Genomic DNA, 57,671 nt, shown 5'->3' with positions numbered 1-57,671 from the left:
CCTGGATCAGCCGGGCCTGGCTTTGCTGGGTCACGAAATCGCCCAGGTCCAGCGGGTTGCTCAAGCGTTGCAGCGCCTCCGGGCTGGCCTGGCCTTCCACCTGGGCCAGATAGGTCTTGGGCTGCTTGCGCCGGGGATGGGCAATGGCATGTTGCAGCTTGCCGTCGTCGGTGAGCAGGAGCAGGCCCTCGCTGTCGGCGTCCAGCCGGCCGGCTGGATAGACATTGGGAATATCGACGTAGTCGGCCAGGGTCTGGCGTTCGGGGTGGGCCGAGAACTGGCTCATCACCTGGAAAGGTTTGTTGAATAAGATCAGAGGCATGCGCTAGTGTCGCAAAAACATGGCATTCCGTAAAATCCTGATGCATAATCGACCACGGATGTCCTATATCTTATATAAGACTTTGTGCGTGCATTCCGGAATTTCCCCGACTCAAACCGTGGAAATCTCTTAAAATTCCCCGCTTGTATGACAATCCAGGCAATGGCGACCTGCTGGTCGCCTGGTCCAGATTGTCGCTGATGCCTTCTATCCCTTCTATCGCCACCGCCTCAACCGTCGGAGACCACGATGTCGTACCAACATATCCAAGTGCCTGCTGAAGGGCGCAAGATCACCGCCAACGCCGATGACACCCTCAATGTCCCCAACAACCCCATCATCCCCTTCATCATGGGCGATGGCGTGGGCGTGGATGTCACGCCGGTGATGCTCAAGGTGGTCGATGCCGCCGTGGAAAAGGCCTACGGTGGCGCGCGCAAGATCCACTGGATGGAAATCTACGCCGGCGAAAAGTCGACCCGGCTGTATGGTCCCGATGTCTGGCTGCCGGATGAAACCCTGGACGTGCTCAAGGAATACCTGGTCTCGATCAAGGGGCCCCTGTCCACGCCGGTCGGCGGCGGTATCCGCTCGCTCAACGTGACCATGCGCCAGCAGCTGGACCTGTATGTCTGCCTGCGGCCGGTGCGTTACTTCAAGGGCGTGCCTTCACCGCTGCGCGAGCCGGAGAAGACCGACATGGTGATCTTCCGCGAGAACTCCGAGGACATCTACGCCGGCATCGAATGGCAGGCAGGCACGCCGGAAGTGAAGAAACTGATCGAACTGCTGACCCGCGAGATGGGTGTCAAGAAGCTGCGCTTCCCGGAGACCTCTGCACTGGGCATCAAGCCGGTCTCGCGCGAAGGTACCGAGCGCCTGGTACGCAAGGCGATCCAGTACGCCATCGATCACGACAAGCCCTCGGTCACCCTCGTCCACAAGGGCAATATCATGAAGTACACCGAAGGTGCCTTCCGTGACTGGGGCTATGCCCTGGCGGGCCGCGAATTCGGTGCCGAGCTGATCGACGATGGCCCGTGGATGCGCCTGAAGAATCCCAAGACCGGTCGCCAGATCGTGATCAAGGATGCGATCACCGATGCCTTCTTCCAGCAGGTGCTGATGCGCCCGGCGGAATACAGCGTCATTGCCACCATGAACCTGAACGGCGACTACATCTCCGACGCCGTGGCGGCCCAGGTCGGCGGCATCGGCATCGCGCCGGGTGCCAACATGTCCGACTCCGTGGCCGTGTTTGAAGCCACTCACGGGACCGCGCCCAAGTACGCCGGCAAGGACTATGTGAACCCCGGCTCCAGCATTCTCTCGGCAGAAATGATGCTGCGCCACATGGGCTGGATCGAAGCGGCCGAACTGATCGTGACCGCGATGCAGAAGTCGGTCTCTGCCAAGCGCGTGACCTATGATTTCGCCCGTCTGCTGGAAGGCGCGACCCAGGTTTCGTGCTCCGGCTTCGGCGAAGCCATGATCGAAAACATGTAAGGCCGTCAGACTGCTTCCGGTAGAGATTCGGGTTGCGAAGATGACGAAAAAACAACAGCCGGCAATGTCCGGCTGTTTGTTTTTGGGAAGAAGGGGAAGGGCGATAACGCCGCCACGCGGATTGCACTAGCCGCGCGCCCAATGAAAAAAGCCCTGCAATGCAGGGCTTTTAAGAGCATACCGGGGTTTAAGCGGCGTTCTGGATGTTCGATGCTTGCTTGCCTTTGGGGCCTTGCGTAACGTCAAACTGGACTTTTTGACCTTCTTTCAGGGTCTTGAAGCCGTTCATCTGGATTGCGGAGAAGTGAGCGAACAGATCTTCGCCGCCGTCATCCGGAGTGATAAAGCCAAAGCCTTTGGAATCATTGAACCACTTGACAGTACCTGTTGCCATAAAAGCATCTTTCAAATATTAACTATCACACGAGCCGTCAAAGCAAGAAGCATCGCGCGTCACGCAGCCCCCCTTAAACCGTGCCCCCTTCGCATCGATCAGTTGTTACATTTGGTAACTACTAATCAATGAATTTGCATTGTTCTCGGTCGAAATCCAAAAGTCAAGCAGTTTTCATCTCAAAGTTTATGGGCTTGTTTGGGAGATAGCGCAGGATCCCCTTGATTTAGGATAAATCATCGTCATCTGCGCAAGGTCCGGAAAACAAGTAATATCTATCTCATCTAGAGGTTACGAGATCATTGTGCGTTGCACAGCTTTTGATGGTCCAATAAACGCATGGCAACCAAGCACGTAAATGATGGCGGTACAGTCCTGGAACGGCAGGAGGCCAAACTCAAGCCGCCCGCGATGTACCAGGTTTTTTTGTTGAACGATGACTATACGCCGATGGAATTCGTCGTCGCAGTCATCCAGCAGTATTTCAACAAGGACCGTGAAACCGCGACGCAGATCATGCTCAAGGTTCACCGCGATGGGAAGGGAATGTGTGGTGTGTATCCCAAAGATATCGCATCCACTAAAGTGGAACTCGTTTTAACCCACGCTCGAAAGGCAGGGCACCCCCTGCAATGCGTGATGGAGGAAGCATGATTGCGCAGGAACTCGAAGTCAGTTTGCATATGGCCTTTGTCGAAGCCAGACAATCGCGTCATGAATTCATTACCGTGGAGCACTTGCTGCTGGCGTTGCTGGACAACCCGTCGGCCGCCGAAGTGTTGCGCGCCTGCTCGGTGAACATTGACGATCTGCGCAAGACGCTGACCAATTTCATCACCGACAATACCCCCACGGTACCCGGTACCAACGAAGTGGACACCCAGCCCACGCTGGGCTTCCAGCGCGTGATCCAGCGCGCCATCATGCACGTGCAGTCGGCGTCCAATGGCAAGAAGGAAGTCACCGGCGCCAACGTGCTGGTGGCCATCTTCGGCGAGAAGGATTCGCACGCGGTGTACTACCTGCACCAGCAGGGCGTGACCCGCCTGGACGTGGTCAATTTCATCTCGCACGGTGTGCGCAAGGACCAGCAGGCCGATCCGCAGAAGGCTCCGGAAGGTGCCGAGGACGTGCAGGCCGAAGGCCAGCAGAAGGAAAGCCCGCTCGACCAGTTCACCCAGAACCTGAACAAGGCCGCCGCCGAAGGCAAGATCGATCCGCTGATCGGCCGTGATTCCGAGGTCGAGCGCGTGATCCAGACCCTGTGCCGTCGCCGCAAGAACAACCCGCTGCTGGTGGGCGAAGCCGGCGTGGGCAAGACCGCCATCGCCGAAGGCCTGGCCTGGCGTGTCACGCAAGGCGATGTGCCGGAGATATTGAAGAACGCCGTCGTCTATTCGCTGGACATGGGCGCGCTGCTGGCCGGCACCAAGTATCGCGGTGACTTCGAACAACGTCTGAAGGCAGTGTTGAAGCAGTTGAAGGACAGCCCCAACGGCATCCTCTTCATCGACGAAATCCACACCATCATCGGCGCCGGTTCGGCCTCGGGTGGTACGCTGGATGCGTCCAACCTGTTGAAGCCGGCGCTCTCCAGCGGTCAGTTGAAGTGCATCGGTGCGACCACCTATACCGAGTTCCGTGGCGTCTTCGAGAAGGATCACGCACTGTCGCGTCGCTTCCAGAAGATCGATGTGAACGAACCGACCGTGGAACAGACCGTGCAGATCCTGCGTGGCCTGAAGTCCAAGTTCGAGGAACACCACGGCGTGAAGTATTCCGCTTCGGCGCTGACTTCGGCAGCCGAGCTGGCAGCCCGCTTCATCAATGACCGTCACCTGCCCGACAAGGCCATCGACGTCATCGACGAAGCTGGTGCGGCACAGCGCATCCTGCCCAAGTCCAAGCAGAAGAAGACCATCGGCAAGCCGGAGATCGAGGAAATCATTTCCAAGATCGCCCGCATCCCGCCGCAGTCCGTGAACCAGGATGATCGCGCCAAGCTGCAGACCATTGATCGCGACCTGAAGAACGTCGTCTTCGGTCAGGATCCGGCCATCGAAGCGCTGTCGTCGGCCATCAAGATGGCCCGTGCCGGCCTGGGCAAGACCGACAAGCCGATCGGCTCCTTCCTGTTCTCCGGTCCGACCGGCGTGGGCAAGACCGAAGTGGCCAAGCAACTGGCCTTCATCCTCGGTATCGAGCTGGTGCGTTTCGACATGTCCGAATACATGGAGCGTCATGCCGTGAGCCGCCTGATCGGCGCGCCCCCGGGTTATGTCGGCTTTGACCAGGGCGGCCTGCTGACCGAGGCTGTCAACAAGAAGCCGCATGCCGTGCTGCTGCTGGACGAAATCGAAAAGGCGCACCCCGACATCTTCAACATCCTGTTGCAGGTGATGGATCATGGCACGCTGACCGACAACAACGGCCGCAAGACCGACTTCCGCAACGTGATCATCATCATGACCACCAACGCGGGTGCCGAGAGCCTGCAGAAGCGCACCATCGGCTTCACCGAGAAGAAGGAAGCCGGCGACGAGATGGCGGACATCAAGCGCATGTTCACGCCCGAGTTCCGCAACCGTCTGGATGCCATCATCAGCTTCCGCCCGCTGGACGAGGAAATCATCCTGCGTGTGGTCGACAAGTTCCTCATGCAACTGGAAGAGCAGCTGCACGAGAAGAAGGTGGAAGCCGTCTTCTCCGACAGCCTGCGCAAGTTCCTGGGCAAGAAGGGCTTCGATCCGCTGATGGGCGCACGCCCGATGTCGCGCCTGATCCAGGATCTGATCCGCAAGGCGCTGGCCGACGAACTGCTGTTCGGCAAGCTGGTCAGCGGCGGTCGCGTGACGGTGGAGATGGACGATAAGGAGCAGATCAAGCTCGAATTCCCCGAGGGCGACGATTCGTCCCCGCCGGAAGAGCCGCAGGAAAAGCTCGAAGTCGAATAAGCCTCAGCCAGTAAATCAGCAAGCCAACAAGGCCACTCCGGAAATCCGGAGTGGCCTTTTGTTTTTGGGGCAGAGCACTTTCGATACCCGCGTCCACACAACAAGATACGCACAATAAAAAACGGCGCGGTCTTCACCGCGCCGCTTCAGGGCAAAACTCAGGGCAAACCTCAGGCCAAAGAGGCGTGATCAGAAGACTCAGGGTACCAGTGGCTTGCCCGCTTCCTGCTTGGCCTTCACGATCTGCGTGACCTTGTCGATCATCGACAGACGATAAGTGGTCGCCGGATGCAATGCCGTATAGCCATTCGGCACACTGGCCGGATACTGCTCGGCCAGGCGCTTCCAGAAGGCCGGCACATTGTCGATGTTGTAGCCGGCGCGTGCCAGCAGGTACAGCGACAGGGTATCGGCCGCTGCATCCAGATCCTGCGGATAGACGCGGATGCCGGCCGTACCGGCGGTGGTGGTCGGGTCCGGATGCGGCAGCAGCAGGTTGTCGATCACCTCCGCGATGGTCGACACCATGCGTTGGCGGATCGCATGGCCGAGGATGTTGTGCGCCATGTCCTTGGCGATCAGATAGGCCAGCTCATCATCTGAACGGGTGAACTTGAGCATGCCCCGGGTGATCAGCACGCGGCGACCATCGGCATAAGTGTTGACGTTGTCAGCATTGCCCAGCTCGATGCTGAAGGCGCAGGCGTAGGTCAGCGGCACGTTGAGCGTGCTGTTCTGGCCGTTGCGTTGCACGCCCAGCGCGATCGGCGCCTGCTTGACCACCAGCGGGCTCAGCAGCACGGCGGCCTGGCGTTCGGCATCGGTGCCCTGCGGCATCGGCTTGCCTGCCACCGACATCAGGAAGTCACCACGCTGGATGCCCGCCTTTTCCGCTCCACTGCCGGGCAGCACGCCGGTAACCTGCAGGCGGTCGTCATAGCCCAGGCTGCGGGCGGTTTCAGCGTATTCGATCGGGAAGGAATACTTGTTCTTGGCGGTAAATCCCAGCAGGTTGCGGGCGTTGCCGCGGCATAGTTGCGCGTTGCTGGTCAGCAGCGGGGCGGCCACGCGATAGAGGCGATCCTGCTGGGCGATCAGTTCACGCAGTTGCGCTTGTTGGGGATTGTCGGCGACCGGCTTGGGTGCCTGGGTCACTACCGTCGGCTTGGCGGGGGCGCTGGCCGGCGCGGTGCCGGGTTCCTGGGTGGCGCAGGCGGCCAGGATGGCCAGCGGCGCCAGGGTGGCGAGGGTTCTTATCTTCTGCCACGCGGGCAGGGGGGGTACGAGCATGCGGTTCTCCATCAATAGGGGCCTGCTGGGTCCGGGGTGTCCCGGACAGGCCAGATGACCCATGGGGCTAGGGCCTGTTCACACTAAATCTGTGAGTGCGAGAGGTCGGCAAGCGTTGACTGCCTAGGCGCGGCGACGCGCCGTAGTGGTGCTACGGCAAGGAGCTGCAACAACGGCAGGCGACGCTTGCCGGCCTCTCCCGGAGGGTTGCGCCCAGAAGGCGCGCTGGCGGCGTTGCACGGCAAGGCTGGTGGCACCACCACCAGCCTTGCCGTGCGCCTTGCCACCACGCCTTCTGGGCGCAACGCATCTCGCAGATTTAGTGGGAACAGGCCCTAGGACAAACTCATCCTTGTCACGGTTCCTTGTCGCTTTGTACTGTGGCGTAGGACGGCCGCTGGCGCCGCAGCCAGCGGCAGGGACGATTCAGGACTTGCCGGTGCTGCCGAAGCCGCCTTCGCCGCGCTCGGTTTCGGTGGAGAACTTGTCCACCATGCTCAAGGCCACCTGTACCACCGGCTGGAACATCAACTGGGCAATCCGGTCGCCCGGCTGCACGACGTAGTCTTCCTGGCCCGAATTGGCCAGGATCACGGCGATTTCACCGTGGTAATCGGCATCGATGACGCCGATGCCTTGTGCCACATGCAGCCCGTGCTTGAGCGAAAGGCCCGAGCGCGAGGCCACGATGGCCACCAGCGAGGGGTCCATCATGTTGATGGCCAGGCCGGTCTTGATCAGTTCGCGGCTACCGGCGCGCAGGGTGATCGGGGCTTCGATGCAGGCCCGCAGGTCCAGTGCGGCCGAGCCATCGGTGGCATAGCTGGGAACAGGGATCTGTTCGCCGAGAAGGGGGTTGACGATACGGGCTTCGATTCGACGATGCATATTTCTTCACGGGTGATGGAATGACAAGAATGCGCGCCAGGCTGGCGGCGTGCATCACCTAAGGCCGCAATTCTAGCAACTTCCATCTTGGAATGGATGTTTCTTGCCGCCCCGGCGCGAAGCGGCGATTGCTGCGCGAGCCCGTTGGTTCGGACATCCTTGGTGCACTGCAATGTCCGATCGAGGTGCAATCGCGCCAATGTCGGGCCTGATGCCACGGACGGCAGCGTCTTGGCTAGGCGGGCAAAATATCCCTGATCGGCTGCAAGCGCATAGCCCATGCGGCTTGCGGCGTCCTGTTGCCATCTCTGGCACAGTTTCTGCTCATGACCTCAGGCAAGATTATGCATTATGCATAATCAATGTCGCCATGCCGCTGACACGCGGCATGCGGGTCATCTTCCGTGCCATCCATGCCATTCAAGCAGTCTTCAGGAGCAGGAGCCCATGTCGGACCACCGTCTAGAAGTCGACAATCTGAGCCACGCCTTCATCAAGGCCAACGGCGAAGAAATCCGGATATTCCAGAACCTTCACTTCAATGTCGGCAAAGGTGAGATCGTCGCCATCGTCGGTCGCAGTGGCGCCGGCAAAAGTACGCTCTTCAACCTCATCTCCGGCCTGCTCAAGCCGACCGCCGGCCGCATCGTGCTGCAGCCGCGCGAGGATGGCCGCGCCGGCAGCATTGCCTACATGTTGCAGAAGGACTTGCTGCTGCCCTGGCGTACCATCCTCGACAACGCCGTGCTGGGCATCGAGTTGCAGCGCGATGTCACCGAGGCCGACCGTGAGCGCGCCCGCGCCATGCTCAAGCGCTACGGCCTGGACACCGTGGCGCAGTCCTATCCGCATGCGCTCTCTGGCGGGATGAAGCAGCGCGTGGCCTTGTGTCGCACGTTGCTGGCCGATCCCACCGTGGTGCTGCTGGACGAACCCTTCTCCGCGCTCGACTACGAGACCCGCCTGATGCTGGAAAACGATGTCATCAGCCTCACGCGCAGCGAAGGCACCAGCGTCATCCTGGTGACCCACGACATCGATGAAGCCATCGCCATGAGCCAGCGGGTGGTGGTGCTCGGCGGACGTCCGGCGCAGATCATGCGCGAGCAGCACATCGTGCTCACGGTGGAGGGCAGCGATGGCCTGCGCGACGCCGTCAGCGCCCGGGGCGCGCCGGAATTCCCGCACTACCACAAAGAGATCTGGAACGCCCTGCGTGCCAGTGACGTCGCCCACGCCAGCACCTGAGGAGAGAGTGATGAAATCCAAAGACGGCAGCGCCACCGCCATCGTCGCCACCTTGCTGGTGGTGGCCGTCATCGTGTGGCAGATGGCGGCCCAGTCCAATCTGATCAACGGTCAGCTGCTGGGCTCACCGGCGGGCATCTACAAGTCCGCCGTGATCGGCCTGAGCCAGGGACAACTGCTCTACGACACCTGGGTCACGCTGGTGGAGACCCTGCTGGGCCTGTTGCTGGGCAGCGGCCTGGGCATCGCACTAGGGCTTGCGCTGTGGTTCTATCCGCGTACTTCGGCCATCGTCGAGCAGTTCTCCATCCTGCTCAACAGCATTCCCAAGATCGCGCTGGGGCCCTTGATCATCATCTGGTTCGGCTCGGGCATGGTCTCCAAGATCTGGCTGGCGGGGATCTCCACCTTTGCGGTGGCCATCATCTCTTCCTGCGCTGCCGCGCAGGAGGTCGACAAGGATCTCCTGAACCTGTTCAAGTCCTTCAAGGCCCAGCGCGCCAAGGTGTTCAAGAAGCTGATCCTGCCGGCGTCGGTGCCGTGGATCTTTTCCATCCTGCGCATCAACATCGGCTTTGCCCTGATCGGGGCGGTCGTGGGCGAATTCATCGCCTCCGAAAGCGGACTCGGGCATGCGGTCTTCGTGGCCGGCTCGCTGTTTGACCTCAATACCGTCTGGCTGGGCGTGATCATCCTCACGCTCATGGCGGCCTTACTCACCTGGCTGGTAAAACTGACTGAAGAAAGGGTAATTTCATGGAAAGGCGAACAATGAAGTCCATCCGCAAGGCAAGCGCAGCCGCACTGCTGTGCATCGGCTGTTTCGGGAGCAGCGTCGCGATGGCCGCCGAGAAGGCGGTGATCTACCAGGCCTTCCAGTCCATCCAGTATCTCCCCCTGTATGTCGCCATGGGCGAAGGACTGTTCGCCAAGCGCGGTCTGGAAGTGCAGAAGGTGACCGCCGGCGGGGGCGCCCAGGGTGTGGCGGCGGTCATTGGCGGTCATGCCGATTTCTCGCTGCAAGACCCGATGACGGCCGTGCTGGCCAATCTTAAGGGCGCGTCGTTGACCAATGTGGCCATGGTAGTGGCGGGCGTGCCGGTGTGGACGGTCGCGCCGGCCAATTCGCCGATCAACTCCCTGGCCGACTTCAAGGACCGGACCATTTCCACCGCCATCCCGCCGTCGACCTCGACCTACCTGCTGCAGAACCTGCTCAAGGAAAAGGGCCTCAGTTCGGTCAAGCTCAATACGGTGGCCATCGGTACCGAGATTTCGCCGGTAGCCGCCGGCCGAGCCGATGCGGCGACGCTCTACCAGCCGCAGGTGGAGCAGGCGCTGGCCAACGGCTACAAGATCGTGCATGACTTCGCCAAGCAGTACAACGGTGTCTACGCCTTTTCCACGATTGATACCCTCAAGTCCACGGTGGAGAAAAAGCCGCAACTGGTGCAGAGCTTCGTTGCCGGTATCGCCGATGCCGAAAAGCTGATGCAGTCCAATCCGGAGGTGGCCTACAAGGTCGCCATCGCCGAGTTCCCGCAACTGGACCCGGCGGTGGTGCGCGCTGCCGTCAAACGCCTGCTGGAGCAGAAGGTCTACCCGGCCACCCCCGTCATCTCGCGTGAAGCCTTCCAGGCCGGACTGGATCTGCAGATTGCCATCGGCAACGTCAAGCCCGGGCAGGTCACCTACGAGAGCGCGGTCGACAACAGCTTCGCCGAAAAGACCACCAAGCCTTAAGATCTCCATGTGCCGCGCCGTGCATCCTGCCCCCGGGCCACGGATGCACGGCAGCCAGCCGGTCGCGCAATTGCAGTTGACCGTAGTTGATTGCGCAGTGGATTGGCAGCACGGCACCGCCACCCAGCAGCAGAGGAAGACGATCATGACCACAGAAGCGACGCAGACCGCACCCGCATCCGCAACCGCAACCGCATTTGCCCGCGACCCCAGCCCCCTGGCCACCGCCGTGGCGGCTGCCGACCATCTCGACGAGCGGCTCCGGGCCTTCGTCTGGCGCCCGGAGAGCTATCCCGCAACCCAGAACACCAGCGGGCCGCTGGCAGGCATCCCGGTGGCAGTCAAGGACCTCATCGATACTGCCGACATGCCCACCGCCTATGGTTCGGCGATCTTCGCCGGCCATCAACCCGCCGCCGATGCCTGGATCGTGGCCCGGCTGCGCCAGGCCGGTGCCATCATCTTTGGCAAGACCGTGACCACCGAATTCGCCTGGCGTGATCCCGGCGCCACCGTCAACCCCTGGCATCCGGGCTACACCCCCGGAGGTTCCTCCAGTGGCTCGGCGGCGGCAGTGGGCGCGGGCATCGTCGACATCGCCCTGGGTACACAGACGGTCGGCTCCGTCATCCGCCCGGCCGCCTATTGCGGCGCCTATGGCTACAAGCCGACCTTTGGCCGCATTCCCACCGAGGGCACGCACAAGCTCGCCCCCTCACTGGATCACCTGGGTTTCATCACCTCCAGCCTCTACTGGTCGGCGGTCATGCATGCCGTGATCGTGCGTGACGGCGCCATCGCACCGCCCGTCTCGGCGAGCGCCTTCCATGCCGGCGTCAAACCGGCCCGTGTCGGGATCTATCGCAGTTCGCGCTGGGCGCAGGTACAGGGTGACGTCCAGCAGAATGTCGACGGCGTCATCCGGCGTCTGGAAAGGCAAGGCGTTGCCTGCGTGCCGGTGGAATTGCCCGTCGACCTGGTCGAGATGCATGCCTTGATCAACGAGATCCTGGCCTATGAAGCGCGGGCCGCCCTGCGGGACGATATCCGCGGCAAGGAGGACCTGGCCGGTCCCAACATTCGCGCGCTCATCGAGGCCGGTGCCGCCATCAGCGATGCGCGCTACGAAGAGCTGTGCGCGCGGCTGGCCAGCCTCAGGGCCGAGCGTGATCGCGTCTTCGACGGGCTCGATGCGGTCCTGACCCTGCCTTCGCCGACCACCGCCTTGCCAGGTCTGGACAAGACCGGCGATGCGATCTTCTGCACCCCGGCGACCTTGCTGGGCTTACCGGCGGTGACCTTGCCGTCGGGGTATTCGTCCGACTTCCTGCCCTTCGGCGTGCAACTGATCGGCCCTGGCGACCAGGACCTGGCCTTGCTGCAGCACGCCCAATGGATCAGCACGATCCTGCCCACGATCCGGCCGGCGCAGCGGATGGGGAACTGAGCCGGCCGGCGGGCGGAGCCGGCGCAAGGGCGCGCTTGCACCGGCCTGCCGGGCAGGCCACAATGAGGCTCCCCCATCCTGTAGCCCGCTGCAGGGGGCGTGCCGTCCAGCTCAACGTGCTCATGTCAAAAGCCTTCAAAACCATAGAGCAGCAGGTCCTAAGCCAGCTGCGCAACGATATCCTGCGCGGCAACTATCGCCCCGGTGACAAGTTGCGCCAGGACGATGTCGCGCGCCGCTTCGAAGTCAGTACCACGCCCGTGCGCGAGGCCTTCCGGGGCTTGCGTTCGGAGGGGCTGGTGACCATCGATGCCAACAAGGGCGTGGTGGTCAAGGGGCTTTCGGTGCAGGACGTGGCCGAGATCTATGAACTGCGCATCGTGCTGGAGCCGCTGCTGGCACGCAAGTCGGTCGCCTCGATCCGGCCCGATGCCCTGGAGGCGGCCACCGCGCTGCACGAGCAGATGTGCCGGGCCGACGACCCCCATGCCTGGGCGGCGCTGAACTGCGATTTCCATGATCACCTCATGCGCAGTGAACAGGGATCACGCCTGTACGAGATGGTCCGTAACCTGTTGCTGGTGGCCGCACCCTATGTCTCGCTGTCGATCTACCTGCTGCCGCAGATCCAGCTGACCGACAATGAAGAACACGCGCAGATTCTGCAAGGCTACCGGCAGCGCGATGCGGCCCTGGTCGAGCAGATCGTGCGCCAGCATCTGCAGCAGACGCTGGAGGCGATCCAGGATTCGGTCAACGAAGAGACCTTGGGCAGCGCGTTTCGCTAATCTGGCTATTGCGCCATGCGGCGCGCAATCTCGCGGATCAGCTGGCGTGCCAGGGTCTGCTTGTCGGCGCGCGGCAGGGCGCTGTGGCCCTGGTCGTCGAACAGCATCAGGGAGTTGTCGTCACGGCCGAAGGTCTGGTGGCCGATATTGCCGACCAGCAGCGGGATGTTCTTCTTGATCCGCTTGGCCGTGCCGTATTGTTCCAGGTTCTCCGATTCGGCCGCAAAGCCCACGCAATAGGGGCGTTGGGGCAGGGCGGCGACGGTGGCGAGGATGTCGGGGTTCTGCACGAATTGCAGTGCTGGCGTGTCCTGCTCGTTCTGTTTCTTCAGCTTCTGCGTGCTGGCATTGGCCACGCGCCAGTCGGCCACCGCCGCTACCGCCACGAACAGGTCTTGCCCGGTCACATTGCCCATCACCGCATCGTGCATCTGCTGTGCCGTCTGCGCGTCCACGCGACGCACGCCATAGGGTGTCTCCAATGCCGTCGGGCCGGATACCAGCGTCACTTCTGCGCCCGCTTCACGTGCCGCCCGGGCGATCGCATAGCCCATCTTGCCCGAGGACAGGTTGGTGATGCCGCGCACCGGGTCGATGGGTTCGAAGGTCGGGCCGGCCGTCAGCAGCACGCGGCGGCCCGCCAGCAGCTTGGGCTGGAAGGCGGCGACGATCTCTTCCAGCAGTTGCATCGGTTCCAGCATGCGGCCTTCACCGACTTCGCCGCAGGCCTGCGCGCCGGCATCGGGGCCGAGCAGCAGGATGCCGTCTTCCCTGATCTGGCGCACATTGCGCTGGGTCGCCGGGTTCTGCCACATCTCCACGTTCATGGCCGGTGCCACCATCAGGGGCAGCCGTGCCGGACGCGCCACGCACAGGGTCGAGAGCAGGTCGTCACAGGCGCCATGGGCCAGCTTGGAGATGAAGTCGGTGGAGCAGGGCACGATCACCACCGCATCGGCGTCGCGGGTGAGGTTGATGTGCGGCATGTTGTTGTCCATGCGCGCATCCCACTGGTCGGTATAGACCGGGTTGCCGGTCAGTGCCTGCATGGTCACGGCGGTCATGAAATGGGTGGCCGCCTCGGTCATCACCACATGCACCGACGCTCCGGCGCGGCCAAGTTCGCGCGCCAGCATCGCGGCCTTGTAGCAGGCCACGCCGCCGGTCAGGCCCAGTACGATTTTCTTGCCAGCCAGTTCCATTGCTTGCTCCCTTGCGCCAGGTGGCGCGCCGCAGGTGGGTTGCCGTTCTTGTCGTTCTTACTTCCGGGAGACCCGGCGCAGTTCATCCACCACGAACAATACCGCACCCACGCAGATCGCACTGTCGGCGATGTTGAAGGCCGGCCAGTGCCAGTTGCCGACATAGACGTCGAGGAAGTCGATCACGTGGCCATAGACCACGCGGTCGATCACGTTGCCGATGGCGCCGCCCAGGATCAGCGCCAGCGCCCAGCAGAACATGCGTTGGCCGGGATGCTTGCGCAGCAGGTGGATGATGAACACCGCCGCACCGATGCCGATGGCGGTGAAGAGGTAACGCTGCCAGCCACCGCTGGCGGCCAGGAAGCTGAAGGCCGCGCCCTTGTTGTAGACCAGCACCAGGTTGAAGAAACCGGTCACCGGCAGCGATTCGCCATAGTGGAACAGTTTCAGGATGGTGATCTTGGAGAGCTGGTCCAGCAGCAGCACGATGGTGGCGATGCCCAGCCAGGGCAGCAGGCCCTGGGTGGAAGAGGACGAGGCGGAAGAGGAGGAGCGCTTTTTGGTTGCCATGGATGTTCTTGTTTGAGTGAGCTGCCCGCTGCGCAGAGTGCAGCGGGCAGCTTGCAAGGCCGTCCTGCTTGGATCAGGTGATCAGGCGATCAGGCGATCAGGTCATCAGGCGAAGCGACGCTTCTCGCCCTGGCCGAACAGGTTGCTGACGCAGCGGCCGCACAGGCCGGGATGCTCGGGATGAGACCCGACATCGGCGCGATAGTGCCAGCAACGTTCACATTTCTGCTGGGTCGAGGGCGTGACCACCACGCCTTCTTCCTCAGCGCTGGCCACGCGGGTCACGCTGGCTGCGGAGGTGATGAGCACGAACTTGAGGTCTTCACCCAGGCTCTCCAGCAGATCGGCCTTCTCGCCCGACACCTTCAGTTCCACCTCGGCCTGCAGGGAAGAACCGATGCTGCCGGCGATACGCACTTCTTCCAGTTGCTTGGTGACGGCGGCGCGCACTTCGTGCAGCACTGCGAACTTGGCCAGCAGGGCTTCGGCATCGCCCACTTCCGGCAGCGCGTAGTAGGTCTGCGAGAAGATGGTCTCGCCGCTGGCCTCGAAGGCTTCCTTGCCGGCAAAGAAGCTCCAGGCTTCTTCGGCGGTGAAGGACAGGATCGGTGCCATCAGGCGCAGCAGCGACTGGGTGATGTGCCAGACAGCGGTCTGGGCCGAACGACGCGCCGCCGAATCCACGCCGCTGGTGTAGAGGCGATCCTTGAGGATGTCCAGATAGAAGCCGCCCAGGTCTTCCGAGCAGTACATCTGCAGCTTGGCCACCACCGGGTGGAATTCATAGGACTCGAAGTGCGCCAGTACCTCGCCTTGCAGGCGCGCCATGTTGGCGATGGCGTAGCGGTCGATCTCCAGCAGCTCGGCCACCGGCACGGCGTGCTGCGCCGGGTCGAAGTCGGCCGTGTTGGCCAGCAGGAAGCGCAGGGTATTGCGGATGCGGCGATAGGCTTCCACCACGCGCTTCAGGATTTCGTCCGAGATCGACAGTTCGCCCGAGTAGTCGGTCGAGGCCACCCACAGGCGCAGGATTTCCGCGCCCAGCGAGTCCGAGACCTTCTGCGGGGCCACTACGTTGCCCTTGGACTTGGACATCTTCTTGCCCTCGCCATCGACCACGAAGCCGTGCGTGAGCAGGGCCTTGTAGGGCGCACGGCCATTCAACATGGACGAGGTCAGGAGCGACGAGTGGAACCAGCCACGATGCTGGTCCGAGCCTTCCAGGTACAGGTCGGCCGGGAACTGCGACTGCTGGCGGTGCGAGCCACGCAGCACGGTCTGGTGGGTGGTGCCGGAGTCGAACCAGACATCCAGCGTGTCGCGGTTCTTGACGTAGTGCTCGGCATCCTCGCCCAGCAGTTCCTTGGGGTCCAGCGCCTGCCAGGCTTCGATGCCGCTCTTCTCGATACGCTGGGCCACCTGTTCGATCAGCTCCGGCGTGCGCGGATGCAGCTCGCCCGTTTCCTTGTGCACGAAGAAGGCCATCGGTACGCCCCACTGGCGCTGGCGCGACAGGGTCCAGTCCGGACGGTTGGCGATCATGCCGTGCAGGCGTGCCTTGCCCCAGCCGGGGAAGAAGGCGGTGTCCTCGATGCCTTGCAGCGCGGTCTGGCGCAGGCTGGGGCCGCCATCCTTGGGCGTGTTGTCCATGCTGGCGAACCACTGCGAGGTGGCGCGGTAGACGATGGGGGTCTTGTGGCGCCAGCAATGCATGTAGCTGTGGTCGAACATGACCAGCTTGAACAGCGAACCCACTTCTTCCAGCTTGGCGCAGATCGGCTTGGAGGCTTCCCAGATGCTCAGGCCGGCGAACAGCGGCAGCCAGGACGCATAGCGGCCGTCGCCCATGACCGGGTTGAGGATGTCGTCATCCTTCATCCCGTGCGCCTTGCAGGAGATGAAGTCTTCGATACCGTAGGCCGGCGCCGAGTGCACGATGCCGGTACCGCTGTCGGCGGTCACGTATTCACCCAGGTAGACCGGCGAGAGGCGGTCGTAGCCGGCATCGGCCTTGGCCAGCGGATGGTGGAAGCAGATCAGCGACAGCTTCTCGCCGGTGGTGGTGGCGATGATCTTGCCTTCCAGGCCGAAGCGCTGCAGGCAGGATTCGACCAGGTCCTTGGCCAGGATCAGCAGCGTGGCTTCGCCGTTGCGGCTGGTCTCGACCAGCGCGTATTCGAATTCCGGGTGAACATTGAGCGCCTGGTTGGACGGGATGGTCCAGGGCGTGGTGGTCCAGATGACGATGTAGCCGTGGCGGGTCGGCAGGTCTGCCAGGCCGAAGGCGGTGGCCAGCTTGTCGTGTTCGGCGAAGGGGAAGCCGACATCGATGGCCGGGTCGCGCTTGTCCTGGTATTCCACTTCCGCCTCGGCCAGGGCCGAGCCGCAATCGAAGCACCAGTTCACGGGCTTCAAGCCACGATAGACATAGCCCTTCTCCAGGATCGTGCCGAGCGCGCGCAGCTCATCGGCTTCGTTGGAGAAGTTCATGGTCTTGTACGGGTTGTCCCATTCACCCAGCACGCCCAGGCGGATGAAGTCGGCCTTCTGGCGCTCGATCTGCTCGCCGGCGTAGGCACGCGCCTTGGCCTGCACTTCGGCCACCGGCAGGTTCTTGCCGAACTGCTTCTCGATCTGGATTTCGATGGGCATGCCGTGGCAATCCCAGCCCGGCACGTATTGCGCGTCGAAGCCGGCCATGTTGCGGGCCTTGACGATCATGTCCTTCAAGATCTTGTTGACGGCGTGGCCGATGTGGATGTCGCCGTTGGCATACGGCGGACCGTCATGCAGGATGAACTTGGGACGGCCGGCCGACGCCTTGCGGATACGTTCGTAGACCTTCTTCTCCTGCCATTGCTTGACCCATTGCGGCTCGCGCTTGGCCAGGTCGCCGCGCATGGGGAAGGCGGTCTCGGTCATGTTGACCGGGTATTTGGAGGGCGCCTTGCCGGCTTTTTCCGGTTTGCCGGGCTTGGCGGAGTTGTCGTTGCTGGACATGAGAAAGCTTTCCTTGGATGCAGTTTGATTCTGGCGCCGGGCGTGCTGACATGCGCGCTGGCGAAATGCGGATGGGGCGGCTGGACGACGGCGGGAGCGCTGCTCCGGCCATCGCCCAGCGTTCAAATTCGGTCGGTGGCCGAGACGGCGAAGCCGGCGTTCTCGCGGAACCAGGCGCGGGCATGGTCGACGTCGCGGGCGATGGCGGTGGTCAGTGTGGGCAGGTCCACGTACTTTTCCTCGTCGCGCAGCTTCTGCAGGAACTCGACCCGCACCAGCTTGCCGTAGCAATCGCCCTGGAAGTCCAGCAGGTGGGTTTCCAGCAGGACCCGCCCGCTGTCATCCACGGTCGGACGCACGCCCAGGCTGGCCACGGCCGGCAGCGCTTGTTCGGCCAGGCCATGTACCTGTACCACGAAGATGCCCGACAGCGCCGGACGCTTGTGGCCCACGCGCATGTTCAGGGTGGGGAAGCCGATGGTGCGGCCCAGTTTCTTGCCATGGACCACGCGCCCGCTGATGGCGTAGGGGTGGCCCAGCAACTGGCGCGACAGGTCGAAGTCGCCCTCGGCCAGTGCCGCCCGCACGGCCGAAGATGAGATGCGCACACCGGCATTGGTCACCGTCGGCAGGGCATGGACCTCGAAGCCATGCTGGCGGCCGGCCTCGATCAGGGTGTCCAGGGTACCGGCGCGGCGCGCGCCGAAGCAGAAGTCGTCGCCCACCATCAGCCAGCGCACATGCAGGCCCTGTACCAGGATCTTCTCGATGAAGTCCTGCGGGGAGAGCGCGGCGAAGTGGCTGCCGAAATGCTCCACGACCACGCGGTCGATGCCGGAGTCGGCCAGCGATTGCAGCTTGTCGCGCAGGTTGGCGATGCGCGCCGGGGCGCGTTCAGGGGTGCCGGCCAGCTGGGCGAAGAATTCACGCGGATGCGGTTCGAAGGTCATCACCGCCGCGTCCAGGCCCAGTTTGCCGGCGGCCTCGCGCACGCGTGCCAGCAGGGCCTGGTGGCCCAGATGCACGCCGTCGAAATTGCCGATGGTCAGCGCGCACGGGGCGCGCGATTCGGCTGTGGGAAGTCCGCGAAATACCTTCATTGAGCCGCTGGAGAGATGCGCTGTTACAAAAGCCTTCCATTATAAATGGTTTCGGAGGCTTTCCCTGATTTGGTGGCGGGATCGGGGGGATCAAGCGCCTGCTTGCGCATCTCAGGAAGCTTTTTTCACATTTCCCAATAGAAATGTTGCTTTTCGTGCATGCCTGGCAAGTCTTGTCTCGGCCTGGCCAAGTTCAGCGCAGGGCCGGCACCGCTTCCGGCTCCTGCAACTGGCGCGCCTCGGCCAGCATCCAGATGGTGATCTTGCGCACCTCCAGCTTGCTCTGGGTGATGTGGGCGCGCAGCAGGATCTGTGCCTCGGTGGCGCGACGCTTGGCCACCAGCTGCAGGATCTTGCCGTGTTCCTCGTAGGTGGCATCGACGCGCTTCTTCTTGAGGAAGTCCAGGCGGCGCACGATGCGGATCTTTTCGGTGACCTCGGTATGGACCCGGGTCATCTCGTGGTTGCCGGCGGCGGCCACCAGGTTGGTATGGAAGGCTTCATCCAGTTCGGCCACCTGCACCGCGTCGGCGAGCCGGTCTTCCGGCTGCACCAGCCAGATCGCGTTCAGCTGTTCCAGGCCGGCGCCGGGCTCTTCCTGGCTGCACAGCTTTTCCAGCGCCGCCATCTCCAGCACGATGCGCAGGTCGTAGAGATTGTCGAGCCGGTCGAAATCGATGGGGCAGACCTTCCAGCCGCGCCGGAAGCCCACCTCCAGATAGCCCTCGCGCTGCAGCCGGAACAGCGCATCCCGTAGTGGCGTGCGCGATACGCCCTGGCGCTGCGCCATCTCGGTCTCGGTGAAATTGTCGCCGGGCAGCAGGCGGAAGCTGAAGATGTCGTCCTTGATCCGGTGATAGACCTGTTCGGCGAGCGGATTGGCAACGGTGACGGTCATGGCGCGGGCATTCTGGTGTTCTCGGGAGGCGGTCTCATGCCATCAGGCTGACGTGGGCGGCGACGATGCGCCAGCCTTCTTCCATGCGGACCCAGGTCTGCATCTGACGGCCGATCCGGTCGGACGTGTGGTCCGTGAATTCGGTGGAGACGGTAGCATAGTCGGTGCCGAAGGTAGTGACAACGGTACGCTGCAGCTTGCGCGAGGCCGGTACCGGGGTGCAGGTCTTGCGGTACTGGCGGATCGCCTCACCACCCAGCAGTACCTCGCCCACGCCATAGCGCACCGTCTGCGGCGCATACCAGAACCAGCGGTCCAGGGTGGGGATGTCATTGACCAGCAAGGCGTATTCGTAATCGGTGAAGGCCTGTTCGACCTCGGCTACCACATGGGGCAGGTTCACTTGCATCATGGATTGTCTCCTGTGTAGGCAGCCACGCCGGCCTGCAGTTGCGCCAGCGGGGCACGCCAGCCGACGATGCCGCCCTGGGCCGTCAGCATCCCCAGCGTGGTGCGATGGAAGTCGGGGAAGTAGCTGGCGCAGGCATCCTCGATCACCAGGCATTCATAGCCACGGTCATTGGCCTCGCGCATCGAGGTCTGCACGCAGACCTCGGTGGTCACGCCGGCCACCAGCAGGTGGGTGATGCGACGCTCCTGCAGTTGTGCATGCAGGTCGGTGGCGTAAAAGGCGCCCTTGCCGGGTTTGTCGATGACCAGTTCGCCCTCCACCGGCGCCAGTTGCGGCAGGATCTGGTTGCCCGGCTCGCCTTGCACCAGGATGCGGCCCATCGGCCCGACATCGCCGATGCCCAGCGTCGGGTTGCCGCGCAGGCGCTTGGAGCGCGGGCAGTCCGACAGATCCGGCAGGTGCGATTCGCGGGTATGCACCACCAGCATGCCGGCCTCGCGTGCCAGCTGCAGCAGCGCCGCCACGATCGGCACGATGGCCGCCAGCGGCCGCACGTCATTGCCGAGGGCGCTGCCGAAGCCGCCTTCCTCGATGAAGTCGCGCTGCATGTCGATCACCACCAGCGCCGTGCTGCGCGGGTGGAACTGGTAAGGGTAGGGCGTGGCGTCGATACGGATCATGCGGCCTCGGCGTGAGTGGGTTGTTCGGAGTGGCCGGCCATCCAGCGGCCCAGCGCGGCGCGGTCGGCGCCCCGGGTGGCGACATCCTGTGCCACATGCACGATGCGGCCTTCGGTCATCACCAGGATGCGGTCGGACAGCTCCAGCAATTCGTCCAGGTCTTCGCTCACCAGCAACACCGCTGCTCCGCGTGCGCGGGCTTGCAGCAGGCGGGCGTGGATGTCGGCCACCGAGGCGAAGTCCAGGCCGAACACCGGGTTGGCCACGATCAGTACATTGGGCGCCGTGGCGTTGTCGCCGTGATTGGCATCGCCAGCGGCCGCATGCTCGCCCAGTTCGCGGGCCAGCACGGCGCGCTGCACGTTGCCACCGGAGAGCGTGCCGATGGCGCGTTCCGGCAACGGCGGCTTGACGTTGAAGGCACTGATGAGCGACTGCGCCTGGCGCTTCATGGCGGCGCGGTCGATGCGCCAGCCACCGCGCTTGAAGGGAGCGACGTCGAAGTTGCGCAGCGCCATGTTCTCGGCCACGCTCATGCCCGGGATGCAGGCATTGCGCAGCGGTTCTTCCGGCAACGCGAACACGCGCAGGCGGCGCATCTCGGCGCGGGTGGCGGCGTAGGGTGCGCCGGCTACGTGGATCTCGCCCTGCAGGTGACGGCGCTGGCCCAGCAGGGCTTCCACCAGTTCCTTCTGGCCATTGCCGGAGATGCCGGCCAGCCCCACGATCTCGCCCTGCCTGACCTGCAACGACAAGGCCCGCACCGCCGCCACGCCACGATCATTGTTGACCGTGAGATCGCGCACCTCCAGTCCCACCGACGCCTGCGCCGGCACCGCAGGGCGCGCCACCTGCGCCTTTTCCTGGCGGGCATGGCCCATCATCCAGTGCGCCAGCTCGTCCGGACTGGTATCGGCCACGCGGGCGCTGCCCACCAGCCGGCCCTTGCGCAACACGGTGACATCGTCGGCATAGGCGCTCACTTCATGGAACTTGTGGGTGATCATCAGCACCGTCAGCTCCTGCTGGCGGGTCAGGGCGTGCATCAGGCCCAGCACTTCGTCGGCCTCCTGGGGCGTGAGCACCGAGGTCGGCTCATCCAGGATCAGGAAGCGACGCCGCAGATAGAGTTGCTTGAGGATCTCCAGCTTCTGTTTTTCGCCGGCCGAGAGGCTGCTCACCGCCCGGTCCAGCGCCAGCCGGAAGGGCATGCGCGCCATGAATTCTTCCAGTGCTGCGCGCTCGCTGCCCCAGCGGATGCGCCAGGGCAGGTCGCCCCGCGCCAGCAGCAGGTTTTCAGCCACGTTCAGGCTGGGCGCCAGCGTGAAGTGCTGATAGACCATGCCGATGCCCAACTGGCTGGGCGTGCGCGCACCACGGATGTCCACCTCGCGCCGGTCGGCCATCACGCTGCCCTGGTCGAGCGGGCTATACCCCACCAGACCCTTGACCAGCGTGCTCTTGCCGGCGCCGTTCTCCCCCAGCAGGGCATGGATGGTGCCGGCGCGAATCTTCAGCGACACCTCGTCCAGCGCCCGGAAGCTGCCGAAGGACTTGCCGGCGCCGAGGATTTCCAGCTCAAGCGCGTGCATGATCAGGCCCCGATCACATCGATCAGCGCGGCCGAATCCGAGACCGCGCCGAAGACGCCACCCTGCATCTTGATCATCGACAGCGCTGCCAGGTGGTTGTTGTGGTCGGTGGCGCCACAGCAGTCGGACAGCATCACGCATTCGAAGCCACGGTCATTGGCCTCGCGCATGGTGGTGTGCACGCAGACATCGGTGGTGATGCCGGTCAGCACGATGTTGCGGATGCCCCGGGTGTGCAGGATCATTTCCAGGTCGGTGGCGCAGAAGGAGCCCTTGCCGGGTTTGTCGATGATGATCTCGCCAGCGATGGGCGCCAGTTCCGGGATGATTTCCCAGCCCGGCTCGCCGCGCACCAGGATGCGGCCGCAGGGACCGGCGTCGCCGATGCCCACGCCATTGGTACCGATCTGGCGCGAGCGCCAGCGCTTGTTGGCAGGCAGGTCGGAGAGGTCGGGGCGGTGGCCTTCGCGGGTGTGGATGATGGTGTAGCCACCGGCGCGCATGGCGGCCAGCACGCGCTTGATCGGCTCAATCGGTGCACGCGTGAGCGAGAGGTCGTAACCCATCTTGTCGACGTAACCGCCGATGCCGCAGAAATCGGTCTGCATGTCGATGACAATGAGCGCGGTATTGGCCGGGGTCAGGGCGCCATCGTAGGGCCAGGCATAGGGTTCGGCCTTGATGAAGAGTTCGGGCATGGTGGCTCCTAGCTTGATTATCGGGATTGTCGGGATTGTCGGGATTATCGGGTCAGGCTCAGTTCGCCCGGGGCGCTGGACAGCGTGCGGTCGGGACGGCAGGTGAGGATCATGATCAAGAGCGTCAGCGCATAGGGCGCCGCATTGAAGAGGTAGTAACCGGAGGTCACGCCCACTGCCTGCAGCGCCGGGCCCAGTGCGCCGGCTGCGCCGAACAGCAGCGCCGCCAGCAGGCAGCGCCAGGGTTGCCAGCGCGCGAAGATCACCAGCGCCACTGCCATCAGGCCCTGGCCGCTGGAGAGACCTTCGTTCCAGCTGCCGGGGTAGTACAGCGAGAGATAGGCGCCGCCCACCGCTGCCAGGAATCCGCCTGCGGCGGTGGCTGCAATACGCGTGCCGGTCAGGCGATAACCCAGGGCGCGGGCGGTTTCGGCATGGTCGCCCACCAGCCGCAGCGCCAGCCCCCAGCGCGTGGCCGACAGGCCCCATTGCAGCAGCAGGGCCAGCGCCACGCCGACGAAGAACAGCGCATTGATCTGCAGGGCGTGGTGCAAGCGCTCATTGCTGCTCCAGGCGCCCAGGTCGATGGAAGGCAGCATCGGCGCCTGCGGCTGGATGAAGGGCTTGCCCAGGAAGAAGGCCAGGCCGGTGCCCAGCAGCATCAAGGCAATGCCGAAGGCGATGTCGTTGACCCGTGGCAGCGAGCACACCACCCCGTGCAGCACCCCCAGCAGCAAGCCCGAACAGCCCGCCGCCAGCACCCCCAGCCAGGCCGAGCCGGTGTAGAAGGAGGCCGCATAGCCGGTCATGGCGCCGCAGACCAGGATGCCTTCCAGCCCCAGGTTCACGCGCCCGCCTTTTTCGGTGAGGCATTCGCCCAGGCTGACGAAGAGGAAGGGCGTGCCGACCCGGATCGCCCCGGCGAACAGCGCCAGCAGCAGGGTCGCATAGTCGAAGTCATGCATGGCGGGACTCCTTGCTCGGGAGGGTTGGCGCCGCCTGCTGCCAGCGCAGCTTCAGGGCGGCCAGGCGGCCGGTGATGGATTCCCAGGCCAGCAGGTTGCAGAACAGCAGGCCCTGCAGCACCAGCGTGGTGGCGTCGGGCAGGTCCAGTCGGCGTTGCAGCAGGCTGCCGCTGGCTTCCACGCCACCGATGACGATTGCGCAGACGATGATGGCCAGCGGATTCTGGCGCGCCGCGAAGGCCACCAGGATGCCCGAGAAACCATAGCCGGCCAGCAGCGCGCTGGTGGCGCTGCCCTGCACCGCGCTGACCTCGAACATGCCCGCCAGTCCGGCCGCCGCGCCCCCCAGCGCGCAGGCCGTGAGCACCAGGCGATTGACCGACAGCCCCACCAGCCGTGCCGTGCGCACATTGCCGCCCACCACGCCCATGGCAAAGCCGGACACGCTATGGCGCAGGAAGACCCAGGCCGCGATACAGGCGATGGCGCCCCAGGCCAGGCCCCAATGCACTTCCAGCCCCGGCAGCGAACCCACCAGGTAGGGGTCGGGCAAGGGCAGGGTGGAGGGCTTGTTCAGGCTGGCCGGGTCGCGCAGGGGGCCTTCCACCAGATGCTTGAACACCGCCACCGCGAGATAGGACAGCAACAGGCTGGAGATCGTCTCGTTGACACCGCGCCACTGGCGCAGCCCACCACACAGGGCGATCCACAGGCCACCGGCCAGCATGGCGGCTACGGCCATGAGCACCAGCATCACCAGCGCCGGCAGGCCCGGCAGCAGTTGCGGCATCACCGCCGCCGCCAGTCCGCCCAGCGCCAGTGCGCCCTCGCCACCGATGACGATCAGGCCCACCCGCGCCGGCAAGGCCACGCACAGGGCAGTCAGCAGCAGGGGCGCGGCACGTTGCAAGGTGTTCTGCCAGGCGAACAGGGTACCGAAGGCACCCTGGTAGATCAGCAGGCAGGCATCGCCCGCCGGCTTGCCTTGCACCAGCAGGAACAGCACGAACAACAGCAGCGTGCCGGCCAGGGCGCACAAGGTCGGCAGGGCCGGCGCCACGCCATTGAGCAGGGCCGACCGCAGCCTGCGCCAGGGCGAGGCCGTCGGTCCGGTCGGCGCAGCCACGCCGGGAGCGGGGAGGGTAGTCATGGTGCCGTCCTGCGTGCTCGCGTCAGACCTGGCCGACCACGCCGGCCACCAGGTAATTCATCTTCTCCAGCGCCACATCGGTCTGGACCTGGGTGGTGCCGGCCGGGATCACGGTATTGCCCTTGTTGTCCTTGATCGGTCCCTTGAAGATCTGGAACTTGCCGGCCAGCATCTGGGCCTTGATCTCATCGGCCTTCTTCTTGGCCGGGGCGCTCACGGCTGCGCCATAGGGAGACATCTTCACGAAGTTGTCCTTCAGGCCGCCGCGCAGGAAGTTGATCATGGGCTTGCCTTCCAGCGTGGCCTTGACGATCTCGGTATAGGGCGTGGCCCAGTTCCACTCGGCGCCGGTGAGATAACCCTTGGGCGCCAGCGAAGCCTGGCTGGCGTGATAGCCGGTGGTCATGATGCCGCGCTTCTCGGCGGTCTCGACGATCACCTTGGGGCCGTCGACGTGGCAGGTGATGACGTCGCAACCCTGGTCGATGAGGCTGTTGGCGGCTTCGGCTTCCTTCACCGGCAGCGACCAGTCACCGGTGAAGATGACGTGGCAGGTGATGGAAGGGTCGACCGACTGCGCGCCCAGGGTGAAGGCGTTGATGTTGCGCAGCACCTGCGGAATGGGCTTGGCGGCGATGAAGGCCAGCTTCTTGCTCTTGCTCATGTGGCCGGCCACTACGCCGGAGAGGTATTCGCACTCCTCGATGTAGCCGAAGAAGCTGCCCACGTTCATCGGGTGCTTGCCGGCGGTCCACAGGCCGCCACAGTGGGCGATGCGCACCTTGGGATATTTCTCGGCGATCTTCAGGACATGCGGGTCGAAGTAGCCGAAGGAGGTCGGGAACAGCAGGGTGGCGCCATCCTGCTGGATCATGGCTTCCATGGTCTTTTGCACGGCCACGGTCTCGGGGACCTTTTCTTCTTCGATCACCTTCACGCCCGGCATCTTCTTGATGATGGCGGCGGCTTGCGCATGCGACTGGTTGTAGCCGAAGTCATCGCGCGCGCCGACATAGATGAAGCCCACGGTCAGGGGACCTGCGGCCAGCAGGTCAAGCGGGAAGGCGGCGCCCAGGGCGGCGGCTCCGGACAGTTTCAGAAAATCGCGGCGGTTTTTCATGTTGTTGCGCTCCAGTCAGAACGTGGGTGGTTGGGAATGGCAATATCGCTCGGGGTAATTTGCAGTGCCTGCTGTCAACACTAACTGCGGCCTGACTACTGGCTACTGGCCGTTCGGACTGAGTAGGCCCTTCAGGGCCGTATCGAAGGCGCGCCTTCGATACGCGGCGTGGCCGCTACTCAGGACGAAAGGGAGTCACGGCGCCCTTTCTCGAAACAATCGTCTTCTTGCATTGCTCAGGACAGCGCCAGCGTTCCCGGCGCCTGCATCCGCGCCGGTTTGCGCACTTCGCGCTGGAAGATTTCCATGGACAGCTTCTTGGCCGCGATGAAGCCCGCCTGCGACAGCGTCTCCACCGTGCGCGGTCGCGCATCCTGGTAATGCAAGATGTCTGCCACCGCCGTCGGGCGCTTGGTCAGCAGCAGGATCTGGTCGGCCAGATAGACCGCTTCTTCCAGGTCGTGCGAGACCAGGACCATGGTGGTGCCGGTCTGCATGAAAACCTGCTGCAGCTTTTCGCGGATGAACAGCGTCATCTCGAAATCCAGTGCCGAGAAGGGTTCGTCCAGAAACAGCACTTCCGGCCCCGGCGCCAGGGCGCGCATGATGGAGGCGGTCTGCTGCTGGCCGCCGGACAGCTCGTAGGGATAGCGCATGAGGTCGAACTTGACGTCGAAGGACGCCACCAGTTCATCGACCCGGTGCTTGATCTCGGCCTTGGACTTGCCTTCCAGCTTCAATGGATAGGCGATGTTGTCGATGGTGCGCTGCCACGGGAACATGGCATCGCGGTAGTTCTGGAACACGTAGCCGATCTTGGTCTGGGCCAGCGACTTGCCGTCGAACAGGATCTGGCCGGCGTCGATGGGGATCAGCCCGGCGATCATGTTGATCAGCGTGGACTTGCCGCAGCCATTGGGGCCGAAGACGGAGACGATCTGCTGCTTGGGGATGTCCAGGTCGAAATTCTCGTACAGGGGCCAGCCGGCGAAATGCTTGGTCAGGCCGCGAATGGTGATATGGGTGCCTGGCGGCCCGGGAAGGAAAGGGGTTTCCGGGGGCAGGTCGATCTTGGGACTGATGACGACGCTCATCTTCCGCTCCAGTGGACGATACGTTTTTCGATGATGATGAAGACCACGTTCAGCACGTATCCGAGGGCGCCGGCCGAGAGGATGGCGGCATACATCTCGCGCACGTTGAGGACCTGCTGGGTATCGATGATGCGGTGACCCAGGCCGTTCTCGGAGCCGATGAACATCTCCGCCACGATCACGATCACCAGCGCCATCGAGACCGCACTGCGCAGACCCACGAAGGTGGCCTGCAGGCTTTCCCACAGCAGCACGTCGCAAAAGATGCGCCAGCGCGACGCCCCCATCACCTTGGCCGCCATGACGCGCTGCTTGCGGGCGTTGAGCACGCCATAGGCGCTGTTGAAGAGCACGATCAGGAAAGCGCCGAAGGCAGCGATGGCGACCTTGTTGATGTCGGAGACGCCGAAGATCAGCAGGAACAGCGGGATCAGCGCCGACGACGGTGTGGAACGGAAGAAGTCGATCAGGAATTCCACGCTGCGGTAGGCGCGTTCATTGCTGCCCAACAGCACCCCGATGGGCACCCCCAGCACCATGGCAATCACGAAGGCCTCCAGCGTGCGCACCACCGTGACGCTGAAGTCCATCAGCAGCGGTCCGCCGGCCAGGCCCTTGAGCATGGCCATGAGCGTAGCTTCGGGCGGCGGCAGCAGGATCGCCTTGATCCAGCCGGCGCGCACCACCAGGTCCCACACCACGAACAGCGCGATGGGGCCGACGATGGGCAAGAGCCGGCCCAGCGCCGGACGCTTGCGCACGACGGTTGGCGGGGGTGGGGGCGAGGTCGCCGTGGGCTTGCTGGCGGCCACGGTCACGGAAGGAGCGACGGTCTCGTTCATGATGGCCTCAGCCCTTGTAGATCAGGTTGTCGACCACGATGCGCTGCGAGAACACACCCTTCTCGACGAACAGATCGTAGAACTTCTGGAAGTAGGCGATATCGCTGGGCTTGAACTCGTTGTAGAGCATGTAGGCCGCCAGCGGCACTTCATTGGTGAGCGAACCCTCGATGGCGGTATAGCCCTTGAGGTAGGTGCGTGCCTGGTCGGGCTTGCTGCGCACCAGTTCGATGCCACGTGCATAGGCGGCGATGTATTTGCGGGCTACCTCGGGATGCTTCTTGATGAATTCCGTGGTCAGCGCTGCCGCACCGCCATGCCAGGGCGCCATCGGGTCGCCCAGGATGTACTTGGCGATCACGCCCGCTTCCAGCACGCGGGTGGTGTTGTTCATGCGGCCGACGGTGCCGGTGGGTTCCAGCGTATAGGCGGCATCGACCTGGCCGGCCGCCAGCGAGGCCACGTGCTGGCCGATGGGCAGTTCCACCACGGTAGCGCCGGTGGCGCCGGCCCGTTCCAGCACGGTCTTGGCCAACGTGACGTTCTGGATGCCGGGGCCAGAGGCGACCTTCTTGCCCTTCAATTCGGCAATCGATTTGACCGGGCTGTCCTTGGGCACCAGGAATTCATCGAGCACGTACTTGGCATTGCTGGGATTGGTGGCGAAGATCTTGAACAGGCCCGGCTGCGCGATCTCGCCGATGGCCAGGTTGCCGGCGCCGGTGCCATTGGCCGAGCCATCGGCACGGCCGGCCAGCATGGCCTCCATCACCTGCTGGGCGCCGGCGAACTTGATGGCCTGCACTTCCAGCCCGGCTTCCTTGAAATAGCCCGCTTCCACGGCGGCGTAGAAGGGCAGGCCGGCGGCCACCGGCCAGTAGCCGATGCGGATCGGTGGCGTCTGCGCGCGCAGGATGGCCGGGGCGCCAGCGATGGCGGTGGTGGCCGCCACCAGACCGGCCCTGGCGATAAAGCGGCGGCGGGTGGTGTCCTGCAGGGGGGAGAGGGTGTTCTTTTTCATGAGCAGCTCCGTGGTGAGGTGTCGGTCGTATCGGTCGTGTCAGTTCAGCGAATCGAGGTAGTGGACCCAGCCGCCGTGGTGGGTGATGTCGGTGGCGCCGGCAATGCCGGCCGGCTCGCAGATGAAGCCCTTGACGCTGCTGCCGTCGGCCAGCTCCACCGTGCCGATGCCCAGCGGTGCCGGAATGGCGGCCACGAAGCCGCCGAACTGGCGCAGCGGCATTTCCCACACTTCCACTGCGATGGCGGCACCATCGCCTTCGGTGCGGGCCAGGCCGGGTTTGGGCGGTGTGGTGCCGGCCAGGGCATACAGCCGGTAGTGGGCGGCGGTGCGGGTGACGGCTACGCGGCGTGCCCCGGCTTCCAGCAATTGCCAGTTCAGCGGCTGGCCGGAAAGGTGGGCGCCGACCACGCAGACCTTGATGGTGCTTTCATTGAAGGGCAGCGGCGCGGCGGCAATCGCATCGGCCTGGGCGGCACCGCCCAGTTGCTGCTGCAGGCGCGCACCAGCCTCGGCCAGCAGGTGGTCGGACCCGGCCGGGCCGATCAGGGTCACACCGGCCGGCAGGCCATCGCGCCGCCACACGCCAGGGATGGCCAGGGCCGCCATGTCCATCAGGTTGACGAAGTTGGTGTAGTAGCCCAGTTGCGAATTGCGCACCACCGGATCAGCCTGGACCTCGGCGATGGTGGGGAAGGTGGTGGTGGTCGGCACCAGCATCAGGTCGCTGCCTTCGAGCAGGTCTTCGGCCTCGCGCCGCAGGTCGGCCAGGCGGTACTGGGCATTGAAGGCGTCCACCGCGTCGTAATTGTCCGACTGGGCGGTGATCTGATGCACCACCGGGTCGATGGCCTGCGGGTTTTCCAGGAAGAAGTCGCCCAGCGCGGCGCGGCGTTCAGCCACCCAGGGGCCCTGGTACAACAGCTGCGCGGCATCGCTGAAGGGGGCGAAGGGAATGCGCGCCAGCGTCACGCCGGGCAGCGCCGCGATCTGCGCCAGGCTGCGCTCCCAGGCTTCCTGGGCGGCCGTGTCGCCGTAGAACTCGCAGACATCAGGAATGGCGATGCGGTAGCCACGGCGCTTCACGCCCAGCATCGCCGGGCGGCGCGAATAACCGTCCTCGGCGTCGTAGCCGGCGGCGCTGTGCAGCACGCGCCAGGCGTCGGCCACGTCGTGGGCGAAGATGGAAATGCAGTCCAGCGTCCGGCAGGCCGGCACCAGGCCACGTCCGCTGATGAGTCCCTTGGTTGGCTTGAGGCCCACCAGATGGTTGAAGGCGGCCGGCACGCGGCCCGAGCCGGCGGTATCGGTTCCCAGCGAAAACATCACCTGTCCCAGCGCCACGGCCACGGCCGAACCGGAACTGGACCCGCCCGAGACATACTGCGGCTTGAGCGCATTGCGCACCGCACCGTAGGGTGAGCGCACGCCCACCAGCCCGGTGGCGAACTGGTCGAGGTTGGTCTTGCCCACCAGCAGGGCGCCGGCGGCCTGCAGGCGCTGCACCACGGTGGCGCTCTCGCTGGCCAGACGGCCGAATTCGGGACAGGCGCCGGTGGTAGACATGTCGGCCACGTCGATGTTGTCCTTGACCGCGAAGGGGATGCCGAACAGCGGCATGGTCTCGAACACCGCCTCGCCCTTGATCTGCAGCATCAGGTCCAGCGCCGCAGCCTGTTGCTTGAGCTGCTTGGGCGGCACCCGGCTGATCCAGACTTCATTGCGACCGGCGCTGTCGATGCGCGCCAGCAGATCGGCCACGGTCTTGCCGGGGGTGCTGCGCCCCTCGCGGTAGGCGGCCAGGGTGGCGGCGATGGTGGGGATGTCCGTACCGGCGCTGGCGTGGATATCGGCGGCTTGGAAGGCAGCTTGTTGCGGGGTCTGGGTGGCGTTCATTTTGGATATTCAAACTTGAATACAAGATTGAATATCTTTAAGCAGAAGCCGTGCCAGGCCATCGTCAGGCGCTGCGGTGGGAGGGGGAAGTCAGGCGGGAAGCGGCTTTGCGGCGGAAATTGCCGCGCGGCAGGATGTCATGGGAGCAACGGCGCAGCTTGTCGATGAGACAAATTGGTGAGGCCTGCGCCGTTTTTGCACCTCAAGTGCGGCGGGTCTGCACGTTTAGGCGGCAGGTCGGCAGATCGGCAAGTCGGGTCAGCCGGAGATTACAGTTCGCCCCATACCGCATTCAGGGCGGCCAGGGCGGCCAGCCCGGCGGTCTCGGTGCGCAGCACGCGGCTGCCCATGGACAGCATCAGCGCGCCCTGGGCGCAGGCCAGGTTTTCTTCTTCCTCGCTGAAGCCGCCTTCCGGGCCGACCACCAGCGTCACTGCCTGCGGCGGGTGATGGCGGGCCCAGCCGGAGAGCGGCTGCTCGCCGCGGGGCGAGAGCAGGATGCGCCGGTGCAGGTCGCTCTGGGCGATCCAGCGCTTGAAGTCGGTCACTTCGGCCAGATGCGGCAGGCGGTTGCGGCCACATTGTTCGGCGGCGGCGTGGATGATGCCTTGCCAGTGGGCCTGCTTCTTCTCGGCGCGTTCGCCCGAGAGCCGTACCACGCAACGTTGGGCGGCCAGCGGCTGGAGGGCGGTGGCGCCCAGTTCCACGGCTTTTTCGATGATCCAGTCCATCTTCGACCCTTCGGGCAGGGCCTGGGCCAGGGTCAGGCCATAGGGCAGCTCGGCTTCGCGCGGGGAAAAGGTCTTGGGTTCGGCGTGGGCGCGCTTCTTCTCGATGGCGGTCAGGCTGGCGGTGTATTCACCTCCTTCGCCATTGAAGAGGGTGATGGTGTCGCCCGGCTGCAGGCGCAGCACCTGCACGTGGTGGGCGATCTGCTCGGGCAGGACCACGGCCGAACCGATCGCCAGGGGGTGCGGGAAATAGAAACGAGGCATGGGGCAGGGTCCTGGGGGCGAGGGAGATCAAGAAAATGCAAGAAACATCGAAAAATCTTGTCAGACGATTCATAGGCCGACCCCGAATTTTAATCCCCCCGACGCACTCTGGTAAAATACGGCCCCGCGCTTGTCCCGGGTATTCCGGGCGGGCGCTTTGGCTTCAGAACCCGATTCATGCGCCAGTCGGCGCCTCCAGCACAGCACACACAGACATCGACATGATTTCCACTCTCCCCACCGACAAGATGGCCAACGCGATCCGCGCGCTGGCGATGGACGCAGTTCAGAAAGCCAATTCCGGTCACCCGGGCATGCCGATGGGGATGGCCGAAATCGCAGTCGCCCTGTGGGCCAAGCACTATCGCCACAATCCGGCCAATCCGCAGTGGGCCAACCGCGACCGCTTCGTGCTCTCCAACGGCCACGGCTCCATGCTGCAGTACGCGCTGCTGCACCTGACCGGCTACGACCTGTCGATGGACGACATCAAGAACTTCCGCCAGCTGCATTCCAAGACTGCCGGCCACCCCGAAGTGCACATCACCCCGGGCGTGGAAACCACCACCGGCCCGCTGGGCCAGGGCATCACCAATGCCGTGGGCATGGCGCTGGCCGAAAAGCTGCTGGCGGCCGAATTCAACAAGCCCGGCCTGTCCGTGGTCGATCATTACACCTACGCCTTCGTCGGCGATGGCTGCCTGATGGAAGGCATCTCGCACGAGGCCTGCTCGCTGGCGGGCGTGCTGAACCTGTCCAAGCTGATCGTGCTGTATGACGACAACGGCATCTCCATCGACGGCCACGTCGAAGGCTGGTTCAAGGACGACACCCCGAAGCGCTTCGAAGCCTACGGCTGGAACGTCATCCCGGCCGTGGACGGCCACAACGTCGAGGCGGTCAGCGCCGCCATCCACCAGGCCAAGCTGGCCGACAAGCCGACCCTGATCTGCTGCCGCACCGTCATCGGCAAGGGTTCGCCCAACCTGGCCGGTACCGACAAGGTGCACGGCGCCGCCCTGGGTGACAAGGAAATCGCTGCCGTGCGCGAAGCGCTGGGCTGGCCCTCTGCTCCCTTCGAGATCCCGGCCGATGTCTACGCCGCCTGGGATGCCAAGGCCACCGGTGCCGACTTCGAATCCAGCTGGAAGCAGACCTTCGATACCTACGCCGCCCAGTTCCCGGCCGAAGCCGCCGAACTGCTGCGCCGCCTGAAGGGCGAACTGCCGGCCGCGTTCGAATCGACGGTGACCGCCTACATCAATTCCACGCTGGAAAAGAAGGAAACCATCGCCACCCGCAAGGCCAGCCAGAACGCCATCCAGGCCTATGCGCAGGCACTGCCGGAATTCCTGGGCGGCTCGGCCGACCTGACCGGCTCGAACCTGACCAACTGGAAGGAATCGGTGGCCGTGCGCGCCGACCAGCGCGGCAACCACATCAACTACGGTGTGCGCGAGTTCGGCATGAGCGCCATGATGAACGGTATCGCCCTGCATGGCGGCTACCTGCCCTTCGGCGCGACCTTCCTGACCTTCTCCGACTACAGCCGCAATGCCCTGCGCATGGCCGCGCTGATGAAGATCCGTTCGCTGTTCGTGTTCACCCACGACTCCATCGGCCTGGGCGAAGACGGCCCCACCCACCAGTCGGTGGAACACGTCTCCAGCCTGCGCCTGATCCCCAACCTGGACAACTGGCGTCCGTGCGACACCACCGAGACCGCGGTGGCCTGGGCCGAGTCGATCAAGCGCAACGATGGTCCCAGCACCCTGATCTTCTCGCGCCAGAACCTGCCCTTCCAGGAGCGTACCGACGCCCAGGTCAAGGACATCGCCCGTGGCGGCTACGTGCTGCGTGATGCGCCCAATGCCAAGGTGGTGCTGATCGCTACCGGTTCCGAAATCGAGCTGGCCACCAAGGCCGCCGATGCGCTGAGCGCCGAAGGCATCGCCGTGCGTATCGTCTCGATGCCCTCGACCGACGTGTTCGACCGCCAGGATTCGGCCTACAAGGCATCGGTGCTGCCGCGTGGCATCCCGCGCGTGGCCATCGAGGCCGGCGTGACCGCCTTCTGGTACAAGTACGTGGGCCTGGAAGGCGCCGTGGTCGGTATCGACACCTTCGGCGAATCGGCACCGGCCGGCGTGCTGTTCAAGCACTTCGGCTTCACCGTCGAAAACGTGGTGGCCAAGGCCAAGGCAGTGCTGGCTTGAGCGCTACGCCAGCCATGAGCGAGCAGGTCCTGATCCGCCTTGCCCGCAAGGGTGATGCGGCGTCCATCGCCGGTGTGCGCATCGACGCCTGGCGTGCCAGCTATCGCGGCCTGGTGCCGGACAGCTACCTCGACCATTTGAAGCCCGAGGAAAGCGTCAAGCTGTGGGAACAGGTGCTGGAAGCCTCCTCGGATGCGGCCTGTACCTTCGTGGCCGAGAGTGGTGGCGAGATCATCGGTTTTGCCTCCGGCATGACGCTGGCCGAAGCCCGCTTCGGCTGCGATGCCGAGCTGACCGCGATCTGCGTGCTGCCCGATGAACAGCGCCGTGGCCTGGGCAAGCGCCTGCTGGCCAATGTCGCGGCCACTCTCATCAGCGCCGGCGCGACCGGCCTGATGGCGTGGGTATTGAGCAAGAACGAAGGCGCCGGGGAATTTTTCGAGTCGCTGGGGGCCGAAAGGCTTTATGAACAAACCTTCACCTGGGATGATGGCAGTGAACTGGACGAAATCGGTTTCGTCTGGCGCCAGCTGAAGTCCTGAGCGTGGATGCGGTAAGAACAAGAACGGCAGGAAGGCCGGAAAAGGCGGAATCATGACCGGGCCAGTGCGCCGCAAGGGCGTAGGCTGACGGGCAGGTCGCTTTACCGGCTATCGGTTTGCATCGATTTTTACTACTTGAGGAGAACAGCATGACCATTCGCGTAGCAATCAACGGTTATGGCCGTATCGGCCGCAATATCCTGCGCGCCCACTACGAAGGCGGCAAGAAGCACGATATCGAAATCGTCGCCATCAACGACCTGGGCGATCCGAAGACCAATGCCCACCTGACCCAGTACGACACCGCCCACGGCAAGTTCCCCGGCACCGTGACCGTCGATGGCGATTCCATCGTCGTCAACGGCGACCGCATCAAGGTGCTGGCCCAGCGCAATCCGGCCGAGCTGCCCTGGGGCGAGCTGGGTGTGGACGTGGTGCTGGAATGCACCGGCTTCTTCACCACCAAGGAAAAGGCCAGCGCCCACATCAAGGGCGGCGCCAAGAAGGTGATCATCTCCGCTCCGGGCGGCAAGGACGTGGACGCCACCGTCGTCTTCGGCGTGAACCACCAGGTGCTGAAGGCGTCCGACACCGTCATCTCCAACGCCTCTTGCACCACCAACTGCCTGGCACCGCTGGTGCAGCCGCTGCACGAAAAGATCGGCCTGGAAACCGGCCTGATGACCACCATCCACGCCTACACCAACGACCAGGTGCTGACCGACGTGTATCACGAAGACCTGCGTCGCGCCCGTTCGGCCACCCAGTCCATGATCCCGACCAAGACCGGCGCTGCTGCCGCGGTCGGCCTGGTGTTGCCGGAACTGAACGGCAAGCTGGACGGTTTCGCCATCCGCGTGCCGACCATCAACGTCTCGCTGGTGGACCTGTCCTTCGTGGCCTCGCGCGACACCACCGTGGAGGAAGTCAATGCCGTCCTGAAGGCCGCTGCAGAAGCCGGTCCGTTGAAGGGCATCCTGACCTACAACACCGAGCCGCTGGTGTCGGTGGACTTCAACCACAACCCGGCATCGTCCAACTTCGACGCCACCCTGACCAAGGTCTCCGGCCGTCTGGTGAAGGTGTCGTCCTGGTACGACAACGAGTGGGGCTTCTCCAACCGCATGCTGGACACGACCGTCGCCCTGGCGACCGCCAAGTAAGGCCTGTCAGTACGCGTGTCAAGGCGCACCGGCCGGGGTTCCCTGGCCGGGAGCGTCAATTTCAGGGCTGTTTCGGCTTCTTTTCCTCGTATGCAAGCCTGCTTGCCGAGGTGAAAATAGACGGATCAGCCTGCAAAAGGATCAGAAGGCTGTTGCGAGCGTCGCTTGCAATGGCCTTTTGTCCGTTTGCCGCCAAGGGCCGCAGGCCCGTCAACAACAAGAGCAACCGACCCAACGAGGGAACGCATGTCAGCAAGCTCATCCCAGGCCCGTCGCCTGTTGGCCAACCTGGCCTTGATATCCGCCGTCAGCCTGTCGCTGTCCGCGTGCGACTATGTCAGCAGCTTCACCAAGCCCAAGCAGACCCCGGAAGAGGCCAAGGCCGAGGGCATCGCGCTGGGCGCCGGCTGCCGCCAGGCCGGCCAGAGCCTGGAAGACTGCTACCAGCGCAATCCCGATGCCCTGAAGGCCGGCATCTTCACCGGCTGGAAGGACATGCACGAATACATGGCGGCCAAGGGCATCCAGACCGTGACGCCGCCGGCGCCGGCACCCGCGGCCGATGCGGCCAAGGATGACGCCAAGGGAAAAGATGGGAAGGACAAGGATGCCAAGGACAGCGATCGCAGCAGCCGTGCCCGCGAACGTGATGCCAATCGCGACAACGCCCGCTCGCGTGACCGCGAAAGCTCCTCGTCCTCCCGCGACAGCAGCACGAGCGATCGTCGCGCCAGCCGCGAAGACAAACAGCCACCCAAGTACTGATCTTCACCTGGCGATCAGTTCGCCTTCAGGAAAGAGGGATGCACCGGCCGGTGCATCCCTTTTTTTTCACTTTTGCGCCGACATGGCCATTTCAACCGAACACCTGCTGCCACAGCCGGATCACGCAGGCACGTTCATGCTCCACGCGGATGGCGTCGATATGCGCCCGGTCCGAGCCCTGTAGCCGGATCTGGTGCTGCAGCTTGCGGAAGAGGCGATAGGCGTTGGCCGCCTCGTCGGCCATGAGGGCATCGATCAACCCCAGCTGCGCCGCCAGCTTCAACAGCGCGATGTTGCCGATGTCGCCGGTCAGCTGCGGGTGGTCGCAGGCATGGCGCAGGACCAGGTACTGCACCATGAATTCGATGTCGATCATGCCGCCCTCGTCGTGCTTGAGGTCGAACATCATGCTGCGGTTGGGATGGGCGTCGCGCATGCGGCGCCGCATGGAAAGCACTTCCTCTTCCAGCTTGTCGGCGTCGCGCGGCTGGCGCAGCACGCGCTCGCGCAGCGCCTCGAAACGTTCGCCGATGGCGCTGTCGCCGGCACAGAAACGGGCGCGGGTGAGGGCCTGGTGTTCCCAGATCCAGGCGGCGTTGAGCTGGTATTTCTCGAACGCCGACAGCGGCGACACCAGCAGGCCGCTGGCGCCGTCCGGACGAAGGGCGATGTCGATGTCGAACAGGGTGCCGGCCGGGGTGTGGCTGGTCATCCAGGTGATGAAGCGCTGCGCCAGCTTGGCGTAGAGGGCCGGGGCTTCCTGGTCGTCATCATCGTAGAGGAAGACCACGTCCAGGTCGGAGGCATAGCCCAGTTCCTTGCCACCCAGCTTGCCGTAGGCGATCACGGCGAACTGCGGGACCTCGCGGTGGCGCTGGGTGATAGTGCCCCAGACCGCTTCGATGGTCACCTGCACCAGTACGTCGGCCAGGGCGGAGAGTTCATCGGCCAGCTTTTCCACCGACAGGTCGCCTTCCAGATCCTGCGCCAGCAGGCGGAACTGTTCGGCATGGTGCAGTTCGCGCAGGATGTCGAGCTGGCGTTCGGTGTCGCCTTCGGCCGTGGCCAGCTGGCGCCGGCAGTTGTCGGAGAAGGCGGCCCAGTCGGAGGCGGCCTTGAGGTTGCGGTCGTCCAGCAGTTCGTCCAGCAGCAGGGGGTGACGCGTCAGGTAGGTGGCGGCCCAGCCGCTGGCGCCGATCATGCGCACCAGGCGCTGCAGGGCGTAGGGATATTCGGTCAGGAGTGCCAGATAGGCGGCGCGGCGGGCAATGGCTTCAAGGAAATCCAGCAGCCGTCCCAGGGCCGGCAGTTCGTCGTAGTGCAGTGCTGCCAGCAGCGGCAGGCAGTTGTTGATGACCGTATTGAGCCGGTTGCGGCTGGCCTCGGGCAGGCTCTGCATGCGCGGCGATTGCCAGGTCAGGTGCAGGCGCCGGGCACCGTCCTCGACGTCGTCTTCCGGGAAGCCGACCAGGCGCAGGGCGTCGGCCAGGCCTTCCAGGTTGTCGTTCTCGCTCACGCTCACGGCCGGGCCATCGGCTTCGCTTTCGCCGGACTGCTTGTCGGCGAAGATGGCGTCGAACTGGGCGGCGACGATGGCGCGCTGGCCTTCCAGCTCAAGCAGCAGGGCCGCGCTGTCCGGGTAGCCCATCATCTGGGCCACCAGCAGCAGGTCGTCGGGATTGACGGGCAGGGTGTGGGTCTGGGCGTCTTCCAGGTATTGCAGGCGGTGTTCGAGGTCACGCAGGAAGCTGTAGGCGTCCAGCAGTTGCTGCACCACCTCGGGCGCCAGCAGTTCCTTGGCGGCCAGGGTGCGCAGGGTGATGCGGGTGGAGCGGTCGCGCAGTTCCACGTCGCGCCCGCCCCGGATCAGCTGGAACACCTGGCTGGTGAACTCGATCTCGCGGATGCCCCCCCGACCCAGCTTGACGTTGTTGCTGCGGTCCGGGTGCAGGGCCTCCTGGCGCTTGACCTCGGCGCGGATCTGGCCGTGCATGGAGCGCAGGGCGTCGATGGAGCCGAAGTCCAGGTAGCGGCGGAAGATGAAGGGGCGGCTGATCGCCTCCAGGGTGGCAATATCCTCCGGTGTGCCGGTCAGGGCACGGGCCTTGGTCCAGGCATAGCGCTCCCATTCGCGGCCCTGGCGCACCAGGTATTCCTCGACCATGTTGAAGCTGGCCACCAGCGGGCCGGAGTTGCCGTTGGGGCGCAGCGCCATGTCGACCCGGAAGGTGAAGCCGTCTTCGGTGATCTCGGCCAGGGCGCCGATGAGTTTCTTGCCCAGGCGCACGAAGAACTCATGGTTGGACAGCGACTTCTGGCCGGCCTCGGCCCGGGTGTCGCCATCTTCCGGGTAGACGAAGATGAGGTCGATGTCGGAGGACACGTTGAGTTCGCCCCCGCCCAGCTTGCCCATGCCCAGCACGATCATTTCCTGCGGGCGGCCGGACTCCTCGCCGATGGGCTGGCCGTAGAGGGCAGTCTGTTCCTGCATCAGCGCGGCCAGATGGGTCTGCACGGCAAAATCGGCAAAGCCGGTCATGGTTGCCACCACTTCGGCCAGGTCGGCACGGCCGTCGAGGTCGCGCGTGATCAGGGCGCAGATGATCAGGTTGCGCAGGCGCCGCATGGCCGCCGGCAGCGCCAGGCCGGCGTCGAGCTCGACCTGCAGGCGCTGCTGCATGCCGGCACGGTCCATGGGCTGGGCGGCGGCGGCCAGGACCAGGGCCGGGCGGGCGGCGTCGGCCTGGGTCCAGCGGGTGTAGTAGCGGGAGGTGGTGGCGTCGACCAGGGATCGTTGATGAACAGGCATAGGGGACCGCAAAGCTCCACGACAGGATGTAAAGGAAGGCAAACCGGCGTCAATGCCACTTCAGCGGGGCGCCCCTGTGACAGACAATATCCAGGCCGCTGACAGCGGGCTGACGTTTTGCACGATAACGGGGATTCTAGCCTTCCTTTTTAAACTTATCGGTGATTTTGCCCCTCATACATCCCCAGCGCCGATGGCATGGTCAGGTTTTCCATGCGATCATGTGGCCTGCCCGATTTCATTCCATACCGAGCTGCCTTTGCATCCTGATGTCCCACGAAAAACATAACGCCGCACCCAAGCCTGGCCGTTGGGCGCTGTGCTGGCGATTTGCACGGGGCAGCTACATTCACCTGAACCGGGCCAGCCACCATGTGCTGGGTTTCACCCTCAAGCTGCTGCTGGCGGCCTACTTCGTCTTTTGCGCGCTGTTCCTGGTGCTGCGCTATGCGGTGCTGCCCGAGATCGGCCACTACAAGCCGCGCATCGAACATCTGGTGTCGGCCCAGATCGGGCGCGCCGTCAGCATCGAGGCCATCGACGCTTCCTGGAGCGGCCTGCGCCCGCAGCTTTCCCTGTCCAATATTACCGTGCATGACCAGCAGGGCGAGGCCGCGCTGACCTTGCCGCGGGTATCGACCACCTTGTCCTGGAGCAGCGTGCTGGTGGCGGCGCTGCGGGTGGAAAACCTGAGCATCGAGGGCGCCGACCTGGCGATCCGCCGCGATGCCGCCGGCAAGCTCTTCGTGGCCGGCATCCCGGTGCCCACGGGGGGTGACGGCAGTACACTGGATTGGCTGCTGTCGCAGCGCGAGATCGTGATCCGTCACAGCAAGCTGCGCTGGGATGACGAAATGCGCAAGGCGCCCGAGCTGGTGCTGGAAGACGTCAACCTGATCCTGCACAACCGCTGGCTGCGCCACCGCCTGTCCTTGCGCGCCAATCCGCCGCAGGAGACCTCGGCGCCGCTCGATGTCAGGGCCGATTTCAGTCATCCGGCCTTTGCCCGCAGTTCCGAGATCACGCGCTGGAAGGGCGTGCTGTATGCCGACCTGCGCGATACCGACCTGGCGGTCTGGCGCGCCTGGGTGGACTACCCGATCGCCATCAACAGCGGTCGCGGTTCGGTGCGGGCCTGGCTCACGCTGGACCATGCCAAGGTCGCCAATTTCACCGCCGACCTGAGCCTGGCCGATTTCAACGCCCAGTTGTCGCGCCAGCTGGAGCCCCTCTCGCTCAAGCGCGTCAATGGCCGCATCTCGGCCAGCGAAACCCTGGGCGCCGGCCAGCAGGACGGCGTGCCCACCTTCGGTGCCAACGGCCACCAGGTGACCCTCACGGATTTCTCGATAGAAACCCCGGATGGCTTCGTCCTGCCGCCGACCTCGATCACCGAGAGCTACGAGCCGGCCACCCCGCTCAAGGCCGAGCGCACCAGTGTCAAGGCCACCTACCTGAACCTGCAGACGCTGTCGCAACTGGCGACCCGGCTGCCGCTGGCACCTTCGCAGCGCAAGTTGCTGGACGACCTGGCGCCACGCGGAGAACTGAACGATTTCACCGTGCAGTGGCAGGGCAGTTATCCGGAACTGAGTTCCTACCGGGTACAGGGACGTTTCAAGGGCCTGGGCATGAAGGGCCTGGCGGCCCATGTGGAGCCGCGCAAGAATCCGGCCCAGCAGGCGCGTGTCCAGTGGGCGGGCTTCCCGGGCTTCAGCAACCTGAGCGGCGAGATCGATGCCACCGAAAAGGGCGGTTCGGTCAAGGTGGATACGCAGCAGCTGGTGGTCGATCTGCCCGCCGACATGTTTGCCGAGCCCAGCATGCCCTTCGATACCCTGAAGCTTCAGGCGCGCTGGCAATATCTGAAGGATCAGACACTGCAGGTGGATCTGGACCAGATGCAGTTCAGCCAGCCCGGCGTGGCCGGCAGCCTGTCCGGTCGCCATCTGCTGCCCTTGCAGGGCAAGTCGGCGGGTACCCTGGACGTGGCCGGCGAGATCAGCAGCTTCGACGTCAAGGCGATCCGGCGCTATCTGCCGCAGCACATGAGCGAACCCCTGCGACGCTGGCTGACCGAGGGGCTGATGGCGGGCAACCTGCATGATGTGCAGTTCAAGCTCAAGGGCGCGCTGGCTGATTTCCCGTTCCATACCGCCAAGCCTGGCGAGCAGCCCAAGGGCCAGTTCCAGCTGAGTGGCGACTTCGAGGGGCTCAAGCTGAATTACACCCCGGGCCATCTCGGGCGTGACGGCAAGGAACCCGAGTGGCCCTTGCTGGAAGAGGGGCGTGGGCGCCTGAGCATCGACCGCACGCGCCTGGAGATCAAGGCCGAGAGCGCCCGCAGCCTGGGCGCGCGGCTGGGGCCGGTGTCGGCGCGGGTGGCCGATGTCGATTCGCACGAAGCCACGCTGGAAATCGATGGCGTGGCCAATGGTCCGATGCCGGCCTTCCTGCAGTACGTGAACCAGAGCCCGGTGGCGCGCTGGACCGGCAATGTCATGGAGCACAGCAGTGCGACTGGTGAGGCCAGACTGGACCTGAAGTTCCAGATGCCGCTGAACCATGCGATCGATACCCGTGCCCAGGGTGCCTTCCACTTCGCCAACAACGACGTCGACCTGCTGCCGGACCTGCCGGTGCTGTATCGGACCACCGGCAAGGTGGAATTCAACGAACGCGGTTTCACCCTCAACGGCGTGCGCGGCCAGTTCCTGGGCGACAGCCTGGCCATCAGCGGCGGCACCCAGAAGGATGGCAGCAGCCAGGTGCGGCTGGAGGGCGCGGTCAATGTCGAGGCGCTGCGCAGGCAATATACCGAGCCCTCGCTGCAGCGCCTGCTGGCACGCCTGTCGGGGAGCGCCCGCTATACCGCCACGGTGCAGGTGCGGCAGCGCCAGCCCGAGGTCAGCATCGAATCCAACCTGGCCGGGCTGGGGCTGGACCTGCCGGCACCCTTGCGCAAGGGCGCACAGGACGTTCTGCCGTTGCGGGTGGACCTGCTGCCCCTGGCCTCGCCCGATCCGCTGATCGAGCGCGAGGAATTGCGCGTCTCGCTCGGGCAGAACATCAGCACGCGCCATGTGCGCGAACGGGTGGTGGCCAGTGGTGGCAATTGGCGCGTTGCCAGTGGCGGCATCGGCTGGAACCAGCCGGCGCCGACGCCGCCGTCCGGACTCAAGCTGGCGCTGGCGACCGACAGCCTGGACCTGGATGCCTGGCTGGCCCTGAAGAACGACTTGGTCGGCAAGGGTAGCAGCAGTCCGGCAGCCAGCTCGGCGGGGCGCCTGGCCAGCGATGATGTGACGCAGTACCTGCAGCCGGACAATGTCTCGGCCCGGGTGGGCGAGCTCAGGCTGATGGGCAAGAAACTCAACAAGCTGATCCTGGAGGCGACGCATCGCCGCAATGCCTGGCAGATGAACCTGGAGTCGCAACAGGCGGCCGGCACCGTCACCTGGGACGAACCCAGCGGCGGCAAGGGCGCGGGCAAGGTGACGGCGCGCCTGTCGTCGCTGGTCATTCCCAAGTCCAGCCCATCGGCCGAGGCGGCACAAGCAGCACAAGCGGTACAGGCAGCACAGGCGGCCCAGCCCCAGCCCGACAGCAGTGACGACAATGTGCAGATGCCGGCCCTGGACATCCGCGCCGACCAGTTTGAGCTGGGAGACAAGAAGCTGGGCCGACTGGAGCTCGATGCCAGCAACATCGTCACCTCGGTGGGGCGCGAATGGCGCATCAGCCGGCTGCTGCTGGCCAATCCCGATGCGCAGTTCCGCGCCGCCGGCAACTGGCTCAGCTTCGGCAGCAACCATACCTCCAACTTCACCTATGCACTGGATGTCGAGGACGCCGGCAAGCTGCTGGAACGCTTCGGGTATCCCGGTACCATCCGCGGCGGTCGCGGCAAGCTGGATGGCGACCTGAGCTGGAAGGCGCCGCCCTATGCCATGGACATGGCCAGCCTGGGCGGCCAGGTCCACATGGATGTGCATTCGGGCCAGTTCCTGAAGGTCGATCCGGGCGCGGCCAAGCTGCTGGGCGTGCTCAACCTGCAGGCGTTGCCGCGCCGGCTGACGCTGGACTTCCGCGACGTCTTCTCGGAAGGCTTTGCCTTCGATACGGTGGCCGGCACCGCCAGCATCGCTCGCGGCATCGCCACCACTGATAATCTCAAGATGGCCGGCGTGACGGCCTCGGTGCTGATGAGCGGCTCGGCCGACATCGCCCGCGAAACCCAGGACCTGCATGTGGTGGTGATCCCCGAGATCAACCTGGGCACGGCCTCGGTGGTGGCCATGGCGGTCAACCCGGTGGTGGGCGTGAGTACCTTGCTGGCACAGCTGTTCCTGCGCAATCCGGTGATGAAGTCGCTCAGTTTCGAATACAAGGTGACCGGGCCGTGGAGCGACCCCATCGTGGTCAAGCAGGGGCAGGTGTCGCCGGTGGACGCCGAGCGCGCCAAGGAAGTGCTGCAGAAGGGCCGGGACGACAAAGAGCAGTCCCCACCGGCCAATAACCTGCCCCCGGCACCGGCGGTGGCCCCTGCCTCCCCGCGTCGTCAGCCTGCGCCCGGCCCGGCCATCAATTCAGGTGCCTGAACCCGATCGGTGACGCCTGCAGATAGTCGCGGGATGGGCCATACTGAAGCATCCTTCATATCATTCACGCGTCCCGCCATAGCCGGATGCGTCAGGCAAGTGCCAGGCAAATGGCAGACAAGAGGCAGACATGAGCCAGACATTCAAGGTGGCGGCCATCCAGATGGTCTCCACCCCCGAGGTACAAGAGAACTTCGCCAGTGCGGCGCGCCTGGTGGCGCAGGCGGCGGAGCAGGGCGCGCAGCTGGTGTTGCTGCCCGAATACTGGCCCCTGCTGGGCCGTCACGAACGCGACAAGCTGGCCCATGCCGAGGACGATGGCACCGGCCCGATCCAGGCCTTCATGCAGACGCTGGCCCGCCAGCATCAGGTATGGCTGGTCGGCGGCACCTTGCCGCTGCAGTCGGCCGACCCGGACAAGGTCCTCAATACCTCGCTGGTCTACGACCCGCAAGGCCAGCGCGTCGCCCGCTATGACAAGATCCACCTGTTCAACTTCGTGCGCGGGCAGGAAAGCTACGACGAGGCCCGCACCATCGAACATGGCGGCGAGGTACGCAGCTTCGAGGCGCCGTTCGGCCGGGTCGGGCTGTCGGTCTGCTATGACCTGCGCTTCCCCGAGCTCTACCGGGCCATGGGCGAGTGCGCGCTGATCGTGATGCCGGCCGCCTTCACCCATACCACCGGCCGCGCCCACTGGGAGCTGCTGCTGCGCGCCCGCGCCATCGAGAACCAGTGCTACGTGCTGGCCTCGGCCCAGGGCGGCGAGCACGTCAATGGCCGCCGCACCTGGGGCCATAGCATGCTGGTGGACCCCTGGGGCGAGATCGTGTCGGTCCTGCCGGAAGGCGAAGGCCTTGTGATCGGCGACATCGACCCCCATCGTCTACAATACGTTCGAGAAAGCTTGCCGGCGCTTCGCCATCGCAAGCTTTGACCTTTTTTGCCTTCCGACAAGACGCTATGAAATTATTTGAACCCAACATGGGCGCCCTGCAAGTGGCGCGCGACGTGCTGCTGACTCCCTTCGGCCTGGACGAATCCAAGCTGCTCAAGGCCCTGGGCAACATGTTCACGCACAAGGTCGACTACGCCGATCTCTACTTCCAGTTCACCAAGAGCGAGGGCTGGAGCCTGGAAGAGGGCATCGTCAAGACCGGCAGCTTTTCCATCGACCAGGGCGTGGGCGTGCGCGCCGTGTCGGGTGACAAGACTGCGTTTTCCTATTCCGACGAGATTTCCGAAGCGGCCCTGATGGACGCCGCCGCCGCCACCCGCACCATTGCCCGCCAGGGCAGTGGCAAGATCAAGGTGGCCGGGTCCATGATCCCCGCCGGCGGTCGCGCGCTCTACCTGCCGCACGATCCGCTGACCTCGCTGGACGCCACCGCCAAGGTGCAATTGCTGGAGCGCGTGGAGCGCATCGCCCGCGCCAAGGACCCGCGCGTCAAGCAGGTCATGGCCAGCCTTTCCGGCGAATACGACGTGGTGCTGGTGGCGCGTGCCGATGGCGTGCTGGCGGCCGATATCCGCCCGCTGGTGCGGGTTTCGGTGACGGTGATCGCCGAACAGAATGGCCGTCGCGAGATGGGTAGCAGTGGCGGCGGTGGTCGTTATGACTATGGCTACTTCTCCGACGTGCTGCTGGAAAAGTACGCCTCGGAGGCAGTTGCCACCGCCCTGGTCAACCTGGACGCGCGCCCGGCCCCGGCCGGACCGATGACCGTGGTACTTGGTCCCGGCTGGCCCGGCATCCTGCTGCACGAAGCCATCGGCCACGGCCTGGAAGGCGACTTCAACCGCAAGGGCTCGTCCACCTTCTCCGGCCGCATCGGCGAGCGCGTGGCGGCCAAGGGCGTGACCGTGGTCGATGACGGCACGATCGCCGACCGTCGCGGCTCGCTCAACATCGACGACGAAGGCAACCCGACCCAGTGCACCACGCTCATCGAGGACGGCATCCTGAAGGGCTATATCCAGGACACCATGAACGCGCGCCTGATGAAGATGGACGTCACCGGGAACGCCCGCCGCGAATCCTTCGCGCACCTGCCCATGCCGCGCATGACCAATACCTACATGCTGGGCGGCGACAAGGACCCGGGCGAAATCCTGGCCTCGGTCAAGAACGGCCTGTATGCGGTCAACTTCGGCGGCGGCCAGGTGGATATCACCAACGGCAAGTTCGTCTTCTCCGCCAGCGAGGCCTACATGATCGAGGATGGCAGGATCACCTATCCGGTCAAGGGTGCCACGCTGATCGGCAATGGCCCCGATGTGCTGAACCGGGTCTCCATGATCGGCAACGACATGCGCCTGGATTCGGGCGTGGGCGTGTGCGGCAAGGAAGGCCAGAGCGTGCCGGTCGGCGTGGGCCAGCCAACCCTGCGCCTGGATGGCGTGACCGTGGGTGGCACCGCCTGAGCCAGCTGACCAGGTTCAGCAGAAGCAGGTTCAACACTGCAATGAAGACCGCCGGAGAGCTTGCCGGCGGTTTTTTTTCGTCGGCTGCGGATGGAAAAAGCTACTGTGGAGGCGTTGAAGGAGACGTCGCCAGATCAAATTACCGCTTTTTTTGCAGGATAACCACAGCAAAAAGTGGCACGGGAGACGGGCAGGGCTTGCATGGGGCGTGATTTTTTATTGCTCTTGGAGGCTTAAATGGCGCATATAAGGCAATAGTCATCCAAATATCCCATAATTTTTGAGAAATATGTGCATGAGCACTGCATCATTCCATTTTTCGCATCTCCCTTGCCAAAGCCCCGGATTTGTAGCACTATGAATATCTGCTTCAATTAATCCATGACGCCAGACATGTCTTTCGCCCGCGCTTACTTTTATTTTTACTTTAGCTATTCCAGCCCCACGGCGGTGAAAAGCGGTAAGCGTTCGTAAAAAGACAAAACCGAATTTCCTAAAAAACCGCCAGTGATGGCGGTTTTTTTTTGGTCAAATTTCCAGCTGAATATTTGCAGCACTCCAGGAGAAAAAAATGCCGCGCACTGACGATCTTCGCATCCGAGAAATGAAAGAACTGGTCCCCCCCTCGCATCTCATCCGCGAATTCGGCTGCACCGAAAAGGTTGAGCGCACCACCGCCGAAGCCCGCACCGCGCTGCATCGCATCCTGCACGGTCAGGACGACCGCTTGATGGTCGTCATCGGTCCCTGCTCCATCCACGACACCAAGGCCGCCATGGAATATGCGCGCCGCCTGGTGGTGGAGCGCGAGCGTCACAAGAACGAGCTGGAAATCGTCATGCGCGTCTACTTCGAGAAGCCGCGCACCACCGTCGGCTGGAAGGGCCTGATCAACGACCCGTACATGGACAACAGCTTCCGCATCAACGATGGCCTGCGCGCTGCCCGTGAACTGCTGCTCAACATCAACGACCTGGGCCTGCCGGCCGGTACCGAATTCCTGGACGTGATCAGCCCGCAATACATCGCCGACCTGATCAGCTGGGGCGCCATCGGCGCCCGCACCACCGAATCCCAGGTGCACCGCGAACTGGCCTCTGGCCTGTCCTGCCCGGTGGGCTTCAAGAACGGCACCGACGGCAACGTCAAGATCGCCGTGGATGCCATCAAGGCGGCATCCCAGCCGCACCACTTCCTGTCGGTGACCAAGGGTGGCCACTCGGCCATCGTCTCCACCGCCGGCAACGAGGATTGCCACATCATCCTGCGCGGCGGCAAGCAGCCCAACTATGATGCGCCCAGCGTGGAAGCGGCCTGCCAGGACATCGCCAAGAGCGGCCTGGCCGCGCGCCTGATGATCGACGCCTCGCACGCCAACAGTTCCAAGAAGCCGGAAAACCAGATACCCGTCTGCGCCGACATCGGCCGCCAGATCGCCGGTGGCGACACCCGCATCGTCGGCGTGATGGTGGAGTCGCATCTGGTCGCAGGTCGCCAGAACCTGGTGCCGGGCAAGGAGCTGACCTACGGCCAATCCATCACCGATGGCTGCATCAACTGGGAAGAAAGCCTGCAGGTGCTGCAAGGCCTAGCCGACTCCGTCAAGCAGCGCCGTCTGGTGGGCGACGAGCGCGATGCCGCCTGATCGGGCCTGATCGGGTCTGACCTGATCCGCTTCAAGCAGCGCACAAGCAAAACGCCGGCAATTGCCGGCGTTTTTCATTGCAAGGCCTGATCAGGCCCGGGGATCAATCACGGAAGTTGTTGAACTCCAGCGGAATGTCCTTGATCTCCTTGCGCAGCAGCGCCATGGCGGCCTGCAGGTCATCGCGCTTGGCGCCGGTGATGCGCACGGCATCGCCCTGGATGCTGGCTTGCACCTTCATCTTGCTGTCCTTGATGACGCGCACGATCTTCTTGGCATCGTCGCTTTCGATGCCGTTCTTGACCTTGATCACCTGCTTGACCTTGTCACCGCCGATCTTCTCGATCTTGCCTTCGTCCAGGAAGCGCACGTCGACGTTGCGCTTGGTCATCTTGTTGGTGAGCACGTCGCGCACCTGGCTCAGCTGGAAATCGGAATCGGCGAAGGCGGTCAGTTCGCGTTCCTTCTGTTCGACGCGGGCGTCGGTACCCTTGAAGTCGAAGCGGGTGGAGATTTCCTTGTTGGCTTGTTCTACGGCATTCTTGACTTCGACCAGATTGGCTTCGCAGACGGTATCGAATGAGGGCATGGCTTTATCCTTATGTTCTTGCAGCCGGCGGAGGCCGGCGTCTGACCCGTGATTCTAGCGGAGTGGGGCCGCCGCCGCCATCGTCGTCCCGCCGACAGCCAATCTCCGGCCTCCGGAGCGCTATAATCGCTGCCCTATGACCATGTCTTCGCTTCCCGTCCAGCACGCCGTTTCCCTGCGCGCCCTCAATACCTTCGGCATCGACGCCCAGGCCCACGCCTACCTGCCCGTCGATGCTGTGGAAACCCTGCAGGCGCTGCGCGCCGATGCCTCCCTGATGAGCTTGCCCCGGCTGGTGCTCGGAGGCGGCAGCAACCTGCTGTTGACGCAGGATTTCGGTGGACTCGTGCTGCATATGCAAGGCCGCGGCATGGCAATCACCGGTCAGGACGAGGACTTTACCTACGTGCGCGCCGCCGCCGGCGAAAGCTGGCACGGCTTTGTCCAGTGGACGCTGGCGCAGGGGCTGGGCGGACTGGAAAACCTCTCGCTCATTCCCGGTAGCGTGGGCGCCGCGCCCATCCAGAACATCGGCGCTTACGGCATCGAACTGAAGGATCGTTTCCACAGCCTGCGCGCCTTCGATCTCGAGCGCGGCGAGATCCTGACGCTGGACCGCGAGGCCTGCCGCTTCGGCTATCGCGACAGCGTCTTCAAGCACGCACTGCGTGACCGCGCCATCGTGCTTGACGTCAGCTTCGCCCTGCCCAGGCGCTGGATCGCCAACGCCAACTATGCCGATGTGTCGCAGGCGCTGGAACAGCAGGGCATCACCGCGCCCGGGCCGCGTGACATCGCCGAGGCCGTCATCGCCATCCGCACCCGCAAGCTGCCCGACCCGGCGCGCATCGGCAATGCCGGCAGCTTCTTCAAGAACCCCATCGTACCGGCCCGCCTGCGCGATCGCCTGCTGGCGCAATACGCCAACCTGGTCAGCTATCGGGTCGATGACGATCACTACAAGCTGGCCGCCGGCTGGCTGATCGACCGCTGCGGCTGGAAGGGCAAGTCCATGGGGCGGGCGGGTGTCTACGAACAGCAGGCACTGGTACTGGTCAATCGGGGCGGCGCCAGCGGTGCCGAAATCGCCAGGCTGGCCAAGGCGATTCAGGATGACGTGCTGGAGAAGTTCGGGGTGCAGCTGGAGCCGGAACCGGTCTTCATCTGAGTACGCGTTTTCCTGCACGTAAAAAAGCCGTCGGTATCGCTACCGACGGCTTTTTCATTCTGCTTTGCTGGCGATCAGCCGAAGTGGCAGACGTAGTCCAGGGTCTCGGTCACTTCGATGTCGAAGCTGGAGTTGCCCGGCACGCTGAAGGTGGTACCCGCAGCATAGGTATTCCAGGCTTCTTCGCCCTTCAAACGCACGCGGCAGCTGCCGCCGTTGATTTCCATGATTTCCGGCGCGCCGGTGCTGAAGTTCAGCGAAGACGGCAGGATCACGCCCAGGGTCTTCTTGCTGCCATCGGCCAGCAGCACGGTGTGCGAGACGCACTTGCCGTCGAAATAGACATTGCCCTTCTTGAGGACGGTGACGTTGTCGAATTGGGTGCTCATCGAATCGCTTCCATTAAACGGTGTAAGGGGGAATCCTGCAGGAATTACTTCTCATCCTTGCCCAGCAGCGGCAGCGACACGGCGGTGCTGGAATCCAGCAGGCCGGTGCCCTGGTAGATCGCCAGCTTCTGGCGGGTGTCGGCGATGTCCAGGTTGCGCATGGTCAGCTGGCCGATACGGTCGATGGCGGAGAAGCTGCCTTCGCCCTTTTCCATGGTCAGGCGTTCCGGGTGGTAGGTCAGGTTGGGCGACTCGGTGTTGAGGATCGAGTAGTCATTGCCGCGACGCAGTTCCACCGTCACTTCGCCGGTGATGGCGCGCGCCACCCAGCGCTGGGCGGTTTCGCGCAGCATGATGGCCTGCGAATCGAACCAGCGGCCCTGGTACAGCAGGCGGCCCAGCTTGCGGCCGTTGTCGCGGTACTGTTCGATGGTGTCTTCGTTGTGGATGCCGGTGACCAGGCGCTCGTAGGCGATGAACAGCAGGGCCAGGCCCGGGGCTTCGTAGATGCCGCGGCTCTTGGCTTCGATGATACGGTTCTCGATCTGGTCGCTCATGCCCAGGCCATGACGGCCACCGATGCGGTTGGCTTCCAGGATCAGGTCGGTCATGCTGTCGAAGGTCTTGCCGTTCAGGGCCACCGGACGGCCTTCTTCGAAGCGCACGGTGACGGTCTCGGCCTTGACTTCGACATCATCGCGCCAGAACGCCACACCCATGATGGGCTGCACGATCTTGATGCCGCTGTTCAGGAACTCCAGGTCCTTGGCTTCGTGGGTCGCGCCCAGCATGTTGGAGTCGGTCGAGTAGGCCTTTTCCACCGACATCTTGTAGTCGAAGCCGGACTTGATCATGAACTCGGACATTTCCTTGCGGCCGCCCAGTTCGTTGATGAAGGTGCTGTCCAGCCAGGGCTTGTAGATCCTCAGGTTGGGGTTCACCAGCAGGCCATAGCGATAGAAGCGCTCGATATCGTTGCCCTTGAAGGTGCTGCCGTCGCCCCAGATATCGACGTTGTCGTCGCGCATCGCGGCCACCAGCATGGTGCCGGTCACGGCGCGGCCCAGCGGGGTGGTGTTGAAGTAGGTGATGCCGGCGGTGGAGATGTGGAAGGCACCGCTCTGCAGGGCGGCAATACCTTCGTTGGCCAGCTGTTCGCGGCAGTCGATCAGGCGCGCCAGCTCGGCACCGTATTGCAGGGCCTTCTTGGGGATGGCGTCGTAGTCCGGCTCATCCGGCTGGCCCAGATTGGCGGTATAGGCGTAGGGGACGGCGCCTTTCTGGCGCATCCAGGTCAGCGCGGCGCTGGTATCGAGGCCGCCGGAGAAGGCGATGCCGACTTTTTGATTGACCGGGACGGATTGCAGGATGTTGGACATGATCTTGACGTTGCGATGAGGATGAATTGACTAGGACTGGCGGGCTGGGCGTCATGCCCAGCCCGGAATTTCATTGGTCGAACTTGCCGTGCACCAGATACTCGAGCAGGGCCTTCTGGACGTGCAGGCGATTTTCCGCCTCTTCCCAGACCACCGACTGCGGGCCGTCGATCACCTCGGCGGCCACTTCCTCGCCACGGTGGGCCGGCAGGCAGTGCATGAAGAGTGCATCCTTCTTGGCGCGCGACATCTTGGCCTGGTCCACGATCCAGCCGTCGAAGGCCTTCAGGCGCGCATTGTTCTCCGCCTCGAAGCCCATGCTGGTCCATACGTCGGTGGTGACCAGGTCGGCATCCTGGCAGGCATCGGCCGGATTGGCGAAGAAGGTGTAGTGCGTGTTCCCGGGCGAGACCTGGGCCGGGTCGATGTCATAGCCCTTGGGGGTGGAGACATTGACGTGGAAGCCGAACACCTCGGCCGCCTGCAGCCACGAATACAGCATGTTGTTGGCATCGCCCACCCAGGCCACGATCTTGCCCTGGATGCTGCCGCGCTGCTCGATGAAGGTGAAGACATCGGCCAGCACCTGGCAGGGATGCTGCTCGTTGGTCAGGCCGTTGATCACCGGCACGCGCGAATGCTTGGCAAAGCGCTCGATGATCTCCTGGCCGTAGGTACGGATCATGATGACGTCGCACATGCGCGACATCACCTGGGCCGCATCTTCCACCGGTTCGCCGCGGCCGAGCTGGCTGTCGCGGGTGTTCAGGTAGATCGCGGCACCGCCCATCTGGTGCATGCCGGCCTCGAAGGAGAGGCGGGTGCGGGTCGAGTTCTTCTCGAACACCATCACCAGCGTGCGGTCGGCCAGAGTGTGGTGGGGCTCGTAATTCTTGAACTTACGTTTGATCACACGGGAACGTTCGATCACGTACTCGTATTCATCAAGCGTAAAGTCGGAAAACTGAAGGTAGTGTTTGATTGCCATAAATAAAAACGGCGGCCAGTGTGGCGCCTGCCGCCGATAGTCGTTAACTCCTTAGATTATAAGGGATTCGGCTTAAAAAGATACCTGCTGTACTTGCCTTGCGGAAACAGTCGGCGAATCCCCTTGTGGGGGCGGGCAATGAAGCTGGCTCGGGCGGCAGAAACAAATTTCTCGACACTATTCGAGCCGCAGGCAGAACTTATTTGAATCAGCTATCGATATCTGACGAGAAAATCCTTCTACTACGAATCGGTCAGCAAATGTCGCGATACAAATAAGAATCATTAGCATCTGCCCCATTAGAATCGGCGCCTTTCTATTCCCTTGGAGTAAAAGCTGCCATGTCCGATTCGCCTGTTGTCCGATCCGGTTTCCGTCTGCGAGCCTTGCCTTCGGCGCTGGCTGCTGCCGTGCTTTCCATGCCGGCCCTGCCTTTGCTGGCTGCCCCCACTGCTGACGACCAGGAAGAAACCGTCACCTCCCGCCTGCCCGCCGTCGAGGTCCGCGACCGGCGCAGCCAGGGTGATCCGCGTCCCGGCAAGCTCAGTAGCGCCACCCGCACCGCCACCGAGCTCACCGACATACCGCAGACCGTGCAAAGCGTCGCCGTCGAACGGGTGATGGCCTACGGCGGGCGCGACATGGCGGCCGCATTGACGGGGGTGCCGGGCATTTCCAATGTCTCCGACACCCGTTTCGACGCCTTCCGCATCCGTGGCTTTTCCAATGCTGGCGACATGCTGCTGGACGGCGTGCGTGACGACGCCCAATACGTGCGCAGCCTCGGCACCATCGAGCGCATCGAAATCCTCAAGGGACCGGCCGCCGTCCTGTATGGGCGGGGCAGTGGCGGCGGCGTGATCAATCGCATCAGCAAGCAGCCGGGTCAGGAAGCTTTCGGTCAGGCCTCGGCCACCTTCGGCAGCTACGGCCAGCAGGGCGTGGCGCTGGACTGGAACCGTCCGCTCGATGCGCAATGGGCCATGCGCCTGAACCTCGGCCGCGAGCACGAGGGCAATTTCCGCGATGAGGTGCGCGGCACCCGCCAGTATTTCGCGCCGTCGGTGAAGTGGGAATCCGGCCGTGACAGCTGGCTGCTGCAGGCCGAATACCAGGAGTTCCTGCGCACCCCCGACCGCGGCGTGCCGGCGCGTGTGACCGCGCTCTCCCCGCGCAATACGGCCACCGCCTATGCCTTGCCGGTGGCCGATGATGGCAAGTTCTTCGGTGCTGCCGGACGCGACGTGCTGCGCGATACCACGCTGGCCCTGCGCTCCACCTTCACGCGCGCCGTGGCGCCGGACTGGAGTATCCGTCACGGCATCAGCCTGTTCGAACTCGATAGCGACTTCGACAATAGCTTCGTCTCGCAGTCCTTCGTCAGCAGCACCCGCAACCTGCAGCAGGTCCAGCGTAGCCGCTTCCAGCAGAACCTGCTCCAGCGCAACCTGCAGACCAACCTGGAGCTGCTGGGCAAGCTCGCCAGTGGGCCGTTGCAGCACGAGTTGCTGGCCGGCGTCGAATATGCCTGGCAGAAGCGCGACCCCCGGCTGTGGATGGGGTCGGCCACCCCGGTCTCCCTCCGCAATCCCGACAATCGCGACAACAAAGGCGTGGTTCCCCAGCCGTGGCAGATGAACTATCACAAGGCCAGCAACCTGGGTATCTATGCACAGGACCAGATCGATCTGGGCGGCCGCCTGAAAGGCCTGTTCGGCCTGCGTTGGGACGACTTCGAGATTGACTCGCGCAACCAGTTGAGGAATCTGCGCAGCGAGCGCTCCAGCCATGCCCTGAGCCCGCGCGTGGGGGCAGTGTGGGAGGCCATCCCCGACCAGCACCTCTACCTGTCCTGGAGCAAGAACTACGCCCCGGTCGGAGGGGACGTGATCGGCATCACGCCCGGCGCCGACGGCAATGCCAATGACCTCGGCCCGCAGTACAGCCGCCAGGTCGAAACCGGCCTCAAGAGCGACTGGCTCGATCGCCGGATCAGCACCACCCTGGCCTGGTTCCAGCTGGAGCTCTACAACCGCACCGTGGCCGATCCCCTCAAGCCGGGTACCTTCTACCAGACCGGGCTGGAGCGCAATCGCGGCGTCGAGTTCAGCGTGGCCGGTGAAGTGCTGCGCCACTGGTTCCTGCGTGCCGGCTGGACGCAGCAGAACGCCAAGGTGCTGCAGGCCGAACCGCAATTCACCGGCAAGCGCGCCAGCGGCGTATCGGCCCGCAATGGCAGCCTGTTCGTCTCCTACGCGCCGCCGCTTGGCTGGTTCGGCGAGACCGGCCTGATCGTCGAGGGCGCGCGTTTCGCCGACCGCGACAACCTGGTCGAGTTGCCCGCCTATACCCGCTGGGATGCCATGGTGGGTTATCGCCTGCAGCGCGCCGATTTCACCCTGGCCGCGACCAATCTGGCCGGCCGCCGCTACTACGCCAGTGCCACCGGCGCCTCCCAGATCATCCCGGGGGCGCCGCGGGCCGTGTCGTTCACGGCGACCTACAGGTTCTGAACCCGAGGTCGCCCATGCCCCGGCGCGTACCCGCTGTCATGTGCGCGGGGCCGGGGCATTTTCCGCAAAGGCGGGCATGCCCGCCAGCCGCGTATGGATGCCCGCCAGCGTCGGCCATTGCGACAGGTCGATGCCCATGCGTTCGGCATTGACCGTCTGCGGGAACAGCAGGATGTCACCCAGCGAAGCTTGTTGACCACCGACGAACGGCCCGGCCTGGTGGCTCTGCAGCAGGCGGTCGATGGCCTGCAGACCTTCCATCACCCAGTGCCGGTTCCAGTCGGCGATCTCCGCAGCCGTCACCCCGGGCAGGGTCGATAGCCGGCGCGCCACCCGGGGCGGGACCAGCGCATGGATTTCGGCGGCGATGGCGATGGCGACCGAGCGCGACAGCGCGCGCTGTTCCAGTTCACGGGGCAGCAGCGGTGGCTCAGGATGCAGCTCGTCCAGGTATTCGATGATGGCGATGGATTGCGTGATCAGCCCGCCCTGATCCGTCACCAGGGCCGGCACCAGACCTTGCGGATTGATGCGCAGGTAGTCCTCGCGGCGGTTTTCCGGATCGTCGCCGAGGATGGAGACCGGCAGCACGTCGACCTCGATCTGCTTGATGGCCAGGGCAATGCGCACGCGCGAGGCGGCCGAGGAGATGTCGTTGAGATACAGTTTCATGTCTGGTCCTTTTGAAGTGATGAAGTGATGAAGCGATGAAGCGATGAAAAATCAGGGGGCAGGTAACGCCGCCGATGGCGCGGGCTTCCCGGCAGCGGTGGACAAAGCCGCCAGGGCGGCTGCGGCCTGCGCCTGCTCCGGTGCGTGGGTATCCCAGGCACAGGGACTGGCCGAGATGGCCAATGCGGTGATCCAGCCGATCATGGTGCGCATGGTGTCTTCCTTTCTCTTGAAAACGATGTGAGTGGTCTGGCCAGCTCGGGCAACTCAGCCGAAGGTGAAGGCGTAGGCAGTGGCGCCGGGGTCGAGGAAGCGCACCTCGAAAAGACGCGGCTTGACCCCGCCACGCTGGCGCACCAGCTGGAACAGCCGGGTGCGGCTGACCGTGCCCTTGCCGGCGGCATCGATGTCGGCACCATGCAGTTCCTCCGGCGCCTGGCCATCCACGCTGACCACGAAGCGCACCGGCCGGCCGTCTTCCCCGGGGCCGAGCACCAGGTGCAGGTCGCGTGCCGAAAAACGGTAGGCGATGCTGCCGTCGGCCTGCTGCAGGCTCGCCGCTTCGGCACCGACCTTCCAGGTGCCGCTCAGACTCCATTGATTCAGTTGCAGTGGCGCGGCGCTGTAGTGCATCGCCACATCGGGCCGCAGCCGTTCTGGCGAGACCATGCCGGTGGCCTGGCGATAGCCCAGATAGCTTTCCTGTGAAGCCAGCCGGGCCAGGTCCGGCGCGGCCTGGATGTCGGTGGCGTTGGGCTTCACCGCAGCATCTCCGTCATTGCCTTTCGCACTCTGGCCGGCCTCCTTGAGCAGGGCCCGGATGGCCTCTTCGGTGCTCTCGTAGCGCCCTTCGCCGAACTGGTGGTAGCGCAGCTTGCCCTGGGCATCGGCCAGGTAGATCGCCGGCCAGTAGTTGTTGTCGAAGGCGCGCCACAGGCGGAATTCGCTGTCGACCGCGACCGGGAAGTCGAGCTTGAATTCGTTCACGGCCTGGCGCACGTTGTCCACTTTGCGCTCGAAGGCGAACTCGGGGGTATGCACCCCGATCACCACCAGGCCCTGATCACGGTATTTCTCGGCCCAGGCCCGGATGTAGGGCAGGGTGCGGATGCAATTGATGCAGGAGTAGGTCCAGAAATCCACCAGCACCACCTTGCCGCGCAACTGTTGCGCCGATAGCGGGGCCGAGTTCAGCCACTGCACGGCACCGTCCAGGGCCGGCAATGCGCCTTCGACCGGCAGGTTGCTGCGGTAGGGGCGCCTGGCCGTCTCCGCCGGATGATCGATTGCGCCGCCAGCCATGGCTGCGGCAACTGGCCCGCGTGGCGGTGCCAGCAACTCGAGCAGGCGGGTCTCAATATCTTCGGTAGGGCTGGCCTTCGCCGCCAGCGGCAGGCTCGCGCCCACGGCAATGCTGGCGATCCCGGCCAGCACGGCTGCGCCCAGCAGCCGGCGCAGCCACTCACCCATCCCCAGCCGACGGCGCAGAACAGCCATCACACCGGCCCCAGCGGACAGGACCACGGCCAGCATGCAGGCCGCCCCGCTGGCGTAGGCCAGCAGCAGGGTGGCAGTGTGCGGCGTCGGGCCGGCCCAGGCGGCGGCCGACAGCACCAGGCCCAGGATGGGGCCGGCGCAGGGTGTCCATAGCAGGCCGGTGGCCGCGCCCAGCAGCACGGCTGCGGCTACGCTCTCGCGCCCGCCCCGTGGCGTCCCACCGCGCTCGGCCAGCACATTGCCCAGCAGTACGCCCGGGCGCGCCAGTAGTGTGGCCAGCGTGGGCGACATCAGCGTCAGACCGAACAGGGCCAGCACCAGCATGGCTGCGACGCGACCCGCTTCATTGACATGGACGGCCCAGTTGGCACCCACCGCAGCCAGCGTGGCCACGGCAGCAAACACCAGCGCCATGCCCGCCAGCAGCGCCAGGCGCAGCCGCCATGGCTGGTCGGCGCGGGCCAGCAGGAAGGGCAGGACCGGCAGGATGCAG

General features: G+C 64.3%; 47 protein-coding genes (1 of these 47 running past the window's edge). 18 read left to right on the top strand and 29 right to left on the bottom strand.

Annotated features, from left to right (window positions below):
- On the bottom strand, positions 1-322 hold the 5' portion of the coding sequence (locus HFRIS_RS09875; RefSeq protein ID WP_006463171.1) for a pseudouridine synthase. It extends 245 nt beyond the left edge of the window; only the first 322 of its 567 coding nucleotides appear in the window; its start codon is at positions 320-322; the stop codon falls past the left edge of the window.
- A gap of 249 nt (positions 323-571) precedes the next feature.
- On the opposite strand from HFRIS_RS09875, the gene icd reads away from it, so the two are divergent.
- Complete coding sequence (gene icd, locus HFRIS_RS09870; protein ID WP_006463170.1) at positions 572-1,828, top strand: NADP-dependent isocitrate dehydrogenase; 1,257 nt, start codon at positions 572-574, stop codon at positions 1,826-1,828.
- A 187-nt stretch (positions 1,829-2,015) separates the two neighbouring features.
- On the opposite strand, the gene cspE is transcribed toward icd, so the two are convergent.
- Complete coding sequence (gene cspE / locus HFRIS_RS09865) at positions 2,016-2,222, bottom strand: transcription antiterminator/RNA stability regulator CspE (protein ID WP_006463169.1); 207 nt, start codon at positions 2,220-2,222, stop codon at positions 2,016-2,018.
- 339 nt (positions 2,223-2,561) lie between these two features.
- On the opposite strand from cspE, the gene clpS reads away from it, so the two are divergent.
- Entirely contained in the window at positions 2,562-2,876 is a 315-nt protein-coding gene (gene clpS, locus HFRIS_RS09860) for an ATP-dependent Clp protease adapter ClpS (protein WP_006463168.1), read from the top strand.
- Positions 2,873-5,176: an ATP-dependent Clp protease ATP-binding subunit ClpA gene (gene clpA / locus HFRIS_RS09855; RefSeq protein WP_006463167.1), complete on the top strand. Its 2,304-nt coding sequence runs from the start codon at positions 2,873-2,875 to the stop codon at positions 5,174-5,176. Before clpS ends, clpA begins: the two co-directional genes overlap by 4 nt.
- Before the next feature lie 198 nt (positions 5,177-5,374).
- On the opposite strand, the gene HFRIS_RS09850 is transcribed toward clpA, so the two are convergent.
- Together HFRIS_RS09850 and dut are read right to left on the bottom strand one after the other, a co-directional pair.
- Positions 5,375-6,466 carry a M48 family metallopeptidase gene (locus tag HFRIS_RS09850; RefSeq protein WP_006463164.1) on the bottom strand — a complete coding sequence of 364 codons (1,092 nt, stop codon included), beginning with the start codon at positions 6,464-6,466 and terminating at the stop codon, positions 5,375-5,377.
- A 426-nt stretch (positions 6,467-6,892) separates the two neighbouring features.
- A complete protein-coding gene (gene dut / locus HFRIS_RS09845; protein WP_006463163.1) occupies positions 6,893-7,354 on the bottom strand; it encodes a dUTP diphosphatase in 462 nt (153 codons plus the stop codon).
- 447 nt (positions 7,355-7,801) lie between these two features.
- Between dut and HFRIS_RS09840 the strand changes: the two genes are divergently transcribed.
- The 5 genes from HFRIS_RS09840 to HFRIS_RS09820 all read left to right on the top strand — a co-directional run bounded on the left by HFRIS_RS09840 (position 7,802) and on the right by HFRIS_RS09820 (position 12,580).
- The gene (locus HFRIS_RS09840; RefSeq protein WP_006463162.1) at positions 7,802-8,602 is read left to right on the top strand and encodes an ABC transporter ATP-binding protein; all 801 of its coding nucleotides are present in this window, start codon (positions 7,802-7,804) and stop codon (positions 8,600-8,602) included.
- Between the two features lie 10 nt (positions 8,603-8,612).
- On the top strand, positions 8,613-9,377 hold the full coding sequence (locus HFRIS_RS09835; protein ID WP_006463161.1) for an ABC transporter permease: 765 nt from the start codon (positions 8,613-8,615) through the stop codon (positions 9,375-9,377).
- Complete coding sequence (locus HFRIS_RS09830; RefSeq protein WP_006463160.1) at positions 9,374-10,345, top strand: ABC transporter substrate-binding protein; 972 nt, start codon at positions 9,374-9,376, stop codon at positions 10,343-10,345. Before HFRIS_RS09835 ends, HFRIS_RS09830 begins: the two co-directional genes overlap by 4 nt.
- 145 nt (positions 10,346-10,490) lie before the next feature.
- On the top strand, positions 10,491-11,792 hold the full coding sequence (locus tag HFRIS_RS09825) for an amidase (protein ID WP_006463159.1): 1,302 nt from the start codon (positions 10,491-10,493) through the stop codon (positions 11,790-11,792).
- Between the two features lie 122 nt (positions 11,793-11,914).
- On the top strand, positions 11,915-12,580 hold the full coding sequence (locus HFRIS_RS09820) for a GntR family transcriptional regulator (RefSeq protein ID WP_006463158.1): 666 nt from the start codon (positions 11,915-11,917) through the stop codon (positions 12,578-12,580).
- 5 nt (positions 12,581-12,585) lie between these two features.
- Here the strand turns inward: HFRIS_RS09820 and coaBC are convergent, their stop codons facing one another.
- The 17 genes from coaBC to HFRIS_RS09735 form a co-directional block, all read right to left on the bottom strand.
- Entirely contained in the window at positions 12,586-13,782 is a 1,197-nt protein-coding gene (gene coaBC, locus HFRIS_RS09815) for a bifunctional phosphopantothenoylcysteine decarboxylase/phosphopantothenate--cysteine ligase CoaBC (RefSeq protein WP_006463157.1), read from the bottom strand.
- Between the two features lie 57 nt (positions 13,783-13,839).
- On the bottom strand, positions 13,840-14,355 hold the full coding sequence (gene lspA / locus HFRIS_RS09810) for a signal peptidase II (protein WP_006463156.1): 516 nt from the start codon (positions 14,353-14,355) through the stop codon (positions 13,840-13,842).
- Between the two features lie 105 nt (positions 14,356-14,460).
- The gene (gene ileS / locus HFRIS_RS09805) at positions 14,461-17,355 is read right to left on the bottom strand and encodes an isoleucine--tRNA ligase (RefSeq protein WP_006463155.1); all 2,895 of its coding nucleotides are present in this window, start codon (positions 17,353-17,355) and stop codon (positions 14,461-14,463) included.
- Positions 17,356-17,477: 122 nt separating this feature from the next.
- Positions 17,478-18,455 carry a bifunctional riboflavin kinase/FAD synthetase gene (locus HFRIS_RS09800; RefSeq protein ID WP_006463154.1) on the bottom strand — a complete coding sequence of 326 codons (978 nt, stop codon included), beginning with the start codon at positions 18,453-18,455 and terminating at the stop codon, positions 17,478-17,480.
- Between the two features lie 193 nt (positions 18,456-18,648).
- Positions 18,649-19,353 (bottom strand): GntR family transcriptional regulator, encoded by a 705-nt coding sequence (locus HFRIS_RS09795; RefSeq protein ID WP_006463153.1) that lies wholly within the window; start codon positions 19,351-19,353, stop codon positions 18,649-18,651.
- A 34-nt stretch (positions 19,354-19,387) separates the two neighbouring features.
- Positions 19,388-19,765, bottom strand: coding sequence for an oxalurate catabolism protein HpxZ (gene hpxZ / locus HFRIS_RS09790; protein WP_006463152.1), 378 nt, complete (start codon positions 19,763-19,765; stop codon positions 19,388-19,390).
- Entirely contained in the window at positions 19,762-20,445 is a 684-nt protein-coding gene (locus HFRIS_RS09785) for a cysteine hydrolase family protein (protein WP_006463151.1), read from the bottom strand. The genes hpxZ and HFRIS_RS09785 overlap by 4 nt, the downstream gene beginning before the upstream one ends.
- The gene (locus tag HFRIS_RS09780; protein WP_006463150.1) at positions 20,442-22,037 is read right to left on the bottom strand and encodes an ABC transporter ATP-binding protein; all 1,596 of its coding nucleotides are present in this window, start codon (positions 22,035-22,037) and stop codon (positions 20,442-20,444) included. Before HFRIS_RS09780 ends, HFRIS_RS09785 begins: the two co-directional genes overlap by 4 nt.
- A gap of 2 nt (positions 22,038-22,039) precedes the next feature.
- The gene (gene biuH / locus HFRIS_RS09775) at positions 22,040-22,735 is read right to left on the bottom strand and encodes a biuret amidohydrolase (RefSeq protein WP_006463149.1); all 696 of its coding nucleotides are present in this window, start codon (positions 22,733-22,735) and stop codon (positions 22,040-22,042) included.
- A 44-nt stretch (positions 22,736-22,779) separates the two neighbouring features.
- Positions 22,780-23,700, bottom strand: a complete 921-nt coding sequence (locus tag HFRIS_RS09770; RefSeq protein WP_006463148.1) for an ABC transporter permease — start codon at positions 23,698-23,700, stop codon at positions 22,780-22,782.
- On the bottom strand, positions 23,693-24,850 hold the full coding sequence (locus HFRIS_RS09765; protein WP_006463147.1) for an ABC transporter permease: 1,158 nt from the start codon (positions 24,848-24,850) through the stop codon (positions 23,693-23,695). Before HFRIS_RS09765 ends, HFRIS_RS09770 begins: the two co-directional genes overlap by 8 nt.
- Positions 24,851-24,872: 22 nt before the next feature.
- Entirely contained in the window at positions 24,873-25,970 is a 1,098-nt protein-coding gene (locus HFRIS_RS09760) for a BMP family ABC transporter substrate-binding protein (RefSeq protein ID WP_006463146.1), read from the bottom strand.
- A 236-nt stretch (positions 25,971-26,206) separates the two neighbouring features.
- Positions 26,207-27,064 (bottom strand): ABC transporter ATP-binding protein, encoded by an 858-nt coding sequence (locus HFRIS_RS09755; RefSeq protein WP_006463145.1) that lies wholly within the window; start codon positions 27,062-27,064, stop codon positions 26,207-26,209.
- Positions 27,061-27,906: an ABC transporter permease gene (locus HFRIS_RS09750; RefSeq protein ID WP_006463144.1), complete on the bottom strand. Its 846-nt coding sequence runs from the start codon at positions 27,904-27,906 to the stop codon at positions 27,061-27,063. The genes HFRIS_RS09755 and HFRIS_RS09750 overlap by 4 nt, the downstream gene beginning before the upstream one ends.
- Positions 27,907-27,913: 7 nt before the next feature.
- A complete protein-coding gene (locus HFRIS_RS09745) occupies positions 27,914-28,927 on the bottom strand; it encodes an ABC transporter substrate-binding protein (protein WP_006463143.1) in 1,014 nt (337 codons plus the stop codon).
- A 39-nt stretch (positions 28,928-28,966) separates the two neighbouring features.
- On the bottom strand, positions 28,967-30,823 hold the full coding sequence (atzF, locus tag HFRIS_RS09740) for an allophanate hydrolase (RefSeq protein WP_006463142.1): 1,857 nt from the start codon (positions 30,821-30,823) through the stop codon (positions 28,967-28,969).
- A 269-nt stretch (positions 30,824-31,092) separates the two neighbouring features.
- Complete coding sequence (locus HFRIS_RS09735) at positions 31,093-31,818, bottom strand: 16S rRNA (uracil(1498)-N(3))-methyltransferase (RefSeq protein WP_006463141.1); 726 nt, start codon at positions 31,816-31,818, stop codon at positions 31,093-31,095.
- A 215-nt stretch (positions 31,819-32,033) separates the two neighbouring features.
- On the opposite strand from HFRIS_RS09735, the gene tkt reads away from it, so the two are divergent.
- The 4 genes from tkt to HFRIS_RS09710 all read left to right on the top strand — a co-directional run bounded on the left by tkt (position 32,034) and on the right by HFRIS_RS09710 (position 36,504).
- Positions 32,034-34,034 (top strand): transketolase, encoded by a 2,001-nt coding sequence (gene tkt, locus HFRIS_RS09730; RefSeq protein WP_338033737.1) that lies wholly within the window; start codon positions 32,034-32,036, stop codon positions 34,032-34,034.
- A gap of 14 nt (positions 34,035-34,048) precedes the next feature.
- Positions 34,049-34,576, top strand: a complete 528-nt coding sequence (locus HFRIS_RS09725) for a GNAT family N-acetyltransferase (protein WP_006463139.1) — start codon at positions 34,049-34,051, stop codon at positions 34,574-34,576.
- A 149-nt stretch (positions 34,577-34,725) separates the two neighbouring features.
- A complete protein-coding gene (gap, locus tag HFRIS_RS09720; protein WP_006463138.1) occupies positions 34,726-35,739 on the top strand; it encodes a type I glyceraldehyde-3-phosphate dehydrogenase in 1,014 nt (337 codons plus the stop codon).
- 246 nt (positions 35,740-35,985) lie between these two features.
- Entirely contained in the window at positions 35,986-36,504 is a 519-nt protein-coding gene (locus HFRIS_RS09710) for a hypothetical protein (RefSeq protein ID WP_039875190.1), read from the top strand.
- Between the two features lie 91 nt (positions 36,505-36,595).
- Here HFRIS_RS09710 and glnE read toward each other — a convergent pair whose 3' ends face one another.
- A complete protein-coding gene (glnE, locus tag HFRIS_RS09705) occupies positions 36,596-39,313 on the bottom strand; it encodes a bifunctional [glutamate--ammonia ligase]-adenylyl-L-tyrosine phosphorylase/[glutamate--ammonia-ligase] adenylyltransferase (RefSeq protein WP_006463135.1) in 2,718 nt (905 codons plus the stop codon).
- 269 nt (positions 39,314-39,582) lie between these two features.
- On the opposite strand from glnE, the gene HFRIS_RS09700 reads away from it, so the two are divergent.
- The 4 genes from HFRIS_RS09700 (at position 39,583) to aroG (ending at position 47,983) form a co-directional block, all read left to right on the top strand.
- Positions 39,583-43,914, top strand: coding sequence for a YhdP family protein (locus tag HFRIS_RS09700; protein ID WP_006463134.1), 4,332 nt, complete (start codon positions 39,583-39,585; stop codon positions 43,912-43,914).
- A 130-nt stretch (positions 43,915-44,044) separates the two neighbouring features.
- On the top strand, positions 44,045-44,851 hold the full coding sequence (locus HFRIS_RS09695) for a carbon-nitrogen hydrolase family protein (protein ID WP_006463133.1): 807 nt from the start codon (positions 44,045-44,047) through the stop codon (positions 44,849-44,851).
- 26 nt (positions 44,852-44,877) lie between these two features.
- Positions 44,878-46,338: a metalloprotease TldD gene (tldD, locus tag HFRIS_RS09690; protein ID WP_006463132.1), complete on the top strand. Its 1,461-nt coding sequence runs from the start codon at positions 44,878-44,880 to the stop codon at positions 46,336-46,338.
- Between the two features lie 571 nt (positions 46,339-46,909).
- Complete coding sequence (gene aroG, locus HFRIS_RS09685) at positions 46,910-47,983, top strand: 3-deoxy-7-phosphoheptulonate synthase AroG (RefSeq protein ID WP_006463131.1); 1,074 nt, start codon at positions 46,910-46,912, stop codon at positions 47,981-47,983.
- Between the two features lie 103 nt (positions 47,984-48,086).
- On the opposite strand, the gene HFRIS_RS09680 is transcribed toward aroG, so the two are convergent.
- Positions 48,087-48,572, bottom strand: coding sequence for a YajQ family cyclic di-GMP-binding protein (locus HFRIS_RS09680; RefSeq protein WP_006463130.1), 486 nt, complete (start codon positions 48,570-48,572; stop codon positions 48,087-48,089).
- A gap of 136 nt (positions 48,573-48,708) precedes the next feature.
- Here HFRIS_RS09680 and murB point away from each other — a divergent pair, with 136 nt between their 5' ends.
- Entirely contained in the window at positions 48,709-49,740 is a 1,032-nt protein-coding gene (murB, locus tag HFRIS_RS09675) for a UDP-N-acetylmuramate dehydrogenase (RefSeq protein WP_006463129.1), read from the top strand.
- Between the two features lie 74 nt (positions 49,741-49,814).
- On the opposite strand, the gene ppnP is transcribed toward murB, so the two are convergent.
- From ppnP to argF, 3 genes are all read right to left on the bottom strand, one after another.
- A complete protein-coding gene (gene ppnP, locus HFRIS_RS09670; protein ID WP_006463128.1) occupies positions 49,815-50,129 on the bottom strand; it encodes a pyrimidine/purine nucleoside phosphorylase in 315 nt (104 codons plus the stop codon).
- A gap of 44 nt (positions 50,130-50,173) precedes the next feature.
- Positions 50,174-51,508: an argininosuccinate synthase gene (gene argG, locus HFRIS_RS09665; protein ID WP_006463127.1), complete on the bottom strand. Its 1,335-nt coding sequence runs from the start codon at positions 51,506-51,508 to the stop codon at positions 50,174-50,176.
- Between the two features lie 70 nt (positions 51,509-51,578).
- Positions 51,579-52,496 (bottom strand): ornithine carbamoyltransferase, encoded by a 918-nt coding sequence (gene argF, locus HFRIS_RS09660; RefSeq protein WP_006463126.1) that lies wholly within the window; start codon positions 52,494-52,496, stop codon positions 51,579-51,581.
- A 341-nt stretch (positions 52,497-52,837) separates the two neighbouring features.
- On the opposite strand from argF, the gene HFRIS_RS09655 reads away from it, so the two are divergent.
- The gene (locus tag HFRIS_RS09655) at positions 52,838-55,009 is read left to right on the top strand and encodes a TonB-dependent receptor (protein ID WP_006463125.1); all 2,172 of its coding nucleotides are present in this window, start codon (positions 52,838-52,840) and stop codon (positions 55,007-55,009) included.
- Between the two features lie 36 nt (positions 55,010-55,045).
- Here the strand turns inward: HFRIS_RS09655 and maiA are convergent, their stop codons facing one another.
- The 3 genes from maiA to HFRIS_RS09640 all read right to left on the bottom strand — a co-directional run.
- Positions 55,046-55,681 carry a maleylacetoacetate isomerase gene (maiA, locus tag HFRIS_RS09650; protein WP_006463124.1) on the bottom strand — a complete coding sequence of 212 codons (636 nt, stop codon included), beginning with the start codon at positions 55,679-55,681 and terminating at the stop codon, positions 55,046-55,048.
- A gap of 51 nt (positions 55,682-55,732) precedes the next feature.
- Positions 55,733-55,894 (bottom strand): hypothetical protein, encoded by a 162-nt coding sequence (locus tag HFRIS_RS25430; protein WP_161625971.1) that lies wholly within the window; start codon positions 55,892-55,894, stop codon positions 55,733-55,735.
- A 54-nt stretch (positions 55,895-55,948) separates the two neighbouring features.
- Positions 55,949-57,671: cytochrome c biogenesis protein DipZ (locus tag HFRIS_RS09640; RefSeq protein ID WP_006463122.1), on the bottom strand; the 1,723-nt coding region annotated here is incomplete at its 5' end.

It is taken from the genome of Herbaspirillum frisingense GSF30 (assembly GCF_000300975.2).
Taxonomy (GTDB): Bacteria; Pseudomonadota; Gammaproteobacteria; order Burkholderiales; family Burkholderiaceae_D; genus Herbaspirillum; species Herbaspirillum frisingense.
This window is presented reverse-complemented; position numbering and strand designations above follow the sequence as displayed.

Bases quoted from the DNA above. Each gene is read 5' to 3' on its own strand.
- icd (WP_006463170.1), top strand. From the start codon at position 572: ATGTCGTACCAACATATCCAAGTGCCTGCTGAAGGGCGCAAGATCACC.
- cspE (WP_006463169.1), bottom strand. From the start codon at position 2,222: ATGGCAACAGGTACTGTCAAGTGGTTCAATGATTCCAAAGGCTTTGGC.
- clpS (WP_006463168.1), top strand. From the start codon at position 2,562: ATGGCAACCAAGCACGTAAATGATGGCGGTACAGTCCTGGAACGGCAG.
- clpA (WP_006463167.1), top strand. From the start codon at position 2,873: ATGATTGCGCAGGAACTCGAAGTCAGTTTGCATATGGCCTTTGTCGAA.
- HFRIS_RS09850 (WP_006463164.1), bottom strand. From the start codon at position 6,466: ATGCTCGTACCCCCCCTGCCCGCGTGGCAGAAGATAAGAACCCTCGCC.
- dut (WP_006463163.1), bottom strand. From the start codon at position 7,354: ATGCATCGTCGAATCGAAGCCCGTATCGTCAACCCCCTTCTCGGCGAA.
- HFRIS_RS09840 (WP_006463162.1), top strand. From the start codon at position 7,802: ATGTCGGACCACCGTCTAGAAGTCGACAATCTGAGCCACGCCTTCATC.
- HFRIS_RS09835 (WP_006463161.1), top strand. From the start codon at position 8,613: ATGAAATCCAAAGACGGCAGCGCCACCGCCATCGTCGCCACCTTGCTG.
- HFRIS_RS09830 (WP_006463160.1), top strand. From the start codon at position 9,374: ATGAAGTCCATCCGCAAGGCAAGCGCAGCCGCACTGCTGTGCATCGGC.
- HFRIS_RS09825 (WP_006463159.1), top strand. From the start codon at position 10,491: ATGACCACAGAAGCGACGCAGACCGCACCCGCATCCGCAACCGCAACC.
- HFRIS_RS09820 (WP_006463158.1), top strand. From the start codon at position 11,915: ATGTCAAAAGCCTTCAAAACCATAGAGCAGCAGGTCCTAAGCCAGCTG.
- coaBC (WP_006463157.1), bottom strand. From the start codon at position 13,782: ATGGAACTGGCTGGCAAGAAAATCGTACTGGGCCTGACCGGCGGCGTG.
- lspA (WP_006463156.1), bottom strand. From the start codon at position 14,355: ATGGCAACCAAAAAGCGCTCCTCCTCTTCCGCCTCGTCCTCTTCCACC.
- ileS (WP_006463155.1), bottom strand. From the start codon at position 17,355: ATGTCCAGCAACGACAACTCCGCCAAGCCCGGCAAACCGGAAAAAGCC.
- HFRIS_RS09800 (WP_006463154.1), bottom strand. From the start codon at position 18,455: ATGAAGGTATTTCGCGGACTTCCCACAGCCGAATCGCGCGCCCCGTGC.
- HFRIS_RS09795 (WP_006463153.1), bottom strand. From the start codon at position 19,353: ATGACCGTCACCGTTGCCAATCCGCTCGCCGAACAGGTCTATCACCGG.
- hpxZ (WP_006463152.1), bottom strand. From the start codon at position 19,765: ATGATGCAAGTGAACCTGCCCCATGTGGTAGCCGAGGTCGAACAGGCC.
- HFRIS_RS09785 (WP_006463151.1), bottom strand. From the start codon at position 20,445: ATGATCCGTATCGACGCCACGCCCTACCCTTACCAGTTCCACCCGCGC.
- HFRIS_RS09780 (WP_006463150.1), bottom strand. From the start codon at position 22,037: ATGCACGCGCTTGAGCTGGAAATCCTCGGCGCCGGCAAGTCCTTCGGC.
- biuH (WP_006463149.1), bottom strand. From the start codon at position 22,735: ATGCCCGAACTCTTCATCAAGGCCGAACCCTATGCCTGGCCCTACGAT.
- HFRIS_RS09770 (WP_006463148.1), bottom strand. From the start codon at position 23,700: ATGCATGACTTCGACTATGCGACCCTGCTGCTGGCGCTGTTCGCCGGG.
- HFRIS_RS09765 (WP_006463147.1), bottom strand. From the start codon at position 24,850: ATGACTACCCTCCCCGCTCCCGGCGTGGCTGCGCCGACCGGACCGACG.
- HFRIS_RS09760 (WP_006463146.1), bottom strand. From the start codon at position 25,970: ATGAAAAACCGCCGCGATTTTCTGAAACTGTCCGGAGCCGCCGCCCTG.
- HFRIS_RS09755 (WP_006463145.1), bottom strand. From the start codon at position 27,064: ATGAGCGTCGTCATCAGTCCCAAGATCGACCTGCCCCCGGAAACCCCT.
- HFRIS_RS09750 (WP_006463144.1), bottom strand. From the start codon at position 27,906: ATGAACGAGACCGTCGCTCCTTCCGTGACCGTGGCCGCCAGCAAGCCC.
- HFRIS_RS09745 (WP_006463143.1), bottom strand. From the start codon at position 28,927: ATGAAAAAGAACACCCTCTCCCCCCTGCAGGACACCACCCGCCGCCGC.
- atzF (WP_006463142.1), bottom strand. From the start codon at position 30,823: ATGAACGCCACCCAGACCCCGCAACAAGCTGCCTTCCAAGCCGCCGAT.
- HFRIS_RS09735 (WP_006463141.1), bottom strand. From the start codon at position 31,818: ATGCCTCGTTTCTATTTCCCGCACCCCCTGGCGATCGGTTCGGCCGTG.
- HFRIS_RS09725 (WP_006463139.1), top strand. From the start codon at position 34,049: ATGAGCGAGCAGGTCCTGATCCGCCTTGCCCGCAAGGGTGATGCGGCG.
- gap (WP_006463138.1), top strand. From the start codon at position 34,726: ATGACCATTCGCGTAGCAATCAACGGTTATGGCCGTATCGGCCGCAAT.
- HFRIS_RS09710 (WP_039875190.1), top strand. From the start codon at position 35,986: ATGTCAGCAAGCTCATCCCAGGCCCGTCGCCTGTTGGCCAACCTGGCC.
- glnE (WP_006463135.1), bottom strand. From the start codon at position 39,313: ATGCCTGTTCATCAACGATCCCTGGTCGACGCCACCACCTCCCGCTAC.
- HFRIS_RS09700 (WP_006463134.1), top strand. From the start codon at position 39,583: ATGTCCCACGAAAAACATAACGCCGCACCCAAGCCTGGCCGTTGGGCG.
- HFRIS_RS09695 (WP_006463133.1), top strand. From the start codon at position 44,045: ATGAGCCAGACATTCAAGGTGGCGGCCATCCAGATGGTCTCCACCCCC.
- tldD (WP_006463132.1), top strand. From the start codon at position 44,878: ATGAAATTATTTGAACCCAACATGGGCGCCCTGCAAGTGGCGCGCGAC.
- aroG (WP_006463131.1), top strand. From the start codon at position 46,910: ATGCCGCGCACTGACGATCTTCGCATCCGAGAAATGAAAGAACTGGTC.
- HFRIS_RS09680 (WP_006463130.1), bottom strand. From the start codon at position 48,572: ATGCCCTCATTCGATACCGTCTGCGAAGCCAATCTGGTCGAAGTCAAG.
- murB (WP_006463129.1), top strand. From the start codon at position 48,709: ATGACCATGTCTTCGCTTCCCGTCCAGCACGCCGTTTCCCTGCGCGCC.
- ppnP (WP_006463128.1), bottom strand. From the start codon at position 50,129: ATGAGCACCCAATTCGACAACGTCACCGTCCTCAAGAAGGGCAATGTC.
- argG (WP_006463127.1), bottom strand. From the start codon at position 51,508: ATGTCCAACATCCTGCAATCCGTCCCGGTCAATCAAAAAGTCGGCATC.
- argF (WP_006463126.1), bottom strand. From the start codon at position 52,496: ATGGCAATCAAACACTACCTTCAGTTTTCCGACTTTACGCTTGATGAA.
- HFRIS_RS09655 (WP_006463125.1), top strand. From the start codon at position 52,838: ATGTCCGATTCGCCTGTTGTCCGATCCGGTTTCCGTCTGCGAGCCTTG.
- maiA (WP_006463124.1), bottom strand. From the start codon at position 55,681: ATGAAACTGTATCTCAACGACATCTCCTCGGCCGCCTCGCGCGTGCGC.
- HFRIS_RS25430 (WP_161625971.1), bottom strand. From the start codon at position 55,894: ATGCGCACCATGATCGGCTGGATCACCGCATTGGCCATCTCGGCCAGT.